Source organism: Micromonospora sp. NPDC048830 (genome assembly GCF_043198215.1).
Lineage (GTDB): Bacteria > Actinomycetota > Actinomycetes > Mycobacteriales > Micromonosporaceae > Micromonospora.
The window spans coordinates 111,028-167,603 of record NZ_JBICUP010000007.1 but is presented as its reverse complement, the minus strand read 5'-3'; the positions used below and the strand labels follow the sequence as shown (position 1 = coordinate 167,603).

The window sequence follows — 56,576 nt, the reverse complement described above, 5'->3', positions numbered from 1 at the left end:
CGCGCAGACGAGGGGGCGGATGACATGGCGGGGGACGGCGTGACAGCAAGTCGGTCGCGGGCGAAGGCCGGCGCGGGACTCAAGGTCGAGCGGGTGTGGACGACCCAGGGGGTCCACCCGTACGACGAGGTGACGTGGGAGCGTCGCGATGTCGTGATGACGAACTGGCGGGACGGCTCGATCAACTTCGAGCAGCGCGGGGTCGAGTTCCCCGAGGCCTGGAGCATCAACGCGGCCAACATCGTGACCACCAAGTACTTCCGGGGCGCGGTGGGCACCCCGGAGCGGGAGTGGTCGCTCAAGCAGCTGATCGACCGGGTGGTCAGCGCCTACCGCACGGCCGGCGAGGAGCACGGCTACTTCGCCACCCCGGCCGACGCCGAGGTGTTCGCGCACGAGCTGACCTGGATGCTGCTGCACCAGGTGTTCAGCTTCAACTCGCCGGTCTGGTTCAACGTGGGCACGCCCTCGCCGCAGCAGGTCAGCGCGTGCCTACCGTACGACTCTCTGGTCAGCACTCCGAGCGGCCTCGTGCCGATCGGCAAGCTGGTCGAGGACAACGCCGTCGGGGCCAAGGTGTACGACGGCAACGGCCTGACCCGGATCGTCGCCGTCAAGGCCAACGGGGTGCGCGAGGTCATCCGGCTGCACACGAAGGCGGGCTACACGCTCGACGTCACCCCGGACCACGTGGTGTGGAAGAGCACGGGCCAGGGCACGGGCCGGTGGGTCGAGGCCGGCACGCTGGAGCCCGGCGACAAGCTGGAGTGGCACCGCACGTACGCCTACGGCGAGGACGAGATCAGCCTGCGGGAGATCCGGGAGGCCGCGCTCGCCGGCTGGCTGCAGTCGGACGGGTTCGTGGGTCAGTACGACGAGGGCACCAACCGGTCGCTGACGATCGAGGCGATGACGGTCAACGACGACGAGTCGGACTGGGTCACCGGCGCGCTCGACGAGGTGTTCGCCGACGCGCACCGGCACGAGCGCGCGGTGGTTACGCAGAGCGACGAGCTGGACTGTCGACGTACCCGCCTCTACGGCGAGCACCTGCGCCCGTTCGTGGAAAAGTGGGGCCTGCTCACCCGCGGCGTGGACATGGAGGTGCCGAAGCCGCTCCTCACGGCGCCGCTGCCGGTCGTCGCGGCGTACCTGCGCAGCATCTTCCAGGCCGAGGGCTACGTCTCGGCGCGCGAAAGCTCGACGCTCGTGGCCGTGGACATGATCTCCGAGAAGCTGATCCGTGGCGTGCAGAGCCTGCTGCTGCGATTCGGAATCTTTGCCCGCGTCGGGTACAAGGCCGACCCGCGCCCGGACCGCAAGGGCTGCTGGTCGGTGCGGATCCAGAACGACGGCGACCGGGATCTCTTCGCCACCCACATCGGATTCGTCGGCGCCGAGAAGATGGCCAAGCTTGACGCGAGCTTCGCCATGCCGGGCCGGCCGGCCGCCGACACCAAGCGGCTGGAGATCGACCGCGTCGAGCCGCTCGGGGCGATGGAGGTCTACGACATCCAGACCGAGAGCGGCGAGTTCCTGGCCGGCAACCTGCGGGTGCACAACTGCTTCATCCTGGCCGTCGACGACTCGATGGACTCGATCCTCGACTGGTACAAGGAGGAGGGGCTGATCTTCAAGGGCGGCTCCGGCTCCGGCGTGAACCTGTCCCGGATCCGCTCCTCCCGGGAGCTGCTCTCCTCCGGCGGCACCGCCTCCGGCCCGGTCAGCTTCATGCGCGGCGCCGACGCGAGCGCGGGGACCATAAAGTCCGGCGGGGCCACCCGGCGCGCGGCCAAGATGGTCATCCTCGACGTGGACCACCCGGACATCGAGGAGTTCGTGGTCACCAAGGCGCGCGAGGAGGACAAGATCCGCGCGCTGCGGGACGCCGGCTTCGACATGGACCTCGGCGGCGCCGACATCGTCAGCGTGCAGTACCAGAACGCCAACAACTCGGTGCGCGTCTCCGACGAGTTCATGAACGCGGTGGAGAACGGCGGCGGCTTCGACCTGCGCGGCCGGCTCGACGGGCAGACCATCGAGACGATCGACGCCAGGAAGCTGTTCCGCACCATCTCCCACGCCGCGTGGGAGTGCGCCGACCCGGGCCTGCAGTACGACGACACCATCAACGACTGGCACACCTGCCCGGAGACCGGGCGGATCACCGCGTCGAACCCGTGCTCGGAGTACCTGCACCTGGACAACTCCTCGTGCAACCTGGCCTCGCTCAACCTGATGAAGTTCCTCCGCGCCGACGGGGGCTTCGAGGTGGAGAAGTTCGTCAGGAGCGTCGAGTTCGTCATCACCGCGATGGACATCTCCATCTGCTTCGCCGACTTCCCGACCGAGAAGATCGGCGAGACCACCCGCGCGTACCGGCAGCTCGGCATCGGGTACGCCAACCTCGGCGCGCTGCTGATGGCCTCCGGCCTGCCGTACGACTCGGACCAGGGCCGCTCGCTGGCCGCCGCCATCACCTCGCTGATGACCGGCACCGCGTACCGCCGTTCCGCCGAGTTGGCTGGCGTCGTCGGCCCGTACGACGGCTACGCCCGCAACGCGGAGCCGCACAAGCGGGTCATGCGCAAGCACGCCGCCGCCAACGACGGGATCAAGCCGGCCGGCACCGTGGCCACCGCCATCCAGCGGGAGGCCACGAAGCAGTGGACGCAGGGCAACAAGATCGGTGACAAGTTCGGCTGGCGGAACTCGCAGGCCAGCGTGCTCGCCCCGACCGGCTGCCTCACTCCGGACACGCTGGTCACTACCGACCGTGGGCTGATGCGCCTCGGCGAGATCGGCGACGTCTACGGCGACCGCTGGCAGGACATCGACATGCAGGTGTCCACCGACGAGGGGGCCCGACGCGCCACCAAGTTCTTCGTCAACGGCGAGGAGCCGACCCGCCGCGTGGTCACCGAGGGCGGTTACTCGATTCAGGGCACCCTGGCCCACCGGATCAAGGTGGTCGATCAGCAGACCGGTGAGTGGGTGTGGAGGCGGATGGCGGAGGTCAACCCGGGCGATCTCGTGCCGATCCAGCTCGGCACGCTGGTCGGCGAGCCGCGGCGGGTGCCGCTGCCGGTGCTCGACCAGGCGTACTACGCCGGTGACCGGCGGCTGCATGTGCCCGACGCGGTCGACGGGGACCTGGCCGAGCTGGTGGGCTACTTCATGGGCGACGGCAGCCTGCACGCCAAGGGCGTCCGTTTCTGCGTCGCCGACACCGACCTCGATGTCGTCGAGCGGCTCCGGGTCCTCGGCAAGGCGCTCTTCGGCCTGGAGCCGGTGGTGACGGCACAGGCCGGTTACCACGAGGTGACCCTGCAGTCGGTGCGGCTGGCCCGGTGGTGGCAGGCGGCCGGCTTCGCCAAGACGCTTCCGGACGCCGACCACACGGGCAAGGGTTGGTCGCCCCGGGTGCCGTCGGCGATCCTGGAGTCCAACGACGTCACGGTGTACGCGGGCTTCCTGCGCGGTCTCTTCGAGGCCGACGGGACGGTCGCGGGCGGGGTGCCGTCGGTGTCCACCTCGAGCGAGTCCTTCGCCGCCGAGGTGCGTACCGTGCTACTCGCCCTCGGGATGGCGACGACCACCCGGCGTACGACCAGCGGCATGGGCTCGGACATGTGGCAGGTCCGGCTGCGCAACGTGGAGCACGCGATCGCGTTTGACGAGATCGTCGGCTTCGTCGGTGACCGGAAGGCGCGCCTGCTGGTCACCGAGCCGGCCCAGACGGGCAACCGGGACCGGATCCACCTGTCCGCGCAGGTGTGGGACCTGCTGGTGCCGGCCGGGCACGAGCTGCGCGACGCGGTGCTGCAGTCGCTGCGCAGGACCGGCGGCGTGCCTCGGGCGGTTGCGGTTCGACTCTTCGCCGAGACCGGCGACGCCCGGCTCGGCCAGGCGCTCGGGTACCTGTTCGAGAGGGTCGCGGCGAACGAGGACGGCGGCGTCCAGCCGACCTACGACCTGTCGGTGCCGGCGAACGTCACCTACGTGGCGTCGGGCTTCGTGAGCCACAACACCATCGGCCTGATGATGGACTGCGACACCACCGGCGTCGAGCCGGACCTGGCGCTGGTCAAGTTCAAGAAGCTTGTCGGCGGCGGCTCGATGCAGATCGTCAACCAGACCGTCCCGCGCGCCCTGCGCAGCCTCGGCTACCCCGAGGAGCAGGTCGAGGCGATCGTCGAGCACATCGCCGACCACGGGCACGTCGTGGACGCCCCCGGCCTCAAGCCGGAGCACTACGCGGTCTTCGACTGCGCCATGGGCGAGCGGTCCATCGCGCCGATGGGTCACGTGCGGATGATGGCGGCCGTCCAGCCGTTCATCTCCGGCGCCATCTCCAAGACGGTCAACATGCCGGAGCAGGCGACCGTCGAGGACGTCGAGAAGATCTACTTCGAGGGCTGGAAGCTCGGCCTCAAGGCGTTGGCGATCTACCGGGACAACTGCAAGGTCGGCCAGCCGCTGTCGGCGGCCAAGAAGACCAAGGCCGTCGAGACCCCGGCCGCCGAGGTCGAGAAGGTGGTCGAGAGGGTCGTCGAGTACCGGCCGGTGCGCAAGCGGCTGCCGAAGAAGCGGCCGTCGGAGACGATCTCCTTCTCCGTCGGCGGCGCCGAGGGCTACCTCACCGCGTCGTCGTACCCGGACGACGGCCTCGGCGAGGTCTTCCTCAAGATGTCCAAGCAGGGCTCGACCCTGGCGGGCGTGATGGACGCCTTCTCGGTGGCGATCTCCATCGGTCTCCAGTACGGCGTCCCGCTGGAGACGTACGTCAGCAAGTTCACCAACATGCGCTTCGAGCCGGCCGGCATGACCGACGACCCGGACGTGCGGATGGCCGCCTCGGTGATGGACTACATCTTCCGTCGCCTGGCCCTGGACTTCCTGCCGTACGAGCGCCGCGCGGAGCTGGGCATCTTCACCGCCAAGGAGCGGGCCGCGCAGCTTGCGGCCGAGGCGGAGGCGGAGGCGAACGGTGCGGACCTCACCGCGATGGCCGCCTCCGCACCGGTCGAGGCCAAGCCGGAGGAGCCGAAGGCCGGCGCGGTCGTCCAGCCCGCGCGGGAGGTGGCGGACGCCGCCGCCACCAAGCCGGCCCCGTCGGTGGGTTCCAGCACCGAGTTGCTGGAGGCCGTCCTGGGCAAGGCCGCGGACGCGCCGCTGTGCTTCACCTGCGGTACGAAGATGCGACCGGCCGGTAGCTGCTACGTCTGCGAGGGCTGCGGCTCCACCAGCGGCTGCAGCTGACCTGCACTGAATGACGGCGACCGCCCGACCCCTGGAGAGGGGCGGGCGGTCGCCCGTCATCTTGCTTGGATGTCGTTGCCACCGGCGGTAGCATCGACTCGTGAGCGCCGAACCTCTTCCTCCGTATCCGTCGTCCGAGGAGGACGCCGCAGAATCTCCCGGGTCCACGGAACTCTCCCGTTTGATGTCGGAGATGCTCGATGCGATCCACGACATGGGGAAGGCTTCGCCGGAGTTCAGGGCTGAGGCGGAGCGGCTACTGGCCGGCGGTGCGCGCGAGCGAGGTCGGCGGCTCCGGTTGGGCGGTCGCGCCCGCAAGGTGAGCGTGTCGATGCCCGAAGACCTCACGGCCGCCGTGCAGCAGCGGGTCGGGCGTGGCGAGTTCAGCCAGTACGTCACCGAGGCCGTGGCCCGGCAGCTCGAGTTGGATCTCCTCGGGGAACTCGCGGAGTTGCTGGAGGGGGAGTACGGGCCGATCTCCGACGAGGCACTGACCGAGGCGAGGAATTCGTGGCCAGACGCCCGGTAGGTGCGGGCGGCGCGCTCGTCCTGGACAGCGAAGGACTGGTCAAGCTCTCGGCGGGAGATCAGCGGGTTCGTGCGTTCCTCCAGATCGCGCACGAGCGCGGCGCCAGGGTCGTCGTCAGCGCCGTGACCCTGACCGAGGTGCTCCGGGGTGGCCCCCGCGACGCGGCCGTCCATCGGGTCCTGTCGCGGATCACGGTGGCGCCGGTGAGCCCGGAACTCGGCCGACGTGCCGGCGAACTGCTCGGGGAGGCGGGGCTGTCCGGGCACCGGCGCGCGATCGACGCGCTGGTCGCGGCGACCGCCCTGGAACTCTCCCGCCCGGTGGTGCTGTTGACCAGCGATCCGGATGACCTGAGCAGGCTGGTCGACGAGCCGGACCGGCCCAAGGAGCAGCGGGTCGCCGTCGTTCACGTGTGACCTGCCGCGTCGAGGCTGTTCGGCGTCGGCGATGACTGCGACGATCCAGGCATGACGATCGCCGCGGGGTTCATCGAGTTCGCCAGGCGCGAGACGCGCGGCGTCTCGCCCGCGTACGAACGGCTGTCGCTCGCGGTCTCCCGCGACGACGAGCTGCTGGCCCTGCTCGGTACGCTCCCGCCGGCCAAGTGGCAGCCGAACGTGCTGTTCGGCGTCGTCCGGTTCCTCGGCGGCCCGGTCGACGAGCCAGGCGCGTTCCGCGAGTACACGCTCGCGAACTGGCCGGCGGTCGAGGCGCAGCTACGCGTCCGCGTCACGCAGACCAACGAGGCCGGCCGGTGCGCCGTGCTGCTGCCGGTGCTCGCCGCGCTGCCGCAGCCGCTCGCGCTGCTGGAGGTCGGCGCGTCCGCCGGGCTGTGCCTGTATCCCGACCGGTACGCCTACCGTTACGGCGATCACCTGGTCGGCTCCGGCGAGCCGGTTCTCGACTGCGCGGCGACCGGCGTGCCGCCGCCGGGCGGCGTACCGCAGGTGGTGTGGCGGGCGGGGCTCGACCTGAACCCGCTCGACGTGACCGATCCCGCGGACGTCGCGTGGCTCGACGCCCTCATCTGGCCGGAGCACGCGCACCGCCGCGCCCGGCTGCGAGCGGCGGCGGCCGTCGCCGCGGCCGAGCCGCCACTGCTGGTACGCGGCGACCTGGTGGACGACCTGCCCGCGCTGGCCGCGCGGGCACCCGCCGACGCGACGCTGGTGGTGTTCCACACCTCCGTGCTCTACCTGGTGCCGGCGCCGCGGCGGCAGGCGTTCGCCGCACTGGTACGCGAGCTGCCCGGCCACTGGGTCGCGAACGAGGCCCCGGAGGTGCTGCCCTACGCGGGGCTGCCGGAACCGCCGGGCGACGCGCTGCACCACGTGCTGGCGCTGGACGGGACGCCGCTCGCCTGGACCCGGGGGCACGGGCAGGGGATCACCTGGTTCGCGTGACGCGGCCGGCGGATCAGCGGTCCTCGTCGCCCTCTGTGGGGCGGGGCGGTCTGTTGTGCCGGGCCCACTCGTCCACCTCGTCGGCGTCCCAGACCGTCATCCCGATCAGGCGGGCGACGGGTTCGGGGAAGCCGGGCCTGCGGGTGATCTGCAGAACCCGCTGACGCGTAACGCCGAACAGGGCGGCCAACTCGCCAGGCCCGTACAAGCGCGGTCGCTTCACGGACTGAAGGTAGGCGCGACACGCCCTTTACGATTGTCACTTACAGATTGACAACCGATCCGTGTGCGGTGTTTGCTGAACTCGGTTCTGCCGGTCTGACCGCCGGACGCGATGACCAAGAGGTTTGCGTCAGGCCAGAGATCGACTCTGACGCAAACCTCTTGATCGTCGGCGGAGGGCCGGATGCCCAAGCGTGTGTCGTACGACGAGTACCTGCTCGCGGCGGCGTTGACCTTCGCCCGCCGGCACCGGCCGGTCTGGTCGTGGCGGCGGTGGCGACGGATCTGCCGCTGTGGTGCCGAGTTGCCGTGTCGGGCTCGTCATCGGATTCCGCTGTCACGGGGTCACTGGCCAGGGGAGGAGCATGAGTGAACGAGGAGCAGTCGCGGCAGATCCTCGCGGTCCATCTGCCCGGACTCGACGGCCTCTGTTGCGGCTGTCGCTGGTGGTGGGCGCGGCTGGTGCCGTACCCCTGTTATCAGGCCGACTGGGCCGCGCGTTGCCTGGCGCGCGCCGCGACCAGGCGCTTCCTGGACGGTCTACGATGACGACGCACGGGCCGGTCCTTCCACTGGGGACGTGCGGTGGCTGCGATGCGCCGTGGCCGTGCGAGACGCGCCGACAGGAACTGCGGGCGGCGTTCGACGGCACTCCCGTTTCGCTCGGCCTCTATATGGGCTCGTATCTCGTCTCGGCCGCCGAGGACCTGTTCTGGATGCCGGCCGGGACGTTGCACCGACGGTTCCTGGGGTGGGTCCGGTGAGCCTGATCCGACCCGGCGACGAGCGCTTCCACTACAGCGACAACTCGCACCGGTGGATCCCGCCCGACCCCGACTTCGACCAGGAGGTGTGGAACGAGATGGTTCGCCAGCACAAGGAGCAGCACCTGCACGAGCTGCGGCGGCGTCCGGGTCGGGGTGCGCGTCGGGGTCACTCTTGGGAGCGATGATCGACACCAGGTCGGCGGCATGGGGGTATCCGGAGTAGGTGGATACGGCAATGTCGGCGACATGGCGAGGTGGGCAGGCCGGGTAGGGTCGCCGATCATGGGGGAGCCGAGCTGGCTGCGGGAGACCCGGGCGGCGTACGACACGGTGGCCGTCGACTACGCCCGGCTGATCGATCACGTGGAGGGAGCGGGCGGGCCGCTGGACCGGGCGATGCTGGCCGCGTACGCCGAGACGGTCGGCGCCGCCGGGCCGGTCGTCGAGGTCGGCTGCGGCACCGGGCGGATCACCGCACACCTGCGCGACCTGGGCCTGGACGTCGCCGGGATCGACCTGTCCCCGGGGATGGTCGCGGTGGCCCGCGACGCCTGGCCGGGGCTGCGCGTCGCCGTCGGCTCGATGACCGACCTGCCGCTGCCCGACGGCGGCCTCGCCGGCCTGGTCGCCTGGTACTCGATCATCCACCTGCCGCCGGAGCTGCTGCCCGGGGTGTTCGCCGAGTTCCACCGGGTGCTGGCCCCGGGCGGCGAGCTGCTGCTCGCGTTCAAGGCGGGTGACCGGCGCATCCGACTGGAGCAGGCGTACGGGCACGTCGTCTCCTACGACGTGCACTGGCTGCCCCCGGAGCGGATCGCCGCGCAGCTGGCCGACGCCGGGTTCACGGTGCACGCGCGCCTGGTCCGCGAGCCGGAGGGCTACGAGAAGAGCCCCCAGGCGTTCCTGATGGGGCGCCGCCGGTGAGCGTCGCGGCGGCGACACCGTCCACTCGACGTCGGGCAGCCGCAGCCGGCTCGACCCCCGCATGCCGACCAGCGTGAAACACCCAAGCCCAACCAAGCCGACAACGCCAAACCCCTGGTCAACCACCCTGACCAGCCGAGCTTGACAACCGCCGCTTACGTTGGTCAGCCCAGTCGGAGGGTGGCCGTGTACATCGGAAAGGCGTCGTCCTCGTCGAGGTCGCAGAGCGTCCAGCCGGTGCCCTCGGCCAGTCCGCCCAGCTCCTGCGGGGAGAGCAAGAGCAAGTCGAACCAGTCGCTGCTGACATCCTCGAAGCGGGCCCGCATCCGGTACTGACCAAACATCCGGCCGGCGGCGACGTTGCCTTCGCCGTACCGCTGGTGGGCGGCGTGGGTGAGGCGGTACGGGTTTATTCCGGTCCCGATTATCCGGGCGCCGGACCGTGCCAGCCGGGTCAGCGAGGAGAGGATGTGACGACCCGCGGCGCGGCTGCCCAACAGACCGAGGTTGCCGCCCAGCAACAGGAAGGTGTCAAAGGTGCCCAGCTCGGCGGGGAGCGCGCCCAGATCGGCGAGTTCGACATCAACGCCGAGGGAATGGGCCACGGCGACCATACCGGGCGAGTTGTCGACGCCGCGGACGTCGAGTCCCCGCCGCATCAGCGCCCGTGCATGCCGCCCGGCTCCGCAACCGAGGTCGAGGACCATCCCGGTAGCCGCCAGCGGGGCACGCCGCTCGACCTCGGACCAGGTGGTGTCCTCAGACAGGTAGACCGCGGCGTCGTTGACGGTCAGCATCCCGTCGTCGCGCTCGAGCACCGCATGGGCGATCCCGGCATAGGACCCTGCGCGGTGACACGCCTGGACCGCCGCCCCGATGGCGTCACCGCCGGCGGGCGCGACCGTCGTTCTCGTCGTTGTCATGGCGACCTCTCTCAATCCGGAGTGGAGGTGCCAGGGCGCGCTCAGTCGCGCCCTGGCACCAGCGGGCCGCCATGATGGTCAGTGCCCGCACCTCGGCTCGGTCGTCGGACCGGACTCGGATGAGCCGGACTTAGCCGTCGATGAGGTCCTCGACCGAGGCGCTCACCTCGTTGGTCACGTAGTACTTGGCGATCTCCTCGGCGCGCCTGCCACCGGAAAAGATCTCGTCGAGTTCGGCGTCCGAGGGCGTACCAGTCGTCTTGATCATGGATCTTCCTTTCGTAGCGGCGGCCGCCGTCCGATTCCGGGGCCAACTGTTATGTGGTTACTGCGGTGGTGCCGTTTTCGGTAGAACCCGTGGCGGCTGGTTCCCGGCACCAGCCGGGTGACCAGGGCCGGAGGCGTCACCTGTGCGACAGGTGCGCGCCGTGAGTGCCATCGTCGGACCGAAGGGAAGTGCCGTCGCCATACCGGAAGAAGAGGTAGTACGGCTTGGCCGCCGCGATCACGCTGTCGACGGCGCCGAGACCGCGGTCCAGGGCCGCCAGAGGCAAGTCCTCGCGCGTGGTCTCCCAGCATGTGGCCACCATGTCTAGCACAAGATCGTCGTTGATCGCTGCGATGCTGAGACCGTCCCGCTGTGCGGTGATCCTGTCGTTGATCTCCCAGGCCCGGTCGTTGAGGTCTCCGGCGTTCGCCCAGGCGGGCTGCGTCCGAGCCCAGGCCAGCGCCGCCTCGTCCGGCAGCACTCCCGGGCCCCAGCGATAGCTACGCACCAGGAACCTGACGAGCTGTTCCCGGACGGACAGCCGGGACCTCTCCCCCGCGGTAGTCCACTCCTTGAGGAACGGCAGCTTGGCGGCACCCCCGGGCCATCGATAGAAGCCCCGGTGCGCACCGTGCCGCAGCGCGGTCTCCGTGGTGTCGCCGGCCGGCTCGGCTCCTCGATCGCCGCACTGTGCACGACATTCTGCCGCGATCCTCTCCAGCACGAGCTCTTCGTAGCGGCGGGGATAGTCCTCCCCCATAAGCTGCATGACTCGCAGCCGGTTGATATCGGCCGTACGCGCGCCCGGGTCGCCCGCCGCACGGCCGGCCGCGGCGATCTCCCAGACGTGCAGGTAACTCGTCCGTGCGCAGCGCTCCGGCAGCACCGGAGCGGTGGTGTCACGCTCCGGCATCCCGGTCATAACCTTGATCAGGGCCCAGGCGTCGTCCCGCTTGGGATCCTGGCGGTGGCTTCTGCAGTACCGCATGAGCTCCTCCGCCCGCGCCGCCGGCATCCCTATCGAGGTGGCGAGCGACGGAAGCAGGCCGTAGGACCGATCCGAGAAGTGCCGCCGAGACAACGCACTGACCAGATCGTCGCACTCCGCTTGATCGCACACGCCGTTCCCGACCGCCAGTGCGAGCGTGGCCCTCATCGCCACGAGCGTCTCGGATAGCGGCCGGAAATCCTCCTCAGCCGGGCTGTGCAGGAGGCAGACCTCGTCGTCGGCCTCCAGCTCACCGTCCCGGTATGCGGCGAATATCCCGCCGATCCCGACCATCCCGAAGGGATGCAGCTCCACGGCGCGCAGGGCGCCCATGCTCGACGCGCCGAAGACACGAACGCCGCGGTCGAGCAGTAGCAGAATCTCCTTGTGCCGGACGGCACCGACCTGGTGAAAATAGCCGTCGATAATGCCTACGACGTCGCCGGCGCGCAGGTCGCTCCGGAGCAGATCGCAGGCGGCGACCGGCGGCAGCACTTTTATACCGGTGTCGCGCAACAGATCGGCCGCGCCGGGCAGGGTAGGCCCGACATGAAGAATACGTTGCACTCTTTCCTCGTCTCTCAACGTTTCCGAGACAGTTCAGTGAAGTGCCTTGTATCGCATTCCAGGGCACACCGCCAGCGCCACGGGGACACCTATGTCGTCGCGGGTGAGATTCACGTAGACAGGCGGGGCGCCGGTCGAATTCAGGATTCGACCGGTGACCTCGCGCACCTCTTCGGCGGTGTCAGAAATGCACACAGATTCCACGGCGGTGAAATCGAGCCGGTCACTCTCGTATGACGGTCGCGCCGCCGGCGGCGTGCCTGTCGATCGGTAAGGCTTCTTGCCAAGGTCGTCGCGCGATCCGGCTATGGCGGTCGTCCGCGATTGAGCCGCCTCCGTCAGCGCCCGGGAAAGCGCGACCGCGGCGTCGAGATGCGAACCGATCCCACGAAACGATACGGGGAAGGCATCGTCCCAGATAATCGCGTCGAAGGTCGGCACGGCAACCTGACTCGGCAGCCGGCGCACGCTGACGTTCACCCCCGCGACGCCGAACAGCTCCAGGGTGGTGCGGACAGACGGCGCATCGACCGTGGACAGGTCCAGCTTCTGTGGCCGCGACCCGTCGCCGCCGAACGCCGCCCGGACGATCGCGTCGCGCTCGATCACCTCGTACATGCCGTGCAGCAGCGCTTCGTCGAGTGTGTTCCCGCTGGCCAGGCCGTTGCTGCTCGGGTAGAACAGGGGTGGCTCCCAGGTCCGGGAAACCCGTCCGTCCAGGACGAGTAGTTGCGCCGGCACATGGGTGGGAGTCCCGGTGTCCACGCTCTGGGCCGGCAGCCACGTCACGCGGCAGTCGTCGTGCAGGAAGTGCCGCTCGGCGAGGGTCAGCTCCTCCGGGTCATAACCGAGCCCCGGACGCATTTCCCCGACAGTGGCCTCCGTGGACGGCAATGCGGGGCGCTCCGCATGCCATACCTCAATGCCCTCCATGACTGCGGAGATTCGCGCGAGCAATGGAGTGACGCCTTTTCCCTGAGAAACCGACAGCGACCAGCTGTTGGGCCGTATAGCCTGATAGACTGAAATGCCGATGGTATCCAGCCAGGTTACGTCGGCAATCCTGGTGATGCCCACTCTGGGCAACACCGGCTTAATCCATTCCCAGGTCTCCTCGGGCGCCTTTGTCCGATGAGTTCCGTCTACTATGACCTTTTTTGTTCGCGCAGCCGGGACAAGCAAGTGGCCTCTCCCCCTAGGTCAATGCAAGAACGAAAAGGACCCTTGCGACCGATGTTCAAAAGACTATTGGCTGCGATGCGAATCCGTCAAGGGGCGTTGCTGGCGAACATGCGACGAGGGACTAAGAACTTGATCAATGAGCCGTGGCGCGATCCGCACCGCTCTAGCCGAATTGCTGCCTAACCAGCCCGAACGGCCCGCGCCGGCCGTACCCGTTGGCGCAGGCGGTCCGCGTGGAGATCTCCGGCAAGGTCGCAGACCACCTCGCCGCCCGCGCCGACCTCGGCGAAGCCGAGCAGCACGCCCTGCGCCGAGGCCCCCCGGCGCGGCCAGGGCCACAGCCTGAGAAGGTGCCGCACCCGCGCCCACGTCTCCGTCCGCGCCCCGGCCCGGGCCCGAGCCGCAGCCACCCGCCGCAGTAGCAGGATCACCCCCCCCCGGGCGGATCACCCGCAACGGCCGGCGCCGACCGGGCGGCGATCGCGGCGGCCTTCGCCCGCCACGGCTGACCGCCCCTTCCCTACACTGCGGCGGTGAGTGGAGAGCGGCTGCCGCTGGCGCCCCGGCCGTTGACCGAGCCGCACCCGTCCCGGCTGCCGCCGGAGCACCCCGGCCGGGAGCGCGTCCTGGCCGCGCACGCCGCCGCCCTGGCCGCCGGGGAGGCCGGCTACCTCGACCCGGACACCGGGCTGTTCGTGCTCACCGCCGGTTTCCTGGCCCGCCGCGGCACGTGCTGCGGGCGCGGCTGCCGGCACTGCCCGTACGTCGACGACTGAGGGCTTCCGTCCACGGCGGACACCCCGTACGGTGTGCGACGGACACCCGGCGGAGATCCGCCGACGAGTGCGGAGGTTGGGCGTGCACGGGCGGATCGCTCTCGCCGGCGTGGCGGTGCTGCTGGTGTCGGGTTGCGCCGAGGAGGCCGGGCAGGTCGCGGTGCCCCGCGCCGAGCCGGTGTCGGTGGACCTCCCGGCGGCGTCCTCGGGCGGCGCGTGCCGGCTGTTCGACTTCGCCGTGATCGAGGAGCACACCGGGACGCGTTTCGACGTGGCGGCGTCCAGCGAGCGCGGCGACACGCACACCTGCGTGGTGCGGGCCGAGCAGGCGCTGCTGCCCGAGTTGACCCTCACCGTCACCGAGACGTCGATCGACGTGGCGACCTTCACGGCCGACGTCCAGCCCAGCGGGGCGCGCAAGGTCGGCATGCTGGGCCAGGTCGCCTACCAGCGGGTCGCTGCCGCAGGCGGCAAGCACGGGCCGGTCGCCGAGGTCGGCTGGCTGGCCAAGGAGGACCGGCTGGCCGTCCTGCGCTGGACCCTGCCGAAGAGCGCCGACCGGGCCGCCGCCGACGAGCTGGCCGGCAAGCTGGTCGCCCTCGCGAAGACGGTCGACACCAGAGCCCTGTGAGCGGCGCCCCCGGCCGGGGACGGACGGGGGCGCGTCAGCGGGCGGGCGGAGACGGACCGGGGCGCGTCAGCGCGGGCGGGCGGTCAGCGGGCGGCGACGAAGACCCGGGAGGCGACCTCGCGGGGCAGCCGGATCCGCTCGGCGCCGGAGCGGTCGATGAACACGCCGTCCCGCTCCTGGGCCACGGTGACCGTGGCGCCCGGGTCGACGCCGGCGGCGTGCAGCTGCCGCAGCACGTCGGAGTCGGTCTGCACGCTCTCGCAGATCCGCCGGACCACCACGGGGCCGGAGAGCCCGGGGAACGCCAGATTGCGCTCGCCCTCGCTGCCGTCGGCCTGCCTCTCGCCGTCGCCCAGCTCCTCCAGCCCCGGGATCGGGTTGCCGTACGGGGAGCGGGTCGGGCGGTCGAGCAGCTCGTAGACCCGCTTCTCGACCGCGTCGCTCATCACGTGCTCCCAGCGGCAGGCCTCCTCGTGGGCCTCCTCGTAGGGCATCCCGATGACGTTGACCAGCAGCAGCTCGGCGAGCCGGTGCTTGCGCATCACGGAGACGGCGGTGCTGCGGCCCAGCGGGGTCAGCGCCAGGTGCCGGTCGCCCTCGACGGTGAGCAGGCCGTCGCGCTCCATCCGGGCGACGGTCTGGCTGACGGTGGGACCGCTCTGGCGCAGCCGCTCGGCGATGCGGGCACGCAGCGGCGGCACACCCTCCTCCTCCAGCTCGAGGACGGTGCGCAGGTACATCTCGGTCGTGTCGACCAGGTCATTCACGTCAGCGGACCTCCCAGAGGCCGATCGTACCCCGGCCGTCCGACGCCACCTCGCGGCGAAACGCGAGGTGCCGTACCGGATGGTGTTGACTGGACGCCATGTCCGGTACCGAGGAACTGTTGGTCGAGGCCGACCGGCTCGCCGCCTGGCGCGACTCCGCCGACCCACCCGCCCTGCTCGACGTCCGGTGGCGCCTGGCCGGCCCGCCCGGCCGGGAGGACTACGCCGCCGGGCACCTGCCCGGCGCGGTCTTCGTCGACCTGGACACCGAGCTGTGCGGGCCGCCGGGTGCGGCCGGCCGGCATCCGCTGCCCGACCCCGCCGCGCTGGAGGCCGCGCTGCGGGCCGCCGGCGTCCGCGCCGGCCACCCCGTCGTCGTGTACGACGGCGGCGACGGGATGGCCGCCGCCCGCGCCTGGTGGACGCTGCGCTGGGCCGGCCACCGGCAGGTACGCCTGCTGCACGGCGGCTTCCCCGCGTGGGTGGCCGCCGGCCTGCCCGTCTCCACCGACGTGCCGGCCCCGGCGCCCGGCGACGTGACCGTCCGCCCCGGGGAGCTGCCGGTGCTCGACACCGCCGAGGCCGCGGCGCTGGCCGCCGCCGGCGACGGGGTGCTGCTCGACGTGCGGGCCGCCCCGCGCTACCGGGGCGAGACCGAGCCGATCGACCCGGTCGCCGGGCACGTGCCGGGCGCGGTGAACCTGCCCGCCGGGGAGTACGTCGGCCCGGACGGCCGTTTCCCGGCGGCCGAGGCGCTGCGCGAGCGGTTCGCCGCCGCCGGGGTCGCCGACGGCGCGCCCGTCGGGGCGTACTGCGGCTCCGGGGTGACCGCCGCGCAGGCCGTGCTGGCCCTGCACCTGGCCGGCCGTCCGGACGCCGCCCTCTACGTCGGCTCCTGGAGCAACTGGGTGGCCGACCCGTCCCGCCCGGTCGCCACCGGCGGCTGACCGTCCGGCCGGGCCGCCCCGGGCCGACCCGGCCCGGGGCGCCCGCATCGGGTGAGGGCTGCCGGCGGGCGTGCGACGATGGGCCGCATGTCCGAGGACACGGTGGTGGTGTGGGACGAGGCCCTGCTCGCGTACGACATGGGTGATCATCCGCTCGACCCGGTCCGGGTGGAGTTGACCATGGCGCTCGCCCGGGAGTTGGGCGTCCTCGACCGCCCCGGGGTGCGACTGGTCAAGCCGGAGCCGGCGGACGACGCCCTGCTGACCCGGGTGCACGATCCGCGCTACCTGGACGCCGTCCGGGCCGCCCCGCGCGACCCCCTGTTCGCCGGGTTCGGGCTCGGCACCTCGGACAACCCCGTGTTCGACGGGATGCACGAGGCCAGCGCGCTGATCACCGGGGCCAGCGTCGCCGCCGCCGAGGCGGTCTGGCGCGGCGAGGCCCGGCGGGCGGTCAACGTGGCCGGCGGGCTGCACCACGCGATGCCTGCCCGGGCCGCCGGCTTCTGCGTCTACAACGACCCGGCGGTGGCCATCGCCCGCCTGCTGGACCTGGGCGCGCAGCGGGTGGCGTACGTGGACGTGGACGTGCACCACGGCGACGGCGTGCAGGACATCTTCTGGCACGACCCGCGGGTGCTCACGGTCAGCCTGCACGAGACGCCGCTCGCGCTGTTCCCCGGCACCGGGTTCCCCGACGAGACCGGCGGGCGCGGGGCGGAGGGCAGCGCCGTCAACGTCCCGCTGCCGCCGGGGACGGACGACGCCGGCTGGCAGCGGGCGTTCCACGCGATCGTCCCGTCGGTGCTGCGGGCGTTCCGGCCGCAGATCCTCGTCACCCAGTGCGGCGCGGACGCCCACCGCCTCGACCCGTTGGCCGACCTGCACCTGTCCGTCGACGGGCAGCGCGCCACCTACCTGGCGCTGCGGGCGCTCGCCGACGAGCTGTGCCAGGGCCGCTGGGTGGCCACCGGCGGCGGCGGGTACGCGCTGGTCGAGGTGGTCCCGCGGGCATGGACCCACCTGCTGGCGGTGGCCACCGGCGCCCCGCTCGACCCGGCGACGCTGACCCCGCCCGGCTGGCGGGGGCTGGTCGCCGCCCGCCGCCCCGGCCGGCAGGTGCCGCTGCGGCTGACCGACGACGCCCACCCGGGGTACGTGCCGTGGCAGCCGACGGGGGAGCCGAACTCGGTGGACCGGGCGATCGCGACCACCCGCAGGTCGGTGTTCCCGCTGTTCGGGCTCGACCCGTACGACCCGCGCGACTGAACCGGCCTGGGGAGGACCGGTGACGACGGCGGACCAGCCGGTGGACGTGCTGCTCAGCGACGGTTCGACCGTCCAGCTGCGGCCGATCGGGCCGGACGACGCGCCGGGGATCGTGGCGATGCACGCCCGCTTCTCCGAGCGCACCCGCTACCTGCGCTACTTCTCGCCGTACCCGCGCATCCCGGAGCGGGACCTGGAGCGGTTCGTCAACGTCGACCACCGCGACCGGGAGGCGTTCGTGGTGCTGGCCGGCGGGCGGATCGTCGCCGTCGGCCGGTACGAGCGGCTCGGCCCGCAGGCGCCGGAGGCCGAGGTGGCGTTCGTGGTGGAGGACGCCTACCAGGGGCGGGGGATCGGCTCGGTGCTGCTGGAGCACCTGGCCGACGCCGCCCGCCGGGCCGGGATCGTGCACTTCGTCGCCGAGGTGCTCCCGGCCAACGGGGCGATGCAGCGGGTCTTCGCCGACTTCGGCTACCAGGTCCAGCGCCAGTACGCCGACGGCGTGGTGCACCTGGACTTCCCGATCGCCCCCACCGAGGCGACGCTGGAGGTGCAGCGCGGCCGGGAGCACCGCACCGAGGCCCGCTCCATCGCCCGGCTGCTCGCCCCCCGGGGCATCGCCGTCTACGGCGCGAGCGCCACCGGGCAGGGCGTCGGCGCGGCGCTGCTCGGGCACCTGCGCGACGCCGGCTTCACCGGGACGATCGTGCCGGTGCACCCGAGCGCGGCGACCGTGGCCGGGCTGCCGGCGTACCCGTCGGCGGCCGACGCGGGGGAGGCGATCGACCTGGCGGTCGTGGCCGTGGCCCCCGAGGCGGCCGGCGAGGTGGTGGCCGACGCGGCGGCGGCCGGGGCGCACGGCCTGGTGGTGATCTCCGCCGGCTTCGCCGAGGCGGGCGCGGAGGGCGCGGCCGCCCAGCGGGTGCTGGTCCGGGCGGCGCACGCCGCCGGCATGCGGGTCGTCGGCCCGAACTGCCTCGGCGTGGCCAACACCGACGAGCGGGTACGCCTCAACGCCACCCTCGCGCCGGTGCTGCCGGCCCGCGGCCGGGTCGGGATCTTCAGCCAGTCCGGCGCGTTCGGGACGGCCCTGCTCGCCGAGGCGTCCCGGCGCGGCCTCGGCCTGTCCAGCTTCGTCTCCGCCGGCAACCGGGCCGACGTCTCCGGCAACGACCTGCTCCAGTACTGGCAGGACGACCCGGCCACCGACGTGATCATGTTGTACCTGGAGACCTTCGGCAACCCGCGCAAGTTCGCCCGGCTGGCCCGGCGCATCGGACGGACCAAGCCCGTCGTGGCGCTCGCCTCGCCGGCCCGCCCGCCGGGGCTGGGCGGCGACCGGCCCGGCCCGGACGAGGTGGCGGTCCGCGCCCTGTTCGCCCACTCCGGCGTGATCCGGGTGGACACCGTCGCCGAACTGCTCGACGTCGGCGTGCTGCTGGCCCACCAGCCGCTGCCGCGCGGCCGGCGGGTCGGCGTCGTCGGCAACTCCTCGGCGCTGACCGGGCTGGCCGCCACCGCCTGCGCCGCGCAGGGGCTGACCGTGGCCGCCGGCTACCCGGCGGACGTGGGCCCGCGGGCGGGGGCCGCGGAGTTCGCCGCCGCGCTCGGCGCCGCCGCCGCCGACGACGGGGTGGACGCCCTGGTCGCGGTGTTCGCCCCGCCGCTGCCCGGGCAGCTCACCGACACCGAGGCCGACTTCACCGCCGCCCTGCCCGGGGCGCTGCGCGCCGGCAAGCCGACGGTGGCCACGTTCCTCGCCGGGCGCGTACCGGCCGGGGTGCCGGCGTACCCGAGCGTGGAGGAGGCGGTGCGGGCCCTGGGCCGGGTCGCCGCGTACGCCGACTGGCTGCGCCGCCCGACCGGCACGCTGCCCGACCTGCCCCGGATCGACCCCGCCGCCGGCCACGCCGCGCTGCGGGCCGACGGGTCGGACCCGGCCGGGCTGCTCGGGGCGTACGGGATCGACGTGGTGCCCTCCGTGCCGGTCCGCTCCGCCGACGAGGCGGCCGCCGCGGCGGCGACCCTCGGCTGGCCGGTGGCGCTGAAGGCCGCCGCCCCCGGGCTGCGGCACCGCCTCGACCTCGGGGCGGTACGCCTCGACCTGGCCGACGAGCCGGCGGTGCGCCGGGCGTACGCGGAGATGTCGGCGGTGTTCGGCGCGGACGTCCTCGTCCAGCCGATGGTCCCGCCCGGCGTGGCCTGCGTGGTGGAGCTGGTGGAGGACCCGGCGTTCGGGCCGGTGGTCGGCTTCGGCCTCGGCGGCGTCGCCACCGAGCTGCTCGGGGACCGGGCCTGGCGGGCGGTGCCGCTGACCGACACCGACGCCGCCGAGCTGGTCGACGAGCCGCGTGCGGCGCCGCTGCTGCGCGGGCACCGGGGCGCCGCCCCGGTGGACCGGGCGGCCCTGGCCGAGCTGCTGGTGCGCGTGGGGCGGCTCGCCGACGACCAGCCCCGCGTCCGGTCGCTCACCCTCAACCCGGTGCTGGCCCGCCCGGACGGCCTGTCCGTCCTGCACGCGACGGTCCGCACCGGCGTCGAGGGTGCCCGCCCCGACACCGGTCCCCGCCGCTTGTAAGGAAGGGCCCCTGCTCAACGCCTGCCGTAGAGAAGGGCGGCCCGCTCACCCTCCCGGTGTCGCGAGGGGCGCCACGAACGCGGCGGAGGGCCCGGCGAACCGCCGGGCCCTCCGTGTCCGCGCGCCTCAGCAGGCGTACGCCTCCAGGCGCTGCGCCCGCTCCGGGGAGCGCAGCTTGAGCAGCGTGACCTTCTCGATCTGCCGGATCCGCTCGCGGGACAGGCCGAACTCCCTGCCGACCTCGTCCAGGGTGCGCTGCCGGCCGTCGTCCAGGCCGAAGCGCAGCCGGATCACCGCCTGCTCCCGCTGCGACAGGGTGGCGAGCACGATGCGGACCTCGTCGCGCAGCTCGCCGTCGGCCGCGGCCTCGCCGGGCTCGGCGGCCGGGTCGACGGCGGCCACGAAGTCGCCGAGGGCGCTCTCGCCGTCCTCGCCGACGGCCTGGTCCAGGCTGACCGGCTCCCGGTCGTACGAGATCAGCTCGATGACCTGGAACTCCGGGACGTCCATCGCCTTGGCGACCTCCGCGACCGTGGGCTCCCGGCCCAGCGTGACCGCCAGCTCGCGGCGGGCCCGGACCATCCGGTTGACCTGCTCGACCATGTGCACCGGGATGCGGATGGTGCGGGCCTGGTCGGCCATGGCCCGGGTGATCGCCTGCCGGATCCACCAGGTGGCGTACGTGGAGAACTTGAAACCCTTGGTGTAGTCGAACTTCTCGACCGCCCGGATCAGGCCGAGGTTGCCCTCCTGGATCAGGTCCAGGAACGCCATCCCGCGGCCCGTGTACCGCTTGGCGATGCTGACCACGAGGCGCAGGTTCGCCTCCAGCAGGTGGTCCTTGGCGGTGCGGCCCTCCGCGACGATCAGCTCCAGGTCGGCGCGCAGTTCCGCGGAGACGGGGGTGCAGGTGGCGAGCTTCTCCTCGGCGAAGAGCCCGGCCTCGATCCGGCGGGCCAGCGCCACCTCCTGCTCGGCGGTGAGCAGCTTGGTGCGCCCGATGCCGTTGAGGTAGGCCCGGACCAGGTCCGTGGAGACGCCGCGCTCGTCGACCGCGTCGAGGTCGGCCAGGGTGTCAGTGCCGGGCTCGGCGTCGATGGCGACGGCCGGGCCGAACCGGTTATCGATCATCTGCTGGACCATCTCTGTCTCTCCCCGTCTCCACGTTGGTGCCGTGTCGCCGGCCCAGGGGCGCCGGTGACACACACTCTTCCAAGCGGGACGTGAAACGGGAGTGAGGCGATCGGGGACCCGACAGCGAAACCGGGCCTCGCGTTTGCCGGCCCCGGTTACCGTGCCAGCGGTCGGCCGCTCCGGTCCGGCCCGCACGGTCGGCCGCGGCAGGCCGGCACGCTCGGTCGGCCGCTCTGCGGGCCGGCCCCGATCAGTCGGCCGCGGCTGGCCGACCCGCACGGCCGGTGCACGCCGGCCCGGACAGGCAAGTGGAGGGTGTCGTGGTCTTCAAGCGACTCATGCAGGCGATGGGCGTGGGTGGCCCGTCGGTGGAAACGGTGCTGGCCAACCCGAACTGCCGCCCGGGCGGTCAGTTGGAGGGCACGATCCACGTCGTCGGCGGCGACCACCCGGTGGACGTCAGCTACGTCGCGCTGGGCCTGGTCACGCGGGTCGAGGTGGAGAGCGGCGACAACGAGTACGCGACCGACCAGGAGTTCGGCCGACGCCAGGTGACCACGGCGTTCCGGCTGGAGCCGGGGCAGCGGTACGACGTCCCGTTCCGCTTCGACGTCCCCTGGGAGACGCCGCTCACCGAGCTGTACGGGCACCACCTGCACGGGATGACCATGGGCCTGCGTACGGAGCTGGAGGTCGCCCGGGCCGTCGACAAGGGCGACCTGGACGCGGTGGCGGTGCACCCGCTGCCCGCCCAGGAGCAGCTGCTGGAGGCGCTGCTGCGGCTGGGCTTCCGGTTCGCGCGCGCCGACGTCGAGCGGGGGCACATCTACGGCGTACGGCAGAGCCTGCCGTTCTACCAGGAGATCGAGTTCCACCCGGCGCCCCAGTACGCCCGCGCGATCAACCAGCTGGAGGTCACCTTCGTGACCGACCCGCAGCAGGTGCAGGTGGTGCTGGAGATCGACAAGCGGGGCGGGGTGTTCACCGAGGGGCGGGACGCGTTCGGCCGCTTCACGGTGGACCACGCCACCGTGGGGAACACGGACTGGGCCGCCCAGCTGGACGCCTGGCTCCGCCAGTCCATCCAACGCCGCGGCCTGTTCTTCTGACCCCTGTTCGTTGATCATGGAGTTGGCGGCGGTGTGGATCTCCACAACTGCCGCCAACTCCATGATCACCGGGGCGATCCCGACGGGTGGGGAGGCGCGTCAGAGGTCCAGGAGGATCGTGCAGGGGCCCACGTTGACGCTCTCGACCAGCATGTGGGTGCGGAAGCGGCCCGTCTCGACCTTCGCGCCGCGCTCGCGCAGCGCCTCGACCACCGCCCTGACCAGGGGTTCCGCCGCCTCGGCGGGGGCGGCCGCCAGCCAACTGGGCCGCCTGCCCTTGCGGGTGTCGCCGTAGAGGGTGAACTGGCTGACCACCAGGATCGGGGCGCCGGTCTCCGCCGCGCTGCGCTCGTCGTCCAGGATGCGCAGCTCGTGGATCTTGCGGGCCATGGTCCGCGCGGTCTCGGGGGTGTCGGTGTGGGTCACCCCGAGCAGCACCAGCAGGCCGTCGGCGACGGCGCCGACCACCTCGTCGTCGACCGTGACGCTGGCCCGGCCGACCGTCTGCACCACCGCCCGCATCAGTCGGCCACCGGCTCGACGATCCCGCGCTCCACCAGGTGCGCCACGATCGGGCCGGCCGCCTCGGCCAGCTCGTCGACCGCCACCTCGTGCGCCGCCGACAGCAGGGTGAGCTGGTCGCGCAGCGGCAGCCGGCCGTCCGCGCCGCCGACCAGGGCCAGCACCAGGGGGTCGATCTCCTCCGTCCAGCGCAGCCCGTGCGGCATGGCGAGGACCTGCCGGTCCACCGCCCAGCCCTCCTCGCCCATGGTCGCCTCCTGCCGCAGTTGCAGCCCCTCGGCGGCCCGGTAGCGCGCGGCGAGCAGCCCGTCGATGTCGCGTACCCGCAGCCAGTCCTGGCGGTCGAACCAGGCGGCGATCCGGTCGCCCATCGGCGGCTCCACCCGCTGCCGCAGGTCCTCCACCCGCACCACCGGATCGGCGTGGCCGGCGTTGCGCAGCGACACGATGCCGAAGCCGATCGCCTCGACCTTGTGCGCGTCGAACCAGTCCAGCCAGGCGGCCATCCGCTGCGGGTCGGCGGCCTCGCCGACGTCGGTCAGCCACAGGTTCACGTACGCCATGGGGTCGGCCACCTCGCGCTGGATCACCCAGGCGTCCAGGCCCGTGCCGGCGAACCAGCCCGCCACCCGCTCGCCCCAGTCCTCGCCGGCGACGTGCACCCAGTTCGCCAGGTACTGCATGGTGCCGCCCTCGGTGAGCAGGCCCGGGGCGGCGGCGGCCAGCTCGGCGCCGATCGCGTCCCCGACCCGGCCGGAGTCGCGGTAGACGTGCGTGGTGGTGCCCGGGCCGACCACGAACGGCGGGTTGCTCACCACCAGGTCGAACCGGCGACCGGCCACCGGGGCGACCAGGTCGCCGCGCAGCAGCTCCCAGTCCCGGCCGTTGAGGGCGGCGGTGGTGGCGGCGAAGCGCAGCGCCCGCTCGGAGACGTCGGTGGCGGTGACCCGGGTCGCGTGGGTGGACAGGTGCAGCGCCTGCACCCCCGAGCCGGTGCCGAGGTCCAGCGCCGTCTCGACCTGGTCGCGGACCGTCGCCCCGATCAGCGTCTGGGTCGCCCCGCCGATGCCGAGGACGTGCTCGGCGTGCAGCGGCCGGCCCGGCCGGGCGCTGGCCGGCACGTCGGCGAGCACCCACCAGTCGTCCCCGTACGGCTCCAGGTCGACGCCGGCGCGCAGGCCGTCGCCGTGCCGCTCGACCAGGCCCCCGGCCAGCGCCTCGTCCACGGTCAACGGGGCGAGCGCGGCGGCCACCACGTCCTCGCGCTCGGTCTGGTCGCAGATGAAGACGCGGATCAGCGTGCCGAGCGGCTCGCGGTCCTCGGTGGCGCGCAGCGCGGCCCGGAAGTCGTTGCGGGCCACCCCGCCGGTGGCCTGGGGGCCCAGCCGGGCGGCGATCCCGTTGGCGGTGTACCCGGCGCCGGCCAGCGCGGTCCGCAGCGCCTCGACGCCGGCGGGGGAGAGCAGCATGTCGTGTCCGTCCACGTCGCCATCCTGCCCTCCGCCGCCCGGCGGCCCGCCACCGCCGTGCCGGAATCAGCCCGGGAAGTCGGCGCCGCAGTGCCGGGATCACCCCGGGAGCCCGGCGCCGCAGTGGCGGGATCACCCCGGGAGCCGGCCCGAGCGGTCCAGCGGTGGCCGGGTGGCCGCAGCCGACCGGCGGGTACCGGGGAGTCGGCGGGGTCGTCGGGCGGCCGGCGGGCAGGATGGACGGCATGACGCTCTCGCTGCCCATCGACCCCGAGGCCAACCGGCTGTTGCAGCGCGACCCCCTCGCCCTGCTCGTCGGCATGGTGCTCGACCAGCAGGTGCCCATGGAGAAGGCGTTCTCCTCGCCGTACGTGCTGGCGAGCCGGCTCGGCCACGAGCCGGACGCCCGGGAGTTGGCCGCGTTCGACCCGGAGGCGCTGGTCGAGGTCTTCGCCCGGCCGCCGGCCCTGCACCGGTTCCCGAAGGCGATGGCGGCCCGGGTGCAGGAGGTGTGCCGGACCCTGGTGGACACCTACGACGGGGACCCCACCCGGCTGTGGGCCGACGCCGCCGACGGCCGGGAACTGCTGTCCCGGATCGCCGCCCTGCCCGGATTCGGCCGGCAGAAGGCGCAGATCTTCCTGGCGCTGCTCGGCAAGCGGTTCGGTGTGACCCCGGACGGCTGGCGGGAGGCGGCCGGCGGGTACGGCGAGGAGGGCGCGTACCGGTCGGTGGCCGACGTCACCGACCGGGAGTCGCTGGGCCGGGTCCGGGAGTACAAGCAGCGGATGAAGGCGGAGGCGAAGGCCGCCAAGGGCTGACGCGACCGGCCCCGCCCGGGCCCGTCGGGCTGGCGGCGACGGCTGACCGGACGGAGCTACCGATCAGCGGCCTGACGTGGCATTCTGCAACCAGAGCAGCGGGAATCGGACGACGCCGGTCCCGCCGCAACGGCGCAGCGGGTGGTCGTCCGGCACACGGCGGCACGGGCCTGCCGGCCGGGTGCGCCCCATCACGGGTGTCCCGCCGCTGGTCCCGTTCCTGACGGGCTCCGGCCCGTAGCCGCCCCCGGAGGGCACCATGGCGAACCCCGTCATCCGATCGATCACCGCCACCCCGAGCACGCTCCAACCCGGCCAGTCGGCCCAGGTGGTGATCGACGCGTACGACCCAGACGCCCGCACCGTGACCGTCACCGGGAAGGTGACCGACGTGGGCGGGCACGTGGCGACAGCCACCACCATCCTGACGGTGGGGGACCCGCTGAAGTACGAGCTGACCACCACCGACCCGGCCGTGACGATCGTCGCCGACCCGGCCGCGCCGGGACGCTTCTCGGTCCGGGTCTGATGGCCACCCGTACGGTCGCCCTGACCGCGCGGGTGCGCGACGCGGCGGGGAACGCCACCACGAGCACGACCACCCTGACGGTCCAGACGCCTCTGGCCCTGGGCTGGTGCCCGCCGCAGAGCTCGGTCGCCTCCGTGCAGGCGATGCTCGCCCGGTATCCCCGGCCCCGGTCGATGCGGCTGTACTCGGGGGCGGGCGCCGGGCTGGAGCCCTGGTCGTCGGGGGTGCTCGCCCAGGTGCCGGCCGACTGCGCCGTGCACTACAGCTTCAAGGACTGGGCGTCGGCAACGTCCCCGGCCGCGATCCGGGACTGGCTCTCGGCGCGGCCCGCCGCCCGCCGGCAGGTGGTGGACCTGGTGACCCTCGACCACGAGCCGGAGCAGCAGAACGGCGACGACCCGACCCCGGCGGCGTACCGGCAGGAGTGGCAGGAGCTGGTCGCGGCGCTGGCCGGGCACGCCCGGCGCCGGGAGGTCTGGCTGGTCCCGGTGTTCACCGAGTACTACGCCCGGCGTACCGCCACCTGGTGGGCGGACTTCGGGGTGGTGTCGAGCTACGCCGGGGTCGACGCGGTCGGCTTCGACATCTACGACGCCGGCTACGAGCGGTACCGCACCCCGGTCGAGCGCAACGACTTCGCGCTCGCCCAGGCGCGGCGGGTGGGCCGCCCGCTGGTCGTCCCCGAGTGGGGGATCAAGCGCAAACCCACGCTGGACAACGGCGCCGCGTACGACCCGAACGGGGCGCTGTGCGCGCAGGCGATGCGGGACAACATGGCCCACCTGCGGGCGCAGCCCGACGTGCCGTACGTCGAGTGGTTCTACCGGGGCGACTGCAACCTCGACGCCACGCTGACGTACCCGTCGGGGCAGACGTACGTGCGCGACGCCGAGCGGGCCGCGTTCGTGCAGCTGACGGCGTGAGGACGCCACCGCCTGGGGCAGGCCGGGCGGCAACCCGGCCGGTGCGGGCTCAGGCGGCGGTGGGGCGGGACAGGGCGGCGAGGGCCCGCCGGACGTCGGCCAGCGACACGGTTGCCGAGTCGTCCAGCTCGGCCAGGCCGGCCTCGATCCACTGCCGCATCAGGGTGGTCACCCCGATGCCCCGGGCCTCGGCGGCCGCCCGCACCCGCTCGTACGTGTCCAGGGGCAGCCGGACCGAGCGGCTGACCATCGGCACGTCCGTGTCGGGGGTGGGCAGCTCCACCGGCTGGGTCTCGTCGATCAGCTCCGCGATCCGGTCGCCGCCGCTGTGGAACTGCTTGGTCGCGTCGTTACGGTTCATCGTCACCGCCTCCTCGTCGGCGAGTCCTCCGCACGGCCTCGTCGTAGCGCTTGGCCTCCACGTCGCTCAGCTCGCGGGCGGAGAGGATGTCCCAGTCGTTGTCGGTGCCGTCGGCCTCGGCGAGCAGCACGGCCAGCCGGCGGCCGCGGCGCGCGGTGGCGTAGACGACCATCACGTCGTCGCCCAGGTGCCGGATGACCCGCCGCGTGCTGTGCAGGGCCTCCCAGACTTCCCCGGGGGTGACGTCGTAGACGCGCAGGTTGGCCAACGCCTCGTCGGTGAAGCTGAACCGGCTGCCCACGGGCGGAGCGTACCACGGGCGTAACACGAAGCCGGATTCTCGCCGATCAACCGCGCGAGGTGACAGGATGGGCCTGATCCCTCTTGGAGGTCCGTGGTGAAACGTCAGGCGTACCAACCGATCCTGATCACCGACGCGGCGCGCAGCCAGGACGACCAGCTGACCAGCCGGCAGCGGCGCTACGTCCTGATGATGGGCATCCGGGTGGCCTGCCTGATCGTCGGCGCGGTCCTGGTGAGCGTGCGGCCGCCCCTGCTCTGGCTCTGGCTGTCGCTGTGCGCCCTCGGCATGGTGCTCATCCCGTGGCTCGCGGTGCTGCTGGCCAACGACCGGCCGCCGAAGGAGCGGCACCGGCTGGGCAACCGGTTCCAGCCCCGCAGCCGGGACGAGGCCCCGCCGATGAGCCTGACGGCCGAGGAGCGCCCGCACCCGGTCATCGACGCCGAGCCCTGACCGTCGGCCGGGCGGTCGCCGGGCAACCCCACGCGGGCGCCCGCCGTCACCCGGCGGGGCGGGCGCCGACCATCGAGACGGCCAGGGCGCCCAGGTCCCCGGCCCGGCCCAGCGCCGCGCGCGGCTCGGCTCCGTCCAACCAGGCCGTCAGCAGCCCGGCGGCGAACGCGTCCCCGGCCCCCGTGACGTCCACCACCGCCACCCGCCGCGCCGGCGCGACGCTGAGCGTGGCCGCCCGGTCCGCCCAGACCGCCCCGGCCGCGCCCCGCTTGACCACCACCCGCCGGGCCGCCGCCGACAGGGCCCGAGCCTGCGCCGCCGGGTCCAGCCCGCCGGCCAGCACGGCCGCCTCGTCGGCGTTGACCAGCAGCAGGTCCACGTCGCGTACCCAGCTCAGGAACGCCGCGGCGCCGACCCGCCGCAGCGGTGCCGCGGACGCCGCGTCGACGCTGGTGGTCAGCCCGGCTCCGCGCGCCGCGGCCAGCGCCCGCAGCCCGGCCTCCCGCGACCCGGCGTCGAGCAGGGGGTACGCGGACAGGTGCAGGTGCCGGGCGGCGGGCGCCCCGGCCAGGGCGGCCTCGACGTGCCCGGCGGTCAGCCGGAGGTTCGCCCCGCGCTCGGTGACCATCGTGCGCTCCCCGTCGCCGGTGAGCACGATCACGGTGCCCGTGGCGCAGCCCGGATGGCGCTCGATCGCGCAGTCGACGCCGACCCGCTCCAGCTCGGCCACCCGGTCGCGCCCCGCGTCGTCGTCGCCGACCGCGCCGACCATCGTCACCGCCGCGCCCTGCGCGGCGAGCCAGGCGGCGGTGTTGGCCGCCTGACCCCCGCCGCTGACCCGGATCGTGGCCGGGGTGTCCGAGCCCGTGGCGAGCGGCGCGCCCAGCACCGCCACCACGTCGGTGATCAGGTCGCCGACGACGACGATCCGGGAGCGACCGGTCATGCGGCGGAGGCGGCGCGGCCCGCCGCGGCGACCGCGATCCGGGCCGCGAGGTCGGCGTTGCGCAGGATGATCCGCACGTTCACCGCGAGGCTGGCGCCCTCGGTGGCGGAGTGGAAGTGCGCCAGCAGGTACGGCGTCACGGCCTTGCCGGTCACCCCGTCGCGCTCCAGCCGGGCGAGACCCTCGGCGAGGGTCCGGTCGTGCAGGGCCGGGTCGAGCTGCTCGTCGACCGGCAGCGGGTTGGCCACGATCAGCCCACCGTCCTGCACCCCGTGGGCGGCCCGGGCGGCCAGCACCTCGGCCACCTGCTCGGGCGAGTCGACGGACCAGTCGAGGTCGAAGCCGGCGTCGGTGAGGTAGAAGCCGGGGAACCGGCGGGTGCGGTAGCCGACGACGGCGACGCCGAGGGTCTCCAGCCGTTCGAGGGTCGCCCCGACGTCGAGGATCGACTTGACCCCGGCGCACACCACCGCGATCGGGGTCCGGGCCAGGGTGACCAGGTCGGCGGACTCGTCGAACGTGCGCGCAGCCTCGCGGTGCACGCCGCCGAGGCCGCCGGTGGCGAACACGCCGATCCCGGCGGCGGCGGCCACGGCGCTGGTCGCGGCGACCGTGGTCGCGCCGTCCGCGCCGGTGGCGGCGGCCACCGCGAGGTCGCGTACGGAGAGCTTGGCCACCCCGTCGACGGTGGCGAGCCGGGTCAGCTCCGCATCGTCGAGCCCCACCACGAGCCGGCCGCCGACCATGCCGATGGTCGCCGGGACCGCCCCGGCGTCGCGCACGGCCTGCTCGATCTGCCGGGCGACCCGCAGGTTGTCGGGCCGGGGGAGGCCGTGCGAGACGATGGTGCTCTCCAGGGCGACGACCGGGCGCCGGTCGCGCAGGGCGTCGGTCACCTCGGCCCCGAGACGGATGTGCAGGTTGGTCACTTCCGTTACGGTACGGCCCGCCGGGAGGCGGCCTCCGTTGGACCCTGTCCCGCTGGCCTGCCAAACTGGAGATTTGGAGGTGCAGAAGTGAGCACACAGGTTCTCGAACGCCCGGAGCTGAAGGACGCCGACACCGGCCCCGAGATGTTCCACTACGTGCGCAAGGACAAGATCGCCGAGAGCGCGGTCATGGGCACGTTCGTCGTCGCGCTGTGCGGGGAGACCTTCCCGGTGACCAAGGCGGCCAAGCCCGGCTCCCCGGTCTGCCCCAAGTGCAAGGAGATCTACGACTCCTGGGCCGAGTGATCCCCCGGCGGCCCTCAGGCCGCCCGCGTAACCTGCGGCGGTGACCACCTCCACCGCCCTGCTCCTCGCCGACCTGGCCGGGGTGGCCGTGTTCGCCGCCTCCGGCGCCTCCGCGGCGGTGGCCAAGCGGCTCGACCTGTTCGGGGTCGTGTTCGTCGGGTTCGTCGCCGCGCTCGGCGGCGGGATCGTCCGCGACCTGGTGATCGACGAGGTGCCCCCGCTGGCCTTCGCCGACTGGCGGTACGCCGTCACCGCCGCCGTCACGGCCGCCGCCGTGTTCTGGCTGCACCCCCAGTACGCCCGGCTGCGCACCACCGTGCTGGTGCTGGACGCGGCCGGGCTGGGGCTGTTCACGGTCACCGGCACGCTCAAGGCGCTCGACGCCCGGGTGCCGGCGGTCGGCGCCTGCCTCATCGGCATGCTCACCGCGATCGGCGGCGGGCTCGGCCGGGACCTGCTCACCGCCGAGATCCCGATCGTGCTGCGCCGGGAGATCTACGCGATGGCCGCCCTGGCCGGCTCGGTCGCCGTCGCCGCGCTGGACGCGTACGGGCACGCCAACGCGGCCTGGCTGACCGCGGCGGCGGCGTTCGTCTTCGCGGTGCGCCTGGTCTCGCTGCGCCGGCGCTGGTCCGCGCCGGTCCCCGCCCTGCACCCGCCGCGCCCCGGCCCCTGACCGGGGGGATTTGCGCCGCACACCGGCCCCTGACCGGGGGGATTTGCGCCGCACACCGGCCCCTGACCGGGGGGATTTGCGCCGCACACCGGCGCCTGACCGGGGGGATTTGCGCCGCACACCGGCGCCTGACCGGGGGATTCGCGGACGGGCGGCCAGGGTACGGAGGCGACCAGCGTGGCGTCGCCTGGGCCGGCCGCCACGCGCTGGTTATGCTGAGTCGGCCTTCGCGGCACCGGATGCGCGAGGGCATTTTCATGGGTGAGATCCCGCCACCCGGGCGGCCGGCACGACGGCACCCGCGGCCCTCGGCCGGGGTCCGCCCTCGTGCGGTCGGAGAGGAGCCTGACGCGTGGCAGCCCGGACGCCGGTGCTCGAGACGTTCCCGCCCCTGCGCGCCTGGCAACGCAAGGCGCTGGTGGAGTACCTGCGACGGCGTACGGAGGACTTCACCGCGGTCGCCACCCCCGGCGCCGGCAAGACCACCTTCGCCCTGCGGATCGCCGCCGAGCTGCTCGCCGACGGCACGGTGGAGGCGGTCACGGTGGTCGCCCCCACCGAGCACCTCAAGACGCAGTGGGCCGAGTCGGCCGCCCGGGTCGGCATCCAGCTCGACGCCGCGTTCCGCAACGCCGACCTGCACTCCTCGGCCGACTTCCACGGCGCCGTGGTCACCTACGCCCAGGTCGGCATGGCGCCGCAGGTGCACCGCCGGCGCACCATGACCCGGCGCACCCTGGTCATCCTCGACGAGATCCACCACGCCGGCGACTCGCGCACCTGGGGCGACGGCGTGAAGGCGGCGTTCGAGCCCGCCGTACGCCGGCTGATGCTCACCGGCACCCCGTTCCGCTCCGACGACAACCCGATCCCGTTCGTCACGTACGAGCGGGGCGGCGACGGGCTGCTGCGTTCCCGCGCCGACGCCGTCTACGGGTACGCCGACGCGCTGCGCGACAGCGTGGTGCGGCCGGTGCTGTTCCTGGCGTACTCCGGGGAGACCCGGTGGCGGACCAACGCCGGCGACGAGCTGGCCGCCCGGCTGGGCGAGCCGATGACGCAGGACCTGATCGCCCAGGCGTGGCGTACCGCGCTGGACCCGGCCGGGGACTGGATGCCGCAGGTGCTGCGGGCCGCCGACGCCCGGCTGAGCGTGCTGCGCGAGGCGGGCATGTCCGACGCGGGTGGCCTGGTCATCGCCAGCGACCAGCAGAACGCCCGCTCGTACGCGAAGCTGATCGAGCGGGTGACCGGCGAGAAGGCCGTGGTGGTGCTCTCGGACGACCAGGGCGCCTCCGCGCGGATCGCGGCGTTCGCGGCGTCCGACCAGCGGTGGCTGGTCGCGGTCCGGATGGTCTCCGAGGGCGTGGACATCCCCCGGCTGGCCGTCGGCGTCTACGCGACGAGCGCCAGCACGCCGCTGTACTTCGCCCAGGCGATCGGCCGGTTCGTCCGGGCCCGCCGCCCGGGGGAGACCGCCTCGGTGTTCCTGCCGAGCGTGCCGCACCTGCTCGGCCTGGCCAGCGAGATGGAGGCCGAGCGCGACCACGTGCTCGGCAAGCCGAAGGACGACGGCTTCGACGACGGGCTGCTGGAGCGCGCCCAGCGCGACGAGCAGGCCAGCGGCGAGCTGGAGAAGCGGTTCACCGCCCTGTCGGCCACGGCCGAGCTGGACCAGGTGATCTTCGACGGGGCGTCCTTCGGCACGGCCGCCCAGGCCGGCACGCCGGAGGAGCAGGAGTACCTGGGCCTGCCCGGCCTGCTCACCGCCGACGAGGTCGCACTGCTGCTCAACAAGCGGCAGGCCGAGCAGTTGGCCGCCCAGCGCCGCCGGGCCGCCCTACGGGCCGCCGAGCCGGCCGCTGCGGCCCCGGCGGCGCCGCCCGCGCCGATGAGCGCCGCACAGCGCCGGGTGGCGCTCCGGCGGCAGCTGAACGCTCTCGTGGCCGCCCGGCACCACCGCACCGGACTGCCGCACGGCAAGATCCACGCCGAGTTGCGCCGCCTGTGCGGCGGCCCGCCGAGCGCCCAGGCGACGATCGAGCAACTCGAGGAACGTATCGCCACGGTCCAGACGCTCTGATTCCACTCGATGTCGGCGACATGGCGGCATCCGGAGCGCTCGGGCACCCCTATGGCGCCGACATCGGGGTGCCTCACGCCTCGTGGATGCCGGTGCCGTGATCGACTCCACGGCGGCGACATTGGGGTATCCCAGTCCTCCGGATGCCCCAATGTCGGTAGCACGGAGTGATCATCCCGCCTGGGCGGCGATTCCGACGCAAACCTCTTGATCACCGCGGGCGAGGCTGCCGTGGGACCCGCAAACGAGGCCGGGACGGCGGCCGGAGCGCCAAAGCCGACGGAGGGCTCCCACGGGAGCCCTCCGTCCGGCTATGTGTCCGGCGTGGTTCAGTTCGCCATCAGGTCGGCGCCACGCCAGTTGAACTCGGGGTCGGTCGCGTACCGCACGGTGATCTTGACGAGATCCTCGGCGTACTTGTTCGCGTGGTGTCCACAGAACACCAGTTCGCTTCCACCGGCCAGAGTGATACGGAGCTTGCCGGCAGCGTTGCAGCGGTCGCACCGTTCATCGGCGGCCGGGGGGCTCACCGTCTCGGGCGGCGGCGTGAGGGTCGGGGTCATCGCCTTCCTCCTCTGGTCGTCACCGATGAACAATCTCTTCGGTCGTTGCTCACCTATCGTGCAACACCCACCTTGGGCGCTGCCTTCCCTGTGTGCCCGCGGGGGACCGAGGTCACACATGGCGGCAACAGTGTGCCGTGCCCCAAGGGTGCCACGTCAACGATCACAATCGTGCAACCAACCGATCGCGATGGGGTGTTGCACGCCTGGTGATCAAAGCGACACGTTTGGTTGACGACCTGGCTCAGTCCAGGTAGTCGCGGAGCACCTGCGAACGGGACGGGTGGCGCAGCTTCGACATGGTCTTGGACTCGATCTGGCGGATCCGCTCCCGGGTCACGCCGTAGACCTGGCCGATCTCGTCCAGCGTCCGCGGCTGGCCGTCGGTCAGGCCGAACCGCAGCCGGACCACGCCCGCCTCCCGCTCGGACAGCGTCTGGAGCACCTGCTGGAGCTGGTCCTGCAGCAGGGAGAACGAGACGGCGTCGACCGCGACCACGGCCTCCGAGTCCTCGATGAAGTCGCCGAGTTGGCTGTCGCCCTCGTCGCCGATGGTCTGGTCGAGCGAGATGGGCTCCCGGGCGTACTGCTGGATCTCCAGCACCTTCTCCGGTGTGATGTCCATCTCCTTCGCCAGCTCCTCCGGCGTGGGCTCGCGGCCCAGGTCCTGGAGCAGCTCGCGCTGGATCCGGCCGAGCTTGTTGATCACCTCGACCATGTGCACCGGGATGCGGATGGTGCGGGCCTGGTCGGCCATGGCCCGGGTGATCGCCTGCCGGATCCACCAGGTGGCGTACGTGGAGAACTTGTAGCCCTTGGTGTAGTCGAACTTCTCGACCGCCCGGATCAGGCCGAGGTTGCCCTCCTGGATCAGGTCGAGGAACGCCATCCCGCGGCCCGTGTACCGCTTGGCCAGCGACACCACCAGTCGGAGGTTGGCCTCCAGCAGGTGGTTCTTCGCCCGCTCACCGTCCCGGGAAATCCAGAGCAGGTCGCGCTGCATGTCGCGAGTCAGCTTCTCCTCGCCCTCCTCGGCGGCGCGCAGCCGCTCGGCGGCGTAGAGGCCGGCCTCGATCCGCTTGGCGAGCTCCACCTCCTGCTCGGCGTTGAGCAGGGGAACCTTGCCGATCTGCTTCAGGTACGCGCGGACGGAGTCGGCGGACGCGGTCAGCTCGGCGTCGCGACGCGCCTGCTTGAGCGCCTCGGACTCCTCGTCGTCCCACTCGAAGTCGTTGTCCGTCGCCGAGTTGGCGGCGTCGGCCTCGGCGGCCTGGGCCAGCTCGGCCGGCTCCTCGACCACCACGTCCTCGATCTCGGCGGCCAGTTCCTCCGGATCGATCTCCCCCTCGGCGGGGTCGCCGCCCTTGGTCTTCGCCGCGGCCTTGGCGGGCTGCTTGCCCGCGGCGGCCACGGTGGCCTTGGCCACCCGGGTGGGCTTCGCCGCCTTCGCCGGAACGGCGGCCTTGGCGACCGCCTCGGTCGTGGCCTTGCGTGCGGCCACCTTCCTCGGCGCCGGGGCGGGGGCCTCGTCGACGGCGGGGGCCTGCTTCGGGGCCGGCGGGGCGGTCTTCTTGGTGGTCTTGGCGGTGGTGGCTCGGGACGCCGGGGTGGCGGACCGGGCGGCGGCGACGCGGCGGCGCGGGCTGGCCGAGCCGTCCACGACCACGGTCACCCCCGCTTCCGCGAGCGCACGCAGGATCTTCTTGGCCTGGGCCGGAGTCACCTCGGCGGACTCGACGGTGCGCGCGAGCTGAGCCGACGTGAGCTGGCCGCCCGCGCTCTGCGCGTGGGCGATCAGGGTGTCGGTGAGCGAGCGAACGTCGGCGCCGGTCTGGCGGGGTTCTGTCACGAATGACCTTCCGGAGGCGAAGAGCGAGCACGGCCGGGTTGCCCGGCGCAGCGTGGGGCGCGGTGCCGGACGATGTGGTTGAGGAACCCTCGTGTTCCGGGCCGGCCGGTCGTTGGCGGTCCGTGGCGCGTGGGCAGGGGTGAATTGTAACGCCGTCTGCGGCGATCATCCTGCGCCGCACGGCGGACCCACGCCCGGGACCGCCGATTCGGGGCGGTTGTGGAGTTTGTAAGGATGATACTCGCGTGCGCGGCGGACGAGCCCGCTCGCGCTGGAAGGGGACGGGAATGGACGGGTCGGCGCCGCGGCCGCGGGAGCTGCTGGAGATTGCCGTCGACGTGGCCCGGGACGCGGCGGCGACCGCGCACCGGATGCGGGCCGAGGGCGTCTCGGTGGCGGCCACCAAGTCCACGGTCACCGACGTGGTCACCGCGGCCGACCGGGCGGTCGAGCGGCAGGTGGTCGACGCGCTGCGCCGGGTCCGACCGCACGACGCGGTGTTCGGCGAGGAGTACGGCGCCGGCGGGCCGGAGGCCGGGGCGGCCCGGGTGCGCTGGGTCGTCGACCCGATCGACGGCACCGTCAACTACCTGTACGGGCTGCCGTACTGCGCGGTGTCGCTGGCCGCGGAGGTGGACGGCGAGGTGGTCGCGGGCGTGGTGCGCAACGTCGCCACCGGCGAGGAGTGGACGGCCACGGCCGGGGGCGGCGCGTACCGCGGCGGCGAGCGGCTGCGCTGCTCGGGCGAGACCGACCTGAGCCAGGCGCTCGTCGGCACCGGGTTCGGCTACGACCCGGGGCGGCGCGCCCACCAGGCCCGGGTGCTGGCGGAACTGATCCCGCACGTGCGGGACATCCGCCGGCAGGGCGCCGCGGCGCTGGATCTCTGCCTGGCCGCCGAGGGGCGGCTGGACGCGTACTACGAAAAGGGGCTGGCCGCATGGGACCACGCGGCCGGGGCGCTGGTCGCGGCCGAGGCCGGGCTGCGGGTGGCCGGGCTGGGCGGACTGCCGCCCGGGCCGGACCTGCTGATCGCCGCCCCGCCGGCGCTGTTCCAGCCGCTGCACGACCGGCTCGCCGCGCTGGGCGCCTCCGGCGGACCCTGACCCGCGCTCTGCCTGGTCAGGGCCTAGTGCCGGGCGGGATCACTTCTTGCCGGGTGGGGTCACTTCTTGACGGGCATCGGGCACGTGCCGGCGGGCGCGACCGGGGAGCCGAGGTCGCCGAGGGACTGGTTGACCTCCGTGGTGGTGGCGAGCTGCTGGAAGCCGTTGCCCAGCACCACGTCGACGGTGTCGTCCTTGCGGCCCTCCTCGTAGACGGGCGTGGCGTTGTCGAGGAAGAAGGCGCGCAGCAGGTGCGCCGAGCCGACGCCCTTCGGGCCGTACCGCAGGATGGCGATGTCGTCGACCTGCTTGCGCTCGGTGCCCGTCTTCTTCACCTGGAACTTGCGGTTGCGGAAGTCGTCCGCGACGCTGGCGGCCAGGCCCACCTGGTCGGTGGCGTTGTAGATGTTGATCTTCACATCCTTGTACTGGCGGAGGGTCAGGTCCGCCGGCGGCGCGCCCTCGGGGCACCCGGCGGCCTGGCCGGCCACGCTCTGGGTGTCGCGGACCACGGCCACGACCACGAAGACCAGGGCGACGACCGCCAGCAGGCCGACGACAACGAGTGCTCGCACCCGCGCAAAGCTCATCTGGACGCTCCCCGGACAGTGGTGGGTGGCGGCGGCCGCCGGCGGTCGGGCCACCCGCCGGCCGTCGAGTACGCCGCTGAGGTTAACGGTTGTCCGACGGTCGCGTGGAAACAGTCCGACATGCCGGCGCGCCAACCAGCAACCGGGTACTACTACCCCTATCTTCGTGTCGCCTGAGTCACATTGGGAACAACTCGGGGTGCTGGGGCGTACATCTGAGCCACGAGGGCGGTATACATGCCTCGCCCAGAGGGGGGTAAGGTACCGCGCTCGCCGGGGGAAGTTTTTCTGGCGGCCCGGCCCGACCGGCGTCGGGTCGGGTGACCGACACATATCGGTGGCCGGCCAGCGGAACCGAAACAGCGTCGTCCGGCGTTACAACCGGAAGCGACCATATCGACATGGGAGAGTGAAACCGATGGCCACCGACTACGACGCCCCGCGTCGCGACGAGGTCGACCTCGGCGAGGACAGCCTGGAAGAGCTGAAGGCCCGGCGCGTCGACTCACAGTCGGGTGCCGTGGACGTCGACGAGGCGGAGGTCGCCGAGAGCTTCGAGCTTCCCGGCGCCGACCTGGCCGACGAGGAGCTCACGGTCAAGGTGCTACCGATGCAGCAGGACGAGTTCCGGTGCGCCCGCTGCTTCCTGGTCCACCACCGCAGCCAGTTGGCGGTCGAGCGCAACGGCGAACTGATCTGCCGCGAGTGCGTCTGAGCGAGACGGGGAACACCGGCGGCGGCCTCCTCGGCGGGGCCGCCGCTGTCGACACCCGCCGCCGACGGCGCCGCGGCCCCGGCGGCTGACCGCGCCTCCACGGCGCGCCGGCCGGCCGCGTCCCACGTCGCCGGCACCGTCCCGCCCGGACGCCGTGCGCCGGTGGCGAGGAACTGCTTGACTCGTCTGGGCAGCTTCCACGCCGACGGTTCCGGGAGGATCGAGCCATGGGTGAGCGCAGCGACGCGGGCAGGGACGGGCGGCCCGGCAGCGGCCCGGTGGGACCCGGCGTCGACCGGCCGCCGGTATCCCGTCCCGGCCCGGCTCCCGCCCCCGGCGACCCGGCTCGGGGCGCCGACCCGGCTCGGGCCGCCGACTCGGCCCCGACCGCTGGTGGCCCGGCCCCGACCGCTGGTGGCCCGGCCCCGACCGCTGGTGGCCCGGCCGCAACCTCCTCTGCCGGCCCCGACCGCCCGGCCGCCGGGTCCGCCGCGGGTGGGCCCGGCGCGGACGCCCGCGAGGACGCGGACGAACTGGGCGCCACCGTCGCCGCGCTGACCGCGGACGACATCGCGCCGGCCCGGCGGCGGCAGCTACTGACCCGGCTGGTCGGCCAGGCCCGGGCGCGCGGGCTCGCCGACCTGTTCAAGCCGAGGGCGGCCGTCCGCTGGATGACCGAGACCGTCGCCGAGATCGCCCCGCACGTGCCGATCCGGGACCTGGCCACGCTGCGCCGGCACTTCCCCGGCCTCGACGACGAGGCCATCGCCGACCGGCTGGTCCGCAACGCGGCGCGGACGACCGCGGGCATCGGCGCGGCCGGCGGAGGCGTGGCCGCCGTCGAGTGGACGGTCACCCCGACCCTGCTCTCGGCGCCCGTGCTGCTGGCCGCCGAGACGGTCGCCGTGGTGGCGGTGGAGCTGAAGCTGATCGGCGAGCTGCACGAGGTGTACGGGGCGCCGCTGCCCCCCGGCGGGACCCGGCGCGCGGTGGCCCTGGTGCAGTCCTGGGCCGGCCAGCGCGGGATCAACCCGATGACGCCGGGGGTGGGCGTCGGCGCGGTGCTCGGTACGGCGGCCCGGAGGGAGTTGCGTGACGCCCTGCTCCGGCGGTTCGGCCGCAACCTGACCACGCTGGGCCCGCTGCTCACCGGGGCGGCCGTGGCCAGCTACCTCAACCGGCGAGCCACCCGGGCGCTGGCCGACCAGCTCCGCAGGGACCTGCGCGGACAGCGCCGCGCCCTGCCCGGGCCGCCGCCCGCGCTGCCCTGAGCCTGCCCTCAGGCGACGTCGTTTCCCGCGGTTCGCGACCGCGGGGCTCGCAAACCCGGCTCACTCCTCGCGCCTCAGGCTGCGGGCCGCCACGAGCGCGGCGGCGAGCCGCACCGGGTCGCGGCTGCTGACCACCCAGAACGGGGTCGGGTCGGCGGGATCGTCCAGCACGACCTGCACCGCGCCGGGAATCCACGGCCGCTGCACCACGAAGGCCAGCGGGTCGGCCCCGACGCCGAGCACCTCACGCCGGCCGGCCGCGTCCAGCGGGACCGCGTCGGCGACGAACCGCAGCGGCAGCCGGGCGTCGTCCACCCGCAGCTCACCGTCGGCCACGGCGACGCGGATCCGGCCCAGCCACCACAGGGCGGCCACGGTCGCCGGCAGCAGCACCGCGAACGGCAGCCAGGCGCGGACGCCGTCCGCGCCCATCCACAGCTCCAGGCCGAGGAAGCCGCCGAGGGCCACGCCGGCCAGCCACAGCCACCACGGCAGGCTGAGCCGCTCGGAGTACGCGGTGGGCGCCCCCGGGACGGGCGGCGCCGGGGGCGGCGGGGAGGACGACAGGCTCACCCGTGTCAGGGTACGGCGCATGACGGGCGGCGGACCCGGCAGGATGACAGGGTCACCCCGCGAACCGGACGGAAGAGGGAGACCGTGACCGACGTACCCGTGCCCGTACGACAGTTCGACCCGGAGCTGCCGCTGCCCGCGTACGCCCATCCCGGCGACGCCGGGGCGGACCTGGTGGCCGCCGCGGACGTGGAGCTGCCGCCCGGCGGCCGGGCCCTGGTCCCGACCGGCGTGGCGATCGCCCTCCCGGAGGGTTATGTGGGCCTGGTGCATCCCCGTTCGGGCCTGGCGGCCAGGCTCGGCGTGACGGTGCTCAACGCGCCCGGTACGGTCGACGCCGGCTACCGGGGTGAGATCCTGGTCAACCTGATCAATCATGATCGGACGACATCGGCGAAGATCACCCGTGGCGATCGGATCGCCCAGCTCGTTGTCCAGCGGGTGGAGCGGGTCGATTTCCAGCCGGTGGCCGAGCTGCCGCCGTCCCGGCGGGGTGTCGGCGGACACGGCTCGACCGGCGGCCACGCCGGGCTCGTCCCGCCGCCGGCGGAGCGGGCGAGCGGGCAGCCGGAAGAGGTGGCAGGGTGAGTGCGAACAGCGGAGGGTGGGCGCAGTGATCTTCTCCCGAAAGCGGGCCGGTGACGGGCGGCAGGCCAGCGGCGAGCGGGCCGCCGAGGCGGTCGTCGGGCACGGCACCGACGAGCTGGCGGGGCCGGCGCGTGGCCCGTACGACGTCTCCGAGGCCCCGGCGGGGGTGCAGCGGCTCGACCTGGGCAGCCTGCAGATCCCGGCGGTGCCCGACGTGGAGGTGCGGGTGCAGGCCGACCCGCAGGGCGTGATCCAGCAGGTCGTGCTGGTGCACGGCCAGAGCGCGCTCCAGCTCGGCGTCTTCGCCGCGCCGCGTTCCGAGGGCATCTGGGACGAGGTGCGCGAGGAGATCCGCCAGTCGCTGTTCAACGACGGCGCGGCGGCGCAGGAGCGCCAGGGCGAGTACGGCCCGGAGCTGCATGCCCGGGTGCGCACCCCGGACGGCGTGACCGACCTGCGCTTCGTGGGCATCGACGGGCCGCGGTGGATGGTCCGCGGCGTCTACCAGGGCGAGGCTGCCGCCGACCCGACTGCCGTAGGGCCGCTGGCCCAGGTGCTGGACGGGCTGGTCGTCGACCGCGGCCAGGAGGCGAAGCCGGTGCGCGAGCCGCTGCCGCTGCGGCTGCCCCGCGAGGTCGCCGAGCAGGCCGGCCCCGCCGACGAGGACGCCCCGGCCGCCCCGGGCCCGATCCAGGCCTGAGCCGTACCGACCCGGCCCCGGCCCGTCGGCGCCCACGCCGGCGCGGCCGGTCCCCGGGCGGGCGACTGCCCGACCCCGGCGGGTGCGGCGGGCGTCCGCCGCGCCTCGGCGACCGCCCGGCGGCCGGGACGCGGTCGGGATGCGCGCCGCGGTCCAGGCGCGGCCGGCGTGGGGCCGGCGGTCGAGATGCACCCGGGGTGCGGCCGGCCCCGTGTTCCGCGCCGCTCGCGGCGTACGCTGGCGGCACGGTCCCGACACGCCGGGGCCGCACGGTGCCGGCGCGGCCGGCCAGCCCAGGAGAGGGTGACGCGGAGGTCATGACGACCGACGAGGGCCGCAGGGTGTCGCTGCGGCGGCTCCTGCACCGGCTCACCGCGAGCGAGGCCGAGATCGAGGCGCAGGAGCTGCGCCGGGAGAGCGCGGAGTCCGGCGGGATGCCGGCCCGGCAGTGCATGCGCGGTCAGGTGGTCTCGGTGACCGGCCGGCTGCGTACCGTGGTCTACACTCCCAGGACCAACCTGCCCACCCTGGAGGCCGACCTGTACGACGGCAGCGACGTGGTGACGCTGGTCTGGCTCGGGCGGCGGCACATCGCCGGGATCGAGCCGGGGCGGCATCTGACCGCCCGGGGGCGGATGGCGGTGCGGGACGACCGCAAGGTCATCTACAACCCGTACTACGAGCTGGAGTCGCCGAAGTGACGGCGCGGGCGCCGCGGACGGGAGACGTGCGATGACCACCGGACAGGACCGGGCGACGGAGCCGGAGACCGGCCCCGGGGAGGAACGCCTGCCGACGCTCGCCGAGCAGATGGCCGAGCAGTTGGGCGGCTGGCGCGGCCTGGTCGAGTCGAGCGTCCCGGTGTTCGTCTTCGTGGTCGCCAACATCGTCGGCGAGCTGCGCCCCGCGATCATCGCCTCGGTGGCCACGGCGCTGCTCATCGCAGGCCTGCGGTTGGCGCAGCGCCGGCCGGTCCGGCACGCGGTCAACGGCCTGTTCGGCATCGCCATCGGCGCGTTCATCGCGCTGCGCACCGGCGAGGAGCGGGACTTCTACCTCCCCGGCATCCTGTACGGCATCGGCTACGGCCTGGTGCTGCTGCTCTCCGCGGTGATCCGGCAGCCCCTGGTGGGCTGGCTCTGGTCGGTGCTGGTGGCCAAGGGCCGCGCGGACTGGCGCGACGACCCCCGGCTGGTGCGCACCTTCACCCAGCTCACCGTGCTCTGGGGCGTGGTGTGGCTGGCCAAGGTCGGCGTGCAGGCCGCGCTCTGGTACGCCCATCAGGACACCGCGCTGGGTATCGCCCGCCTGGCCCTCGGCTACCCGCCGTACGCGCTGCTGCTGCTGATCACGGTGTGGACGGTGCGCCGGGTCACCCGCGAGACGCGGGCACCCGAGCCCCTGCCCGGCGGCTGAGCCCGCCCGGCCGGTCCCGGCCCACCGCCGGCGCGGCGCTCACCTCCCGCCGCGGGTCCGTTCCACGCTGTCCGCGCCGAGGACCACCGCGCGGACCTCGTCCTCCACGTCGGCGGTGCAGACGAAGATCAGCTCGTCTCCCGCCTCGATCGGATCGTCCGGGCTGGGCACCAGCACCCGCTTGCCGCGCAGGATCGCCACCAGGGCGGTGTCCCGGGGCAGCGGCACGGCGTGGATCGGCTGCCCGACGTACGGGGCGGTGGGCGGCAGGGTGATCTCGACGAGGTTCGCCTCGCCCTGCCGGAACGTCATCAGCCGGACCAGGTCGCCGACCGTCACGGCCTCCTCGACCAGGGCCGCCATCACCCGCGGCTTGCTCACCGCGACGTCGACGCCCCACTGCTCGGTGAACAGCCACTCGTTCTCGGCCCGGTTCACCCGGGCCACCACCCGGGGCACCGCGAACTCGGTCTTGGCCAACAGCGACACCACCAGGTTGACCTTGTCGTCCCCGGTCGCGGCGACGACCACGTCGCAGCCGGCGAGGTTGGCCTCCTCCAGGCTGGCCAGCTCGCAGGCGTCCGCGAGCACCCAGTCGGCGGTGGGCACCCGGTCCGGCCGGAGCATCTTGGGCTGGCGCTCGATGAGCATCACCTGGTGGCCGTTGTCGATCAGCTCCTGGGCGATCGAGCGGCCCACGTTGCCGGCGCCGGCGATGGCGATCCGCATCTCTAGTGCGCTCCTTCCGGCGGGCTTCCGGCCGCCGACGTGACCGACGCCATGATGTCGTCGGTGACCAGCATGAAGACCTGGTCGCCCTCCTGCACGACGCTGGACCCGGTGGGCAGCGTGCCGATGCCGAAGCGGGTGAGATACGCCACCCGGGCCCCGGCCGCCTCCTCCAGCGCCCGCAGCGGACGCCCGATCCAGTCCTTGTGGACGGGCACCTCGATGATCGAGACCGTGCTGGTCGGGTCCCGGAAGATCTCCACGTTGCCCTCGGGGACCAGGTGCCGCAGCATCCGGTCGGCGGTCCACCGCACGGTGGCCACCGTCGGGATGCCCAGCCGCTCGTAGACCTGCGCCCGGCGCTGGTCGTAGATCCGGGCGGCCACCCGGGAGACGCCGAACGTCTCGCGGGCCAGCCGGGCGGAGATGATGTTGGAGTTGTCGCCGCTGGAGACCGCGGCGAAGGCGTCCGCCCGCTCGATGCCGGCCTGCCGCAGCACCTCGCCGTCGAAGCCGGCGCCGGTGACGGTGATGCCGGCGAAGTCGGGGCTGAGCCGGCGGAAGGCGTCGGCGTCCTGGTCGATCACCGCCACCGAGTGGCCGCGGGACTCCAGGCTCTGGGCAAGGGTCGAACCGACCCGGCCGCAGCCCATGATCACGACATGCACGTGTCCCTCCCAAGGTGCGCGCACCCGCTGCACTGCGAGCCTGCCACGTTCCGCGGGTCAGCGGGGGACGACGGTACCGCGCCCGGTTCCGCGCCCGTGATCGGCCACCCCGGCACCGACGTTGCCGTGGTCGTACCCTTAGCGCTTGTGGCCAGTCCCACCTCGCTGCTGAAGCGACTTCTGCTCGGTCGACCGTTCCGGTCCGACCGGCTCCAGCACACCCTCCTGCCGAAGCGCATCGCCCTGCCCGTCTTCGCCTCCGACGCGCTGTCCAGCGTCGCGTACGCCCCGGACGAGATCCTGCTGACGCTGTCCATCGCGGGCGCGTCGGCGTACCTGTTCTCGCCGTGGATCGCGGTCGCCGTGGTCGTGGTGATGCTCACGGTGGTCGCCAGCTACCGGCAGAACGTGCACGCCTACCCCTCCGGCGGCGGCGACTACGAGGTCGCGACCGTCAACCTGGGCCCGCGGGCGGGTGTCGCGGTGGCCAGCGCCCTGCTGGTCGACTACGTGCTCACCGTGGCGGTCTCGGTCTCCTCCGGGGTGGCCAACCTGGGCTCCGTGGTGCCGTACGTGGCCACCCACAAGGTGCTCATCGCGGTCGTCGCGGTGGTGCTGCTCACCGCGATCAACCTGCGGGGCCTGCGCGAGTCCGGCACCGCGTTCGCCATCCCGACGTACGGCTTCGTCATCGTCATCGGCGGGATGCTGCTCACCGGCCTGATCCGGATCTTCGTCCTCGGCCACGACCTGCACGCCCCGAGCGCCGGCCTGGAGATCCAGGCCGAGCACAGCGTGACCGGGTTCGCCCTGATCTTCCTGCTGCTGCGCACCTTCTCCTCCGGCTGCGCGGCGCTCACCGGCGTGGAGGCGATCTCCAACGGGGTGCCCGCGTTCAAGGCGCCGAAGAGCCGCAACGCGGCCACCACCCTGCTGCTGCTCGGCTCCATCGCGGTGTCCATGCTGGTGGGGATCATCCTGCTGGCCCAGGCCACGGGCCTGCAGTTCGTGGAGGACCCGGAGACCCAGATCGTCTCCGGCCCCGCCGGGTACGTGCAGAAGACCGTCACCACCCAGCTCGGCGAGACGGTCTTCGGCTCCGGGTCGGTGCTGCTGTACGTCGTCGCCGGGATGACCGCGTTGATCCTCTTCCTGGCCGCCAACACCGCGTTCAACGGCTTCCCGGTGCTCGGCTCGATCCTCGCCCAGGACCGCTACCTGCCCCGGCAGCTGCACACCCGGGGCGACCGGCTGGCGTTCTCCAACGGCATCGTGTTCCTCGCCGTCTTCGCGGTGGTGCTGATCGTCGGCTTCCAGGCCGAGGTGACCCGGCTGATCCAGCTCTACATCGTCGGCGTCTTCGTCTCGTTCACCCTCTCCCAGGCCGGCATGATCCGGCACTGGAACCGGCACCTGCGCACCGAACGCGACCCGGAGGCCCGCCGCCGGATGCACCGGTCGCGGGCCATCAACGGCTTCGGCATGGCGCTCACCGGCACGGTGCTGGTGATCGTCCTGATCACCAAGTTCCTGCTCGGCGCGTGGATCGCCATCGCGGCGATGGCCGTGATCTACCTGCTGATGCTGGCCATCCGCCGGCACTACGACCGGGTCGCCGCCGAGCTGGAACCGACCGAGGTCCGGGGCGTGCTGCCGGCCCGCAACCACGCCGTCGTGCTGGTCAGCAAGCTGCACCAGCCGACCCTGCGGGCGATCGCGTACGCCCGGGCCACCCGGCCGGACACCCTGACCGCGGTGACGGTCAACGTCGACGAGAAGGACACCCGGCACCTGCAGGACGACTGGGAACGGCGGGAGCTGCCGGTGCCGCTGACCGTGATCGACTCGCCGTACCGGGAGATCACCCGGCCGATCATCGAGTTCGTGGCCAACATCCGCCGGGAGTCGCCGCGTGACGTGGTCACCGTCTTCATCCCCGAGTACGTCGTCGGCCGCTGGTGGGAGAACCTGCTGCACAACCAGAGCGCGCTGCGGCTGAAGGGGCGGCTGCTGTTCGAGCCGGGCGTGATGGTGACCAGCGTGCCGTGGCAGCTCGCCTCGACCGCCGCCAAGGACCTGAGCCGGCTGGACGCGACGCTGAGCCGGGGACCGGCCCGCGGCCCCCGGGTCGCCCCGCGCAGCACCCTGCCGCCGCAGGTGCCGCCGATCGACTCCGCCCCGCGCCGCCGCGAGGGCGGCCCGACCGACGGTGGCCGGCCGTGACGCGCCCCGGCGGGATCCGACCGGCGCGTCGGGCCGGCGGGGACCGGCCGGCGCCCTCGGCCGCCGACCGGCCGGCGCCTCCCGGCGAGGCCCGGCCGATGCCGACCAGCGGCGGGGACCTGCCGACGCCGGCGGGCGACGAGCGGCGCGGCCTGGAGGAGGCCGAGCGGGTCGAGCTGACCGTGGACGCGGTCGCCCCCGGCGGGCACTGCGTCGCCCGGGTGGACGGCCAGGTCGTCTTCGTCCGGCACGCGCTGCCCGGCGAGCGGGTGGTGGCCGAGGTGACCGAGGTGCACCGGGGGTTCGTCCGGGCCGACGCGGTCACGGTGCTCGACGCCGCGCCGCAGCGGGTCGAGCCGCCCTGCCCGTACGCGAAGCCGGGCCGCTGCGGCGGCTGCGACCTGCAGCACGTCGCCCCCGAGGCCCAGCTGGACTGGAAGGCGGCGGTGGTCCGCGAGCAGCTCACCCGGCTCGCCGGGCTCACCGACGCCGAGGTCGACCGGCTCGGGGTCCGCGTCGCGGCGCTGCCCGGCGGCCCGCTGGGCTGGCGGTCCCGGGTCCGGTACGCCGTCGACGCCGCCGGCCGGGCCGGGCTGCTCAAGCACCGCTCGCACGAGGTGGTGCCGATCGACCGCTGCCTGATCGCCCACCCCGCGATCCAGGAGCTGCCGGTGCTTCCCCCGACCGGAGCCCGCTGGCCCGACGCGGACGCGGTCGAGACGGTCGCCTCCACCGGCGGGGACGTCACCGTGGCCGCGCTCGCCGAGGGGGTGCCGACGGTGGTCAGCGGGCCGGCCGCCGTACGCGAGGTGGCCGCCGGCCGCCGGTGGACGGTGCCCGCGTCCGGCTTCTGGCAGGTGCACCCCGCCGCGGCGGACACCCTGGTCGACGCGGTGCTCGACCTGCTCGACCCGAGGCCGGGCGAGTCGGCGTGGGACCTCTACGGCGGGGCGGGGCTGTTCGCCGCCGCGCTCGCCGGCCGGGTCGGCCCGGACGCCCGGATCACCCTGGTCGAGTCCGCCGAGCACGGCGTGGCCGCCGCCCGGGACAACCTGCGGGACCTGCCGCGGGTCGAGGTGGTGGCGGGCCGGGTGGAGACCGCGCTGGCGCGCCGCCGCGTGACCGGACCCGTCGACCTGGTGGTACTGGACCCGCCGCGCACCGGGGCGGGCGCCCGGGTGGTGCGCGACCTGGTCGCCGCCGGTCCGCGCGCCGTGGCGTACGTGGCGTGCGACCCGGCCGCCTTCGCCCGGGACGTACGGACGTTCGCCGGGGCGGGGTGGCGGCTCGCGCGGCTGCGCGGCTTCGACCTGTTCCCCATGACCCAGCACGTCGAGCTGGTCGGCCTGCTGCTGCCGCCCGCCGCCGAGGGATGAGCCCGTGCGGATCGTGGGGTTGATGTCGGGGACGTCGTACGACGGGGTGGACGTCGCGGCGGCGGAGTTCGCCGTCGAGGGGGACACGCTGCGGCTGCGGCCGCTCGGCTTCGCCGGCCTGGACTACGACGAGGAGCTGCGGGCGCAGATCGGGGCGGTGCTGCCGCCCAACCCCACCAGCATCGAGGCGGTCTGCCGACTGGACAACCGGCTCGGGGAGGTGTTCGCCGAGGCGGCGGCGCGCGGCGTCGCGCTGGCCGGAGGCCGGGTCGACGCGGTCGTCTCGCCCGGCCAGACGATGTTCCACTGGGTCTCCGGCGGGCGGGCGCGGGGCACCCTCCAGCTCGGCGCGCCGGCCCGGGTGGCGGCGCGGGTGGGCGTACCGGTGCTGTCGGACCTGCGCTCGGCCGACGTGGCGGCCGGCGGGCAGGGCGCGCCGCTGGTCCCGGCGTTCGACGCGCTGCTGCTGCGGGCGGAGTCCGGGCCGCCGCGGGCGGCGCTCAACCTGGGCGGCATCGCCAACCTCACCGTGGTCGCGCCCGGCGCCCCCGTCCTCGGGTACGACGTGGGCCCGGCCAACGCGCTGCTCGACGCGGCGGCCCGTCGCCTCCTGGGCCGCCCCTGCGACCTCGACGGGGCCCGCGCGGCGGCCGGTCGGGTGCACCCCGCCCTGCTGGAGCTGCTGCTCGCCGAGCCGTACTACGCCGCGGCGCCGCCGAAGTCGACCGGCAAGGAGCTGTTCCACGCCGGCTACCTGGACGGGAAGCTCGCGGCGCTCGGCGCCCCCGTCGACCCCGACGACGTGCTGGCCACGCTCACCGAGCTGACCGCCCGGACGGTCGCCGCCGAGTGCGACCGGCACGGGGTCGCCGAGGTGGTCGCCGCGGGCGGCGGGGTGCGCAATCCCACCCTGCTGCGGCGGCTGGCCGCCCTCGGCGACGGGCGGTGGCGGCTGCGCGCCAGCGACGAGCTGGGCGTGCCCACCCAGGCCAAGGAGGCGTACGCGTTCGCCCTGCTCGGGTGGCTGTCCTGGCACGGCCTGCCGGGGGCGATCCCGTCGGTGACCGGGGCCCGGGAGGCCGCCGTGCTCGGCTCGTGGACGCCGGCCGGACCGGCCCGGTCCGCCCCGCCGGCGACCCCGCCCCGGCGGCTGGTCATCGCCGCCTGACTGTCCGCCCGATCAGGCGGCGGCGTCCACGGCCAGGCTGCGGGGTGCCGGGCGGCCGATAGACTCTTCGGTCATGAGTGTTGAAGAGGACACGGCCAACCACGGTCGGCTGCTGGCCACGGTGCGCGGTCCGCAGGACGTGAAGAGAATGTCCGGGAAACAACTGGACATCCTCGCCGCCGAGATCCGCGACTTCCTGATCGCCAAGGTCTCCCGCACCGGCGGGCACGTCGGCCCGAACCTGGGCGTGGTGGAGCTGACGCTGGCGATGCACCGGGTCTTCGAGTCGCCGCGGGACCGCCTCCTGTTCGACACCGGGCACCAGGCGTACGTGCACAAGATCATCACTGGGCGGCAGGCCGGCTTCGACCGGCTGCGCCAGCGCGGCGGCCTCTCCGGCTACCCGAGCCAGGCCGAGAGCGAGCACGACGTCATCGAGAACTCGCACGCCTCCACCGCCCTGTCCTACGCCGACGGCCTGGCCAAGGCGTACGCGCTGCGGGGCGAGCAGCGCAGCGTGGTCGCCGTCGTCGGTGACGGCGCGCTGACCGGCGGCATGTGCTGGGAGGCGCTGAACAACATCGCCACCGCCGGCAACCCCCTCGTGATCGTGGTCAACGACAACGGCCGGTCCTACGCCCCGACCATCGGCGGCCTCGCCGACCACCTCTCGGCGCTGCGGCTCAACCCCGGCTACGAGAAGGTGCTGGACACCGTCAAGGAGGCCCTCGGCTCGACCCCGCTGGTCGGCAGGCCGATGTACGAGGTGCTGCACGCGGTCAAGAAGGGCATCAAGGACGCCGTCGCCCCGCAGGCGATGTTCGAGGACCTGGGCATCAAGTACGTCGGCCCGGTCGACGGCCACGACGTCCCCGCCGTCGAGTCGGCGCTGCGCGCGGCCAAGAACTTCGGCGGCCCGGTGATCGTGCACGCCGTCACCCGCAAGGGCTACGGCTACCGCCCCGCCGAGGAGGACGAGGCGGACCGCCTGCACGGCCCGGGCAGCGCGTTCGACCCCGAGACCGGCAAGCTGGTCGCCGCCCCGTCGGTCAAGTGGACCCACGTCTTCGCCGACGAGCTGGTCGCGATCGCCGACGAGCGGCCCGACGTGGTGGGTATCACCGCCGCGATGGCGGAGCCGACCGGCATCGCGAAGCTGGCCCGCAAGTACCCCGACCGGGTGTACGACGTCGGCATCGCCGAGCAGCACGCCGCCACCTCGGCGGCCGGCCTGGCGCTCGGCGGCCTGCACCCGGTCGTGGCGGTCTACGCGACGTTCCTCAACCGGGCCTTCGACCAGGTCCTGCTGGACGTGGCGATGCACCGGCTGCCGGTGACGTTCGTGCTGGACCGGGCCGGCATCACCGGCCCGGACGGGCCGAGCCACTACGGCATGTGGGACATGTCCGTGTTCGGCGTGGTGCCCGGCCTGCGCATCGCCGCGCCCCGCGACGCCGCGAGCCTCCGCGAGGAGCTGCGCGAGGCGGTGGCCGTGGACGACGGCCCGACCATCGTCCGGTTCCCGACCGGCAGCGTCGCCGCCGACCTGCCGGCCGTGCGCCGGGTCGGCACGGTCGACGTGCTGGGCGAGTCGACGCGTACCGACGTGCTGCTGGTCGCGGTCGGCGCGTTCGGCCAGCTCGGCATGGAGGTCGCCGCCCGGGTCGCCGAGCAGGGCTACGGCGTGACGGTGGTCGACCCGCGCTGGGTCCGTCCGATCCCGGCCGAGCTGGTCGAGCTGGCCGCGGAGCACCGCCTCGTCGTCACGGTCGAGGACGGCGTACGCGTCGGCGGGGTCGGCGACGCCCTCGCCCAGGCCATGCGGGACGCCGACGTCCGCGTGCCGCTGCGCGACCTGGGCGTGCCGGCCGACTGGCACCCGCACGGCACCCGCGCGCAGATCCTCGCCGACCTGCGCCTCACCGCCCAGGACGTCGCCCGCGACGTCACCGGGTGGATCTCCGGCCTGGACGCCCAGCCGGTCGAGCCGGTCCGCCTCCGCGCGGCCGACGCGAACTGAGAGGCACCCCCCTCCTCGACGCCAGGCGTCGAGAAGGGGGCCCCTTCCCACTGCCCTGCGCAGGCGGGGCGGGCCCCATGTCGCCGATATGGTCGGGTCCGGCGCTCGGGACGGCCCCATGTCGCCGATATGGTCGGGTCCGGCGCTCGGGACGGCCCCATGTCGCCGACATGGCGTCGCGCCGCGTGCAGGGGCGCCCAGCCGCGTCGCGTCGCGCCCGTGTCGCCGACATGGTGGGGTCCGGCGCTCGGGATAGCCCCATGTCGCCGACATCGCGGCCAGCCCAGCCCAGCCCAGCCGCGCCGCGTCGCGCCCAGCCGCGCGGGGTGTGGCGTGTGGCGGCGCTGGTCAGCGGCCGCCGACGGACCGGTAGTAGGTCTTCTCCGCCCCGGCCAGGCTGAACGTGGCCTTGCTCGTCGGCTGCGGCACCACCACCAGCCCGGGCCGGTCCACCAGCAGCGGCGTGCCCGGCGGGACCGACAGCGAGCTGTACCGGTTGGACCGCCAGTTCAGCACCACCAACGGCTGGCCCGGCACCGGAAGCGTGTACGCCTGCAGCGGGTTGGCCCGGTCGGCCGGTGAGACCACCGGCGCGCCGTCGTCGGCCGGCCGGTAGACCACCGCCGTCATGGTGCCGGCGTCGGTCTCCCAGCTCAGCTGCTCCAGGTCGGCCGGGTCGCCGCCGCCCAACGCCACCTCGCCGAGCGCCCGCACGCTCAGCTTGGCCATCGGCCAGGACTCGGGCACCGAGCGGGGCGCGTCGCTGTCGCCGATCCGGCGGGGGATGCTGCCGAACGGCCCCCGCTCGTCGGCCAGCACGCACGTGTCCAGGCCGTCCAGGGCCCGCCGGCCCGAGCCCGTCTCGTCCCGGACCAGCGGATAGCGGGGGTCGCTGGTGGCCGTACCGAGGTCCAGCAGACGGTCCGCGGCCCGGCCGCGCGGCAGCGACCGGGTCGCCCGCAGCGTCGCGGTCAGCGGCACGGCCCGGCAGGCCGGCACGTCCACCGGGTCGGTCAGCCCGTCCCGGCTGGCCAGCGCCCGGCCCTTGGGGCCGAGCAGCCGCTCGACCCGCTCCGAGAGCAGGTAGCGCCGCCCGCGGTCGGTCTGCACGGGCAGCACGTCGGAGTAGACGAGGTAGCCGGGATCGGTGTACTCCACGGCCCGCCGGACCACGTACCGGTCACCCTCGCGGGTCAGTTGCAGCAGCCAGGACGCGCTCTCGCCGGGCACGTCGGCGGCGACCAGGGCCAGCGGGGCGCCGTCGACCTCCCCCGACCAGAGGATCCCGGACGAGGACAGGTGGGCCCGGTCGTCGGCCGGTGAGCGCCAGGCCCGCACGGCCTCGGTGACCGCCGCCGTCGCGGCCGCGTCGCCGGCCAGCCCGCCCCGCGCCGGCCACACCCGCAACGACCCGTCCAGGCTGTCGTAGCCGACGGGCAGGACGTCCGACTTCCGGTCGGCGACCGGACCGCAGCCCGTCGCCGCCAGCAGCAGGGTGAGCAGTGCGGTGGCCGTTCTGCCGCGCCGGCGGACTGAAGCCACCTGATCCGCCCCCGATCGCGTTCGCCCCGTCATGTTTTCGGTCCCACATGGTACGAGACGGTCGGGCCGCGCCGGTTGGCGCCTCGGCCACGCCCGCGAGCTGCGGCGCGACCGGCCCGGCCGGCGGGATCGGGCCGCCGGGGATCCGACCACATAGGACAGCCCGGTGGTTCTCCGGCCAATGTCCGGCTCCGGTAGACTCCGCCGACTGTGACCCATGCCGAGCCCCGCGGAGACTCCCTGCCGGTTCCCGACGCTCCCGTGGGCCCCGCCGCCGGCCCCGCGGCCCCGGCCGCACCGGCCGCCACCGCGCTCGCCGAGCCTCCGGACCTGCTGCCCGCGCCCGTGACCACGGCCGAGCCCCTGTCCGCCGTCGCGCCCGTGTCCGTCGTGGAGGCCCCGGCCGAGGCCGGCTCCGACGGCACGGCGTCCCCCGTCGGGGCCCCGGCCAGGCGGTGGCGGTGGACGAGCCGGCGCCGCGACCTCGCCGTCTACGGCGTGTTCCTGCTCGCCGCGCTCTGGGTGACCAGCCAGATCTGGGTCGACCCGGCCGGCCGGGTCGCGTCGCTGTACAGCAGCGACCCCGCCCAGGTGCAGTTCTTCCTCGCCCACTCGGTGCGGGTGGTGCTGCACGGGGAGTTCCCGTTCTATACCGACCAGTTCAACTACCCGGACGGGGTCAACCTGATGGCCAACACGGCCATCCTGGCGCTCGGCATCCCGATGGTGCCGGTGACCCTCCTGTTCGGACCGGCCGTGTCCTTCGTGGTGCTGGTCACACTCGGCCTCGCCGGGACCGCCGCCGCCTGGTACCGGATGCTCTCCCGGCACGTGGTGCGCACCCCGCTGGCCGCCGCCGTCGGCGGCTGGCTCTGCGGGTTCTCGCCGGCGATGCTCTCGCACGCCAACTGGCACCCGAACATCATCTCGCAGTTCCTGCTGCCGTTCATCGTCTGGCGGGTGCTGGTGATCACCCGGTCCCGGCGGCCCGTCCGCGACGGCGCGCTGCTGGCCCTGATGGTGACCGCCCAGGCGTTCATCAACGAGGAGATCCTGCTCTTCACCGCGCTGGCGTGCGGGGTCTTCCTGACCGCGATGCTGGTGCAGCGGCCGGCGCTGTGGTCGACGGCGTGGCGACCGCTGGGCGTCGCGGTGGGGGTCTGCGCCGTGCTGGCCGGGGCGCTGCTGGCGTACCCGCTGTACGTCCAGTTCGCCGGGCCGATGGCGTACCACGGGCTCAGCGACGCGGTCCGCGACTACGGCAACGACATCGCGGCGTTCTTCGCCCCCGGCTCGCCCACGCTGGGCGGCAACCAGCGGGCCAACGTCAACCTGGCCCCGAACTACTCGGAGGAGAACGCCTTCCTCGGCTGGACCCTCGCGATGCTGGCGGTCGGCATCGTGCTGTGGCTGCGCCGGGAGCCGCTCGTCCGGGCGATCGCGGCGACCGGGGTGTTCTTCGCGGTGCTCTCCCTCGGCGAGCGGGTCTCCTGGTGGGACCGGGAACTGTTCACCGGCCCGTGGGAGTGGCTGGTCCGGTTGCCGCTGCTCGACGCCGTGGTGCCGACCCGGTTCGGGATGATCACCACGGTGGTGATCGGCGTGCTGCTGGCGCTGGCCGTCGACCGGGTCTGGTCGCTGCGCCCGGCCGACGCGCGCACCGTGCGTACCCTCGCGGTCGGCGCCCTGGTCGCGGCCCTGCTGCCGATCGCGCCGATGCCGCTGAACGTCACCTCGCGCCCGCCGGTGCCGACCTTCATCACCGCCGACCGGTGGCGCGAGTACGTCGGGCCGGACCAGACCCTGGTGCCGATCCCGGTGCCGAGCATGGGCAACACGCACGGGATGCGGTGGGCGGCGTCCACCAACCTCGACTTCAAGATCCCCGGCGGCTACTTCCTCGCCCCGCGCAACGGCAACACCGGCGACCCGGGCCGGTTCGGCGGCCGGCCCAGCGGGCTCGGCAAGCTGCTGGAGGAGGTGTCCGCCACCGGCCGGACCCCGCAGCTCGACGACCGTCAGCGCCGCCGGTCGCTGGACGAGCTGCGGCACTGGCGCGCCGCCATCCTGGTGCTGCCGGTACGCCAGCACAACGCCGAGCCGCTGCGGCGTACCGTCGAGCAGCTCGTCGGCCCCGGGCGCCGGGAGCTGGACGTCTGGGTCTGGGACGTCCGGACGCTGAGCGGCCCCTCCGCCTGACGGCCACTCCGGCGCGGACCGGCTGCCTGGCGGCCGTTCCGGCGCGGCCCTTCCGCCTGACGGCTGCTCCGGCGCGGGCCGGGTGCCGCGCCGACTACGGCGGTCGAGAAGGGCCCCTGCTCACAGGGGCCCTTCCTCGCACCGTCAGTCGACGAGGGGGCGGACGTCCCACAGCCAGACGTCGTCGACCCGCTGGGCCGGGCCGAGCAGGGCGGTCATCAGCTCGCGCAGGACCGCCTCCCGGGGGTGCGCCCCGAGCACCACCACCGACGCCCGCCAGTAGCGCAGGTCGGCCACCGCCTGCCGGCGGTTCTCCTCCGTCACCACCGGGAGCGTGCCGGAGTCCATCGTGGCGTAGATCAGCGTGCTGGTCGGCCGGTTCGGCGCGCCGAAGGTGCCCTCGCCGAGCTCGTTGGGGCCGATGAAGTAGCCGCCGGGGATCGGGAACTCGTGCCCCGTCAGGGCGCTCCAGCGCAGGGTGGGCAGGCCGTGCACGTTGCTGGGGATCGGCACCGGCACCAGCGTCCGGCCCTCCGGCACGTACGGCCGCCAGCCGCCGGAGGTGATGAACCGCGGCGGCGGGTCGATCTGCTGGGCCGGCAGCGGCCGGGGGACCAGCGGCAGCACGGCGAGCGCGAGGGCCGCGTACCCGACGGGGCGCAGCCAGCGGCGGCCGGACCAGGCGGCGCCGGCGGACGCGGCCGGAGCGGCTGACGTGGCCGAGGCCGAGTCGGCGGCGGCGCGGGGGGCCGGCACCCGTGGCGCGGCGGGGCGGCCGGAGCGGGCCAGCGCGTCCCAGGCCAGGGCGAGCAGCACGCCGACGGCGGCGGCCGTCACCAGGGCCAGCCGGGTGGGCATCATCATCTCGACCAGCGGCAGGTCGTCCGGGATGTAGGACCACAGCCCGTCGACGTCGGTCTCCACCCCGTCGAAGCGCACCACCGGGCCGATCGCGGCGACGGTGAAGACCGCGACCAGCACGGCCACGATCCGGGCGGCCAGCGACCGGCGGACCAGCAGCACCAGGGCGACCAGGGCGACCAGCACCAGCGGCCAGCCGAACCAGGTGTTCTGCTCGGTCAGCCCGATGGTCTTCTCCACCGCCTCGTCGCCGGCGATCGTGTCCCGGGGGAACGTCACGAACGCCACCAGGTCCTCGCCCCAGCTGTGGAACACCCCGCCCTGCAGGCCGCGGTAGGACTGCGGGCCGTTGAACTGGAACCAGATCGGGTACGCCGTGAGCAGCAGGGTGAGCCCGCCGCCGAGCCCGAGCGCGGCCAGGAAGCCCCGGGCGCGGGCCCAGGCCGCCCGCGGCCGCTGCGCCGCGTACGCCAGCACGACCACCAGGCAGGCCAGCGCCGTGAGCAGCAGCATCTCCTCGTTGATGAAGACCTGGTACGCCACCAGCAGCCCCAGCACCACCCCGTCGCGGCGCCAGCTGCGCCCCGGCGCGCCGAGCGCCAGCACCCGCGCCACGATCACCGGCAGCAGGTAGTTCGAGACGAAGTTGGGCTGCCCGTTGGCGTGGTGCACGATGCCGGGCGCGAAGCCCAGGAACGCCCCACCGAGGAACGCCGCCGCGGGCGAGCGCACCAGGTGCCGGGAGAGCATCCAGTACGACGTGGCGGCGGTCGCGGCCAGCGCTCCGCCCAGGTAGAGGGCGTACGTCACCTGCGGTCCGAACAGGAGGGTCACCGGCGCGAGCGGGATCGTGGCCCCGAGCATCGACGTGTTCGCCATCATGTTCACCCCGTCGGGGGCGTTCTGGCGGGTGGTGAACAGCGGGTTCTCCAGGTGCAGCAGCGAGTACGCGCCGTGTGAGAAGAGCCACTCGAACCAGCTGTGGTCGGTCGGCAGGTGCGACGACACCCGGTGCTGGACGTCCCCCCAGTAGTTCAGGCACACCAGGACGCCGAGGAGCACATAGGCTCCGATGGCCAGAACGTCGGCGCGGGCCGGTCGGCGTCGGGGCCGCCGCGGGGCGGGCGCCGCGTCGGGTCCGGCCGGCGCGGCCGGCGCCGCCACGGGCGCGGGATCGGAGTTCAGCGAGGGTTCATCCACCGGCAAAGCCACGACGCGCCATCGTACAGGCGGGCGCGCGTGGGCCCGGCCGGCCGGTGAGCCTTCGCCGCCGTCCGTCCGGCCGCCCGTCCACCGGTTGGGGGAGGAGGAACGCCGGTGACCCTCATCGACCTCGGCGAGCTGCGCGGGGACGCCGAGCCGGAGCCGCCGGCCCGGCCGCCCCGCGCGGTGGGGCGCCCGCTGCGGGTGGCCCTGGCCGGCGCGCTCGCGCTGCTCACCCTGGCCGCGTCCGCCGCGGTCGTGCGGCCCCCGTCGACGGTGCTACCCGGCCGGGTCGGGGCCGTCGAGGTCGCCGTGACGCCCGACCGGGTGTACGTGGCGGAGCGGGAGGGCCCGGAGTCGGGCGGGCGGGAGGTTGCCGCGTACGCGACGCCCACCCGCGCCGGGGAGCCCCTGCGGTTGCTGTGGCGCGTCTCCCTGCCCGGCGCGGGCGGGCTGTTCGGGCTGGCCGAGCGCGACGGGGTGGTATTCGTCAATGTGGACCTGGACACGGATCATCCGCAGACGATCCTCGTGGACGCGAAGACCGGCGGCCGGCTGTCACGGCATCCCGGGTCCGGCGCGCCCACGGTCGGCGGCGGGCTGCTCCTCCTCGGCAACAGCACGCTCGGGGCACCGGGCCTGCAGCTCGTG

At 73.7% G+C, this 56,576-nt stretch carries 55 protein-coding genes (1 of these 55 running past the window's edge); 33 read left to right on the top strand and 22 right to left on the bottom strand.

The window, feature by feature from the left end; translation table 11 throughout:
* Positions 1-39 precede the first annotated feature (39 nt).
* From ACGFIZ_RS09655 to ACGFIZ_RS09640, 4 genes are all read left to right on the top strand, one after another.
* Positions 40-5,262, top strand: coding sequence for an adenosylcobalamin-dependent ribonucleoside-diphosphate reductase (locus tag ACGFIZ_RS09655; protein ID WP_393417530.1), 5,223 nt, complete (start codon positions 40-42; stop codon positions 5,260-5,262).
* A 100-nt stretch (positions 5,263-5,362) separates the two neighbouring features.
* Complete coding sequence (locus ACGFIZ_RS09650) at positions 5,363-5,791, top strand: hypothetical protein (protein WP_393417528.1); 429 nt, start codon at positions 5,363-5,365, stop codon at positions 5,789-5,791.
* The gene (locus ACGFIZ_RS09645) at positions 5,773-6,207 is read left to right on the top strand and encodes a type II toxin-antitoxin system VapC family toxin (RefSeq protein WP_393417526.1); all 435 of its coding nucleotides are present in this window, start codon (positions 5,773-5,775) and stop codon (positions 6,205-6,207) included. Before ACGFIZ_RS09650 ends, ACGFIZ_RS09645 begins: the two co-directional genes overlap by 19 nt.
* A gap of 51 nt (positions 6,208-6,258) precedes the next feature.
* Entirely contained in the window at positions 6,259-7,194 is a 936-nt protein-coding gene (locus ACGFIZ_RS09640) for a DUF2332 domain-containing protein (RefSeq protein ID WP_393417524.1), read from the top strand.
* Between the two features lie 13 nt (positions 7,195-7,207).
* Here ACGFIZ_RS09640 and ACGFIZ_RS09635 read toward each other — a convergent pair whose 3' ends face one another.
* Entirely contained in the window at positions 7,208-7,417 is a 210-nt protein-coding gene (locus tag ACGFIZ_RS09635; RefSeq protein WP_393417522.1) for a helix-turn-helix transcriptional regulator, read from the bottom strand.
* Between the two features lie 368 nt (positions 7,418-7,785).
* On the opposite strand from ACGFIZ_RS09635, the gene ACGFIZ_RS09630 reads away from it, so the two are divergent.
* The 3 genes from ACGFIZ_RS09630 to ACGFIZ_RS09620 all read left to right on the top strand — a co-directional run bounded on the left by ACGFIZ_RS09630 (position 7,786) and on the right by ACGFIZ_RS09620 (position 9,107).
* Complete coding sequence (locus ACGFIZ_RS09630; protein WP_393417520.1) at positions 7,786-7,965, top strand: hypothetical protein; 180 nt, start codon at positions 7,786-7,788, stop codon at positions 7,963-7,965.
* Positions 7,966-8,176: 211 nt separating this feature from the next.
* Positions 8,177-8,368, top strand: a complete 192-nt coding sequence (locus tag ACGFIZ_RS09625; RefSeq protein ID WP_393417518.1) for a hypothetical protein — start codon at positions 8,177-8,179, stop codon at positions 8,366-8,368.
* 97 nt (positions 8,369-8,465) lie between these two features.
* Positions 8,466-9,107 (top strand): class I SAM-dependent DNA methyltransferase, encoded by a 642-nt coding sequence (locus ACGFIZ_RS09620; RefSeq protein ID WP_393417516.1) that lies wholly within the window; start codon positions 8,466-8,468, stop codon positions 9,105-9,107.
* A 164-nt stretch (positions 9,108-9,271) separates the two neighbouring features.
* Here the strand turns inward: ACGFIZ_RS09620 and ACGFIZ_RS09615 are convergent, their stop codons facing one another.
* From ACGFIZ_RS09615 to ACGFIZ_RS09595, 5 genes are all read right to left on the bottom strand, one after another.
* A complete protein-coding gene (locus tag ACGFIZ_RS09615; RefSeq protein ID WP_393417514.1) occupies positions 9,272-10,030 on the bottom strand; it encodes a class I SAM-dependent methyltransferase in 759 nt (252 codons plus the stop codon).
* 130 nt (positions 10,031-10,160) lie between these two features.
* On the bottom strand, positions 10,161-10,298 hold the full coding sequence (locus tag ACGFIZ_RS09610) for a hypothetical protein (RefSeq protein ID WP_393417512.1): 138 nt from the start codon (positions 10,296-10,298) through the stop codon (positions 10,161-10,163).
* A 136-nt stretch (positions 10,299-10,434) separates the two neighbouring features.
* A complete protein-coding gene (locus ACGFIZ_RS09605) occupies positions 10,435-11,853 on the bottom strand; it encodes a TfuA-like protein (RefSeq protein WP_393417510.1) in 1,419 nt (472 codons plus the stop codon).
* A 33-nt stretch (positions 11,854-11,886) separates the two neighbouring features.
* Positions 11,887-13,035, bottom strand: coding sequence for a YcaO-like family protein (locus ACGFIZ_RS09600; protein ID WP_393417508.1), 1,149 nt, complete (start codon positions 13,033-13,035; stop codon positions 11,887-11,889).
* 179 nt (positions 13,036-13,214) lie between these two features.
* The gene (locus ACGFIZ_RS09595; RefSeq protein WP_393417506.1) at positions 13,215-13,445 is read right to left on the bottom strand and encodes a hypothetical protein; all 231 of its coding nucleotides are present in this window, start codon (positions 13,443-13,445) and stop codon (positions 13,215-13,217) included.
* A gap of 123 nt (positions 13,446-13,568) precedes the next feature.
* Between ACGFIZ_RS09595 and ACGFIZ_RS09590 the strand changes: the two genes are divergently transcribed.
* Positions 13,569-13,811, top strand: a complete 243-nt coding sequence (locus ACGFIZ_RS09590) for a DUF5522 domain-containing protein (RefSeq protein WP_393417504.1) — start codon at positions 13,569-13,571, stop codon at positions 13,809-13,811.
* A gap of 82 nt (positions 13,812-13,893) precedes the next feature.
* Positions 13,894-14,442: a hypothetical protein gene (locus ACGFIZ_RS09585; RefSeq protein ID WP_393417503.1), complete on the top strand. Its 549-nt coding sequence runs from the start codon at positions 13,894-13,896 to the stop codon at positions 14,440-14,442.
* Between the two features lie 83 nt (positions 14,443-14,525).
* On the opposite strand, the gene ACGFIZ_RS09580 is transcribed toward ACGFIZ_RS09585, so the two are convergent.
* Positions 14,526-15,209: a metal-dependent transcriptional regulator gene (locus tag ACGFIZ_RS09580; protein WP_393417501.1), complete on the bottom strand. Its 684-nt coding sequence runs from the start codon at positions 15,207-15,209 to the stop codon at positions 14,526-14,528.
* 98 nt (positions 15,210-15,307) lie between these two features.
* On the opposite strand from ACGFIZ_RS09580, the gene ACGFIZ_RS09575 reads away from it, so the two are divergent.
* The 3 genes from ACGFIZ_RS09575 (at position 15,308) to ACGFIZ_RS09565 (ending at position 20,003) form a co-directional block, all read left to right on the top strand.
* Positions 15,308-16,156, top strand: a complete 849-nt coding sequence (locus tag ACGFIZ_RS09575) for a sulfurtransferase (protein WP_393417499.1) — start codon at positions 15,308-15,310, stop codon at positions 16,154-16,156.
* Positions 16,157-16,243: 87 nt separating this feature from the next.
* Entirely contained in the window at positions 16,244-17,425 is a 1,182-nt protein-coding gene (locus ACGFIZ_RS09570; RefSeq protein WP_393417497.1) for an acetoin utilization protein AcuC, read from the top strand.
* Between the two features lie 19 nt (positions 17,426-17,444).
* Entirely contained in the window at positions 17,445-20,003 is a 2,559-nt protein-coding gene (locus tag ACGFIZ_RS09565; protein WP_393417495.1) for a GNAT family N-acetyltransferase, read from the top strand.
* 126 nt (positions 20,004-20,129) lie between these two features.
* Here ACGFIZ_RS09565 and sigB read toward each other — a convergent pair whose 3' ends face one another.
* Positions 20,130-21,146: an RNA polymerase sigma factor SigB gene (gene sigB, locus ACGFIZ_RS09560; protein ID WP_393417493.1), complete on the bottom strand. Its 1,017-nt coding sequence runs from the start codon at positions 21,144-21,146 to the stop codon at positions 20,130-20,132.
* 311 nt (positions 21,147-21,457) lie between these two features.
* Here sigB and ACGFIZ_RS09555 point away from each other — a divergent pair, with 311 nt between their 5' ends.
* The gene (locus ACGFIZ_RS09555) at positions 21,458-22,246 is read left to right on the top strand and encodes a sporulation protein (RefSeq protein ID WP_393417491.1); all 789 of its coding nucleotides are present in this window, start codon (positions 21,458-21,460) and stop codon (positions 22,244-22,246) included.
* A gap of 99 nt (positions 22,247-22,345) precedes the next feature.
* On the opposite strand, the gene dtd is transcribed toward ACGFIZ_RS09555, so the two are convergent.
* Together dtd and ACGFIZ_RS09545 are read right to left on the bottom strand one after the other, a co-directional pair.
* Positions 22,346-22,768 (bottom strand): D-aminoacyl-tRNA deacylase, encoded by a 423-nt coding sequence (dtd, locus tag ACGFIZ_RS09550; RefSeq protein ID WP_393417489.1) that lies wholly within the window; start codon positions 22,766-22,768, stop codon positions 22,346-22,348.
* Positions 22,768-24,252 carry a methyltransferase gene (locus ACGFIZ_RS09545; RefSeq protein WP_393417487.1) on the bottom strand — a complete coding sequence of 495 codons (1,485 nt, stop codon included), beginning with the start codon at positions 24,250-24,252 and terminating at the stop codon, positions 22,768-22,770. The genes dtd and ACGFIZ_RS09545 overlap by 1 nt, the downstream gene beginning before the upstream one ends.
* A gap of 221 nt (positions 24,253-24,473) precedes the next feature.
* Here ACGFIZ_RS09545 and ACGFIZ_RS09540 point away from each other — a divergent pair, with 221 nt between their 5' ends.
* The 3 genes from ACGFIZ_RS09540 to ACGFIZ_RS09530 all read left to right on the top strand — a co-directional run bounded on the left by ACGFIZ_RS09540 (position 24,474) and on the right by ACGFIZ_RS09530 (position 26,510).
* Positions 24,474-25,058, top strand: a complete 585-nt coding sequence (locus ACGFIZ_RS09540) for an HhH-GPD-type base excision DNA repair protein (protein WP_393417644.1) — start codon at positions 24,474-24,476, stop codon at positions 25,056-25,058.
* A 259-nt stretch (positions 25,059-25,317) separates the two neighbouring features.
* Entirely contained in the window at positions 25,318-25,587 is a 270-nt protein-coding gene (locus tag ACGFIZ_RS09535; RefSeq protein WP_393417485.1) for a hypothetical protein, read from the top strand.
* On the top strand, positions 25,587-26,510 hold the full coding sequence (locus tag ACGFIZ_RS09530; RefSeq protein WP_393417483.1) for a hypothetical protein: 924 nt from the start codon (positions 25,587-25,589) through the stop codon (positions 26,508-26,510). The genes ACGFIZ_RS09535 and ACGFIZ_RS09530 overlap by 1 nt, the downstream gene beginning before the upstream one ends.
* A 49-nt stretch (positions 26,511-26,559) precedes the next feature.
* Here ACGFIZ_RS09530 and ACGFIZ_RS09525 read toward each other — a convergent pair whose 3' ends face one another.
* Both ACGFIZ_RS09525 and ACGFIZ_RS09520 read right to left on the bottom strand, forming a co-directional pair.
* Positions 26,560-26,871, bottom strand: coding sequence for a hypothetical protein (locus ACGFIZ_RS09525; RefSeq protein WP_393417481.1), 312 nt, complete (start codon positions 26,869-26,871; stop codon positions 26,560-26,562).
* Positions 26,861-27,172: a hypothetical protein gene (locus ACGFIZ_RS09520; protein ID WP_347667859.1), complete on the bottom strand. Its 312-nt coding sequence runs from the start codon at positions 27,170-27,172 to the stop codon at positions 26,861-26,863. Before ACGFIZ_RS09520 ends, ACGFIZ_RS09525 begins: the two co-directional genes overlap by 11 nt.
* Positions 27,173-27,268: 96 nt before the next feature.
* On the opposite strand from ACGFIZ_RS09520, the gene ACGFIZ_RS09515 reads away from it, so the two are divergent.
* On the top strand, positions 27,269-27,625 hold the full coding sequence (locus ACGFIZ_RS09515; protein ID WP_393417479.1) for a DUF3099 domain-containing protein: 357 nt from the start codon (positions 27,269-27,271) through the stop codon (positions 27,623-27,625).
* Between the two features lie 46 nt (positions 27,626-27,671).
* Here the strand turns inward: ACGFIZ_RS09515 and ACGFIZ_RS09510 are convergent, their stop codons facing one another.
* Together ACGFIZ_RS09510 and ACGFIZ_RS09505 are read right to left on the bottom strand one after the other, a co-directional pair.
* A complete protein-coding gene (locus ACGFIZ_RS09510) occupies positions 27,672-28,571 on the bottom strand; it encodes a carbohydrate kinase family protein (protein ID WP_393417477.1) in 900 nt (299 codons plus the stop codon).
* Complete coding sequence (locus ACGFIZ_RS09505; protein WP_393417475.1) at positions 28,568-29,500, bottom strand: pseudouridine-5'-phosphate glycosidase; 933 nt, start codon at positions 29,498-29,500, stop codon at positions 28,568-28,570. The genes ACGFIZ_RS09510 and ACGFIZ_RS09505 overlap by 4 nt, the downstream gene beginning before the upstream one ends.
* Positions 29,501-29,587: 87 nt before the next feature.
* Here ACGFIZ_RS09505 and ACGFIZ_RS09500 point away from each other — a divergent pair, with 87 nt between their 5' ends.
* The 3 genes from ACGFIZ_RS09500 (at position 29,588) to ACGFIZ_RS09490 (ending at position 32,565) form a co-directional block, all read left to right on the top strand.
* Entirely contained in the window at positions 29,588-29,806 is a 219-nt protein-coding gene (locus ACGFIZ_RS09500) for a DUF3039 domain-containing protein (RefSeq protein WP_091340497.1), read from the top strand.
* A gap of 40 nt (positions 29,807-29,846) precedes the next feature.
* Positions 29,847-30,482, top strand: coding sequence for a trimeric intracellular cation channel family protein (locus tag ACGFIZ_RS09495; protein ID WP_393417472.1), 636 nt, complete (start codon positions 29,847-29,849; stop codon positions 30,480-30,482).
* Positions 30,483-30,834: 352 nt separating this feature from the next.
* The gene (locus ACGFIZ_RS09490; RefSeq protein WP_393417470.1) at positions 30,835-32,565 is read left to right on the top strand and encodes a DEAD/DEAH box helicase; all 1,731 of its coding nucleotides are present in this window, start codon (positions 30,835-30,837) and stop codon (positions 32,563-32,565) included.
* A 329-nt stretch (positions 32,566-32,894) separates the two neighbouring features.
* Here ACGFIZ_RS09490 and ACGFIZ_RS09485 read toward each other — a convergent pair whose 3' ends face one another.
* Together ACGFIZ_RS09485 and ACGFIZ_RS09480 are read right to left on the bottom strand one after the other, a co-directional pair.
* Positions 32,895-33,128 (bottom strand): hypothetical protein, encoded by a 234-nt coding sequence (locus ACGFIZ_RS09485; protein ID WP_145775696.1) that lies wholly within the window; start codon positions 33,126-33,128, stop codon positions 32,895-32,897.
* A 244-nt stretch (positions 33,129-33,372) separates the two neighbouring features.
* Positions 33,373-34,977 carry an RNA polymerase sigma factor gene (locus tag ACGFIZ_RS09480; RefSeq protein WP_393417467.1) on the bottom strand — a complete coding sequence of 535 codons (1,605 nt, stop codon included), beginning with the start codon at positions 34,975-34,977 and terminating at the stop codon, positions 33,373-33,375.
* A gap of 287 nt (positions 34,978-35,264) precedes the next feature.
* Here ACGFIZ_RS09480 and ACGFIZ_RS09475 point away from each other — a divergent pair, with 287 nt between their 5' ends.
* A complete protein-coding gene (locus ACGFIZ_RS09475; protein WP_393417463.1) occupies positions 35,265-36,083 on the top strand; it encodes an inositol monophosphatase family protein in 819 nt (272 codons plus the stop codon).
* A 59-nt stretch (positions 36,084-36,142) separates the two neighbouring features.
* Here the strand turns inward: ACGFIZ_RS09475 and ACGFIZ_RS09470 are convergent, their stop codons facing one another.
* Positions 36,143-36,658: a LytR C-terminal domain-containing protein gene (locus tag ACGFIZ_RS09470; RefSeq protein WP_393417642.1), complete on the bottom strand. Its 516-nt coding sequence runs from the start codon at positions 36,656-36,658 to the stop codon at positions 36,143-36,145.
* A 433-nt stretch (positions 36,659-37,091) separates the two neighbouring features.
* Between ACGFIZ_RS09470 and ACGFIZ_RS09465 the strand changes: the two genes are divergently transcribed.
* Together ACGFIZ_RS09465 and ACGFIZ_RS09460 are read left to right on the top strand one after the other, a co-directional pair.
* Positions 37,092-37,388, top strand: coding sequence for a DUF4193 domain-containing protein (locus tag ACGFIZ_RS09465; RefSeq protein ID WP_007075406.1), 297 nt, complete (start codon positions 37,092-37,094; stop codon positions 37,386-37,388).
* Between the two features lie 533 nt (positions 37,389-37,921).
* Entirely contained in the window at positions 37,922-38,659 is a 738-nt protein-coding gene (locus tag ACGFIZ_RS09460) for a hypothetical protein (RefSeq protein ID WP_393417640.1), read from the top strand.
* 60 nt (positions 38,660-38,719) lie between these two features.
* On the opposite strand, the gene ACGFIZ_RS09455 is transcribed toward ACGFIZ_RS09460, so the two are convergent.
* A complete protein-coding gene (locus ACGFIZ_RS09455) occupies positions 38,720-39,226 on the bottom strand; it encodes a DUF3093 domain-containing protein (protein WP_393417638.1) in 507 nt (168 codons plus the stop codon).
* A 90-nt stretch (positions 39,227-39,316) separates the two neighbouring features.
* On the opposite strand from ACGFIZ_RS09455, the gene dut reads away from it, so the two are divergent.
* The 4 genes from dut (at position 39,317) to ACGFIZ_RS09435 (ending at position 41,936) form a co-directional block, all read left to right on the top strand.
* Positions 39,317-39,820, top strand: a complete 504-nt coding sequence (gene dut, locus ACGFIZ_RS09450; RefSeq protein ID WP_393417461.1) for a dUTP diphosphatase — start codon at positions 39,317-39,319, stop codon at positions 39,818-39,820.
* Between the two features lie 25 nt (positions 39,821-39,845).
* Positions 39,846-40,520 (top strand): DUF3710 domain-containing protein, encoded by a 675-nt coding sequence (locus ACGFIZ_RS09445; RefSeq protein WP_393417459.1) that lies wholly within the window; start codon positions 39,846-39,848, stop codon positions 40,518-40,520.
* A 317-nt stretch (positions 40,521-40,837) separates the two neighbouring features.
* The gene (locus ACGFIZ_RS09440; protein ID WP_393417457.1) at positions 40,838-41,221 is read left to right on the top strand and encodes an OB-fold nucleic acid binding domain-containing protein; all 384 of its coding nucleotides are present in this window, start codon (positions 40,838-40,840) and stop codon (positions 41,219-41,221) included.
* Between the two features lie 31 nt (positions 41,222-41,252).
* Positions 41,253-41,936, top strand: coding sequence for a DUF3159 domain-containing protein (locus tag ACGFIZ_RS09435; protein ID WP_393417455.1), 684 nt, complete (start codon positions 41,253-41,255; stop codon positions 41,934-41,936).
* Positions 41,937-41,975: 39 nt separating this feature from the next.
* On the opposite strand, the gene ACGFIZ_RS09430 is transcribed toward ACGFIZ_RS09435, so the two are convergent.
* Together ACGFIZ_RS09430 and ACGFIZ_RS09425 are read right to left on the bottom strand one after the other, a co-directional pair.
* Positions 41,976-42,665, bottom strand: a complete 690-nt coding sequence (locus tag ACGFIZ_RS09430) for a potassium channel family protein (RefSeq protein WP_393417453.1) — start codon at positions 42,663-42,665, stop codon at positions 41,976-41,978.
* Between the two features lie 2 nt (positions 42,666-42,667).
* A complete protein-coding gene (locus ACGFIZ_RS09425) occupies positions 42,668-43,333 on the bottom strand; it encodes a potassium channel family protein (protein WP_393417451.1) in 666 nt (221 codons plus the stop codon).
* Positions 43,334-43,480: 147 nt separating this feature from the next.
* Here ACGFIZ_RS09425 and ACGFIZ_RS09420 point away from each other — a divergent pair, with 147 nt between their 5' ends.
* From ACGFIZ_RS09420 to dxs, 4 genes are all read left to right on the top strand, one after another.
* Positions 43,481-45,556 (top strand): APC family permease, encoded by a 2,076-nt coding sequence (locus ACGFIZ_RS09420; protein WP_393417449.1) that lies wholly within the window; start codon positions 43,481-43,483, stop codon positions 45,554-45,556.
* Positions 45,557-45,654: 98 nt separating this feature from the next.
* A complete protein-coding gene (locus ACGFIZ_RS09415) occupies positions 45,655-46,932 on the top strand; it encodes a class I SAM-dependent RNA methyltransferase (RefSeq protein ID WP_393417635.1) in 1,278 nt (425 codons plus the stop codon).
* A 4-nt stretch (positions 46,933-46,936) separates the two neighbouring features.
* Complete coding sequence (locus ACGFIZ_RS09410; protein ID WP_393417447.1) at positions 46,937-48,100, top strand: anhydro-N-acetylmuramic acid kinase; 1,164 nt, start codon at positions 46,937-46,939, stop codon at positions 48,098-48,100.
* Positions 48,101-48,173: 73 nt separating this feature from the next.
* On the top strand, positions 48,174-50,120 hold the full coding sequence (gene dxs / locus ACGFIZ_RS09405; RefSeq protein WP_393417445.1) for a 1-deoxy-D-xylulose-5-phosphate synthase: 1,947 nt from the start codon (positions 48,174-48,176) through the stop codon (positions 50,118-50,120).
* 348 nt (positions 50,121-50,468) lie between these two features.
* Here the strand turns inward: dxs and ACGFIZ_RS09400 are convergent, their stop codons facing one another.
* A complete protein-coding gene (locus tag ACGFIZ_RS09400) occupies positions 50,469-51,662 on the bottom strand; it encodes a hypothetical protein (protein ID WP_393417443.1) in 1,194 nt (397 codons plus the stop codon).
* Positions 51,663-52,052: 390 nt separating this feature from the next.
* On the opposite strand from ACGFIZ_RS09400, the gene ACGFIZ_RS09395 reads away from it, so the two are divergent.
* On the top strand, positions 52,053-53,861 hold the full coding sequence (locus ACGFIZ_RS09395; protein ID WP_393417633.1) for a hypothetical protein: 1,809 nt from the start codon (positions 52,053-52,055) through the stop codon (positions 53,859-53,861).
* A gap of 144 nt (positions 53,862-54,005) precedes the next feature.
* Here ACGFIZ_RS09395 and ACGFIZ_RS09390 read toward each other — a convergent pair whose 3' ends face one another.
* Positions 54,006-55,886, bottom strand: coding sequence for a hypothetical protein (locus ACGFIZ_RS09390; protein ID WP_393417631.1), 1,881 nt, complete (start codon positions 55,884-55,886; stop codon positions 54,006-54,008).
* A gap of 153 nt (positions 55,887-56,039) precedes the next feature.
* Here ACGFIZ_RS09390 and ACGFIZ_RS09385 point away from each other — a divergent pair, with 153 nt between their 5' ends.
* Positions 56,040-56,576: the 5' portion of a PQQ-binding-like beta-propeller repeat protein gene (locus ACGFIZ_RS09385; RefSeq protein ID WP_393417441.1), read on the top strand. 789 nt of this gene lie beyond the right edge of the window; the window shows 537 of its 1,326 coding nt (coding positions 1-537); it begins with the start codon at positions 56,040-56,042; its stop codon lies off the right edge, out of view.

What these genes read in the sequence shown, in the direction of transcription:
- ACGFIZ_RS09640 (WP_393417524.1), top strand. Translation starts at nt 6,259, where the DNA reads ATGACGATCGCCGCGGGGTTCATCGAGTTCGCCAGGCGCGAGACGCGC.
- ACGFIZ_RS09620 (WP_393417516.1), top strand. Translation starts at nt 8,466, where the DNA reads ATGGGGGAGCCGAGCTGGCTGCGGGAGACCCGGGCGGCGTACGACACG.
- ACGFIZ_RS09615 (WP_393417514.1), bottom strand. Translation starts at nt 10,030, where the DNA reads ATGACAACGACGAGAACGACGGTCGCGCCCGCCGGCGGTGACGCCATC.
- ACGFIZ_RS09610 (WP_393417512.1), bottom strand. Translation starts at nt 10,298, where the DNA reads ATGATCAAGACGACTGGTACGCCCTCGGACGCCGAACTCGACGAGATC.
- ACGFIZ_RS09575 (WP_393417499.1), top strand. Translation starts at nt 15,308, where the DNA reads ATGTCCGGTACCGAGGAACTGTTGGTCGAGGCCGACCGGCTCGCCGCC.
- ACGFIZ_RS09570 (WP_393417497.1), top strand. Translation starts at nt 16,244, where the DNA reads ATGTCCGAGGACACGGTGGTGGTGTGGGACGAGGCCCTGCTCGCGTAC.
- sigB (WP_393417493.1), bottom strand. Translation starts at nt 21,146, where the DNA reads ATGGTCCAGCAGATGATCGATAACCGGTTCGGCCCGGCCGTCGCCATC.
- dtd (WP_393417489.1), bottom strand. Translation starts at nt 22,768, where the DNA reads ATGCGGGCGGTGGTGCAGACGGTCGGCCGGGCCAGCGTCACGGTCGAC.
- ACGFIZ_RS09540 (WP_393417644.1), top strand. Translation starts at nt 24,474, where the DNA reads ATGGACGGCATGACGCTCTCGCTGCCCATCGACCCCGAGGCCAACCGG.
- ACGFIZ_RS09535 (WP_393417485.1), top strand. Translation starts at nt 25,318, where the DNA reads ATGGCGAACCCCGTCATCCGATCGATCACCGCCACCCCGAGCACGCTC.
- ACGFIZ_RS09530 (WP_393417483.1), top strand. Translation starts at nt 25,587, where the DNA reads ATGGCCACCCGTACGGTCGCCCTGACCGCGCGGGTGCGCGACGCGGCG.
- ACGFIZ_RS09525 (WP_393417481.1), bottom strand. Translation starts at nt 26,871, where the DNA reads ATGAACCGTAACGACGCGACCAAGCAGTTCCACAGCGGCGGCGACCGG.
- ACGFIZ_RS09510 (WP_393417477.1), bottom strand. Translation starts at nt 28,571, where the DNA reads ATGACCGGTCGCTCCCGGATCGTCGTCGTCGGCGACCTGATCACCGAC.
- ACGFIZ_RS09485 (WP_145775696.1), bottom strand. Translation starts at nt 33,128, where the DNA reads ATGACCCCGACCCTCACGCCGCCGCCCGAGACGGTGAGCCCCCCGGCC.
- ACGFIZ_RS09475 (WP_393417463.1), top strand. Translation starts at nt 35,265, where the DNA reads ATGGACGGGTCGGCGCCGCGGCCGCGGGAGCTGCTGGAGATTGCCGTC.
- ACGFIZ_RS09465 (WP_007075406.1), top strand. Translation starts at nt 37,092, where the DNA reads ATGGCCACCGACTACGACGCCCCGCGTCGCGACGAGGTCGACCTCGGC.
- ACGFIZ_RS09440 (WP_393417457.1), top strand. Translation starts at nt 40,838, where the DNA reads ATGACGACCGACGAGGGCCGCAGGGTGTCGCTGCGGCGGCTCCTGCAC.
- ACGFIZ_RS09435 (WP_393417455.1), top strand. Translation starts at nt 41,253, where the DNA reads ATGACCACCGGACAGGACCGGGCGACGGAGCCGGAGACCGGCCCCGGG.
- ACGFIZ_RS09430 (WP_393417453.1), bottom strand. Translation starts at nt 42,665, where the DNA reads ATGCGGATCGCCATCGCCGGCGCCGGCAACGTGGGCCGCTCGATCGCC.
- ACGFIZ_RS09415 (WP_393417635.1), top strand. Translation starts at nt 45,655, where the DNA reads ATGCCGACCAGCGGCGGGGACCTGCCGACGCCGGCGGGCGACGAGCGG.
- dxs (WP_393417445.1), top strand. Translation starts at nt 48,174, where the DNA reads ATGAGTGTTGAAGAGGACACGGCCAACCACGGTCGGCTGCTGGCCACG.